Source organism: Pseudomonas sp. WC1 (genome assembly GCF_050586565.1).
GTDB lineage: Bacteria > Pseudomonadota > Gammaproteobacteria > Pseudomonadales > Pseudomonadaceae > Aquipseudomonas.
Window position 1 is genome coordinate 1 of sequence record NZ_JBOBDQ010000050.1, and the last position, 43,052, is coordinate 43,052.

A 43,052-nucleotide genomic window follows, 5' to 3' on the forward strand; every position below is an offset into this window, starting at 1 on the left:
CCGTGCCAGTCGCTCGCCACTGCCACACGCCAAGGTGAACCCCAGCGCACCATGCCCCAAGTTCAGCCAAAGGTTGCGATACCGCGTGGCCTCGATGATCGGCACCCCGGTCGGCGTCGCCGGCCGCATCCCAGCCCACTCCACCGCCTGTCCGTAATCAGCGGCCTCCGGCAGGGTCTCGCGGGCCAACCGGCGCATGCTCGCGAGCCTGCCGGCATCCACCGCCTCGTCATAACCGACGATGTCCACCATCGCCGCCACCCGCAGTTGATCCTCCAACCGGGCATAGACAATCTTGCGTTCATAGTCGGTGATGCTCACCTCGGGCGCACGGTGCGTGGCACCGACCGGCGCGGTCAGGCTGTAGCCCTTCAATGGGTAGACCGGCAGGTGCAAGCCGGGCAAGGCCAGGCCGGCGCTACGGTGCCCGGCGCTGAGCACCAGGCGCTGCACCTCCAGCTGTTCACCGCCCAGCTCCAGCGCGGCCACACGATCATCGCGCGCTATCAGCCGGGTCACCGGCCGCCCCAACAGCACCCGGCACTGCCCTGAGGCCTGCAGGCGCTCGGCCAGGCGCAGGCAGAAGCGGTGACAGTCAGCGACCTCTTCATCCGCAGTGAACACGCCGCCCACGAAAGGGGCTTCGGCAAGCGCAGGGTCGAGCTCGCGCAGATCGGCGGCATTGAGGACCCGTTGCGTGTCGGGGTCCAGCAGGTGTTGGCGAGCGTGCTCGAATGCACGCTGTGTTCGAAACGCGACCAGCTTGCCATTGCGGCGCCAGGCGAAGCCATCGAGGCCGTCCTCTTCACGCCAGCGGGCGAGAACGGCCTGGCTTTGCAAGGCCAGATCCAGCAACTGGGCGGCATTGCGGCGATTGACCCGGGTACGGCAGGCCATGACGAAGGCCGCCAGCCAGCGCCACTGCGCGATGTCCAAACGTAGCCGCAGACGTAGCGGCGAATCGCCGCGCAACAGCCAGCCCAGCGCTTGCCATGGCACCCCGGCATCGGCCAGCGGCGCCACGTAGCGATATGACAACTGCCCACCATTGGCGAAGCTGGTCGCGCTGGCCAAGCTATCGCGAGCTTCGACCAGGTCGACCTGCCAGCCTTCGCGCACCAGTGCATAGGCCGTGGCCAGCCCGACCACGCCGCCTCCGATCACCGTCACCCGCTCCATCGGCACATCCCTGCCCGGCCCAGAAAGCCAGACAGTAACAGCAGGTCAGGTCGGGCAGCCAGGCTCGCCGTTATCCAGGCCCTGGCGCACGTTACGGCTGAGCAGGGTCGCCTTGCCATCGCGCCAGGTCAGCGTGAGCACGTACAGGGAGTCGAAATCGTCGCGATGCCAGTCCTCGGTGAGCACCCGGTCTTCGCCCAGGGCCTTGCCGGCCACGGTGTTGATCAGCTCCGGCAGATACCCCCGTGACCAGGCCGTGTAGACCGTCGCATTGCGGTACTTGTCACTGAGCAGTTCATCGGCCAGCGCGGCTGTGTCATTGGCGCCGTAGTCGATGTTGACCGGCAAACCGAGGCGGATGGCGGCGGGGCTGATGGTCATCAGCGGGCGGATATAACTGTAGCGCTCATCCTGGCTGCCCTCCTCGACACCTCGTGAAGGGTTGGCGGCGAAGACGTAGTCGGCATCACCGAAACGCTCGGGCAACAGGGTGGCCAGGTCCAGGGCCCGGTTCAAGCCCTGGCAGTTCAACTGCCCGAGACCCTCGCCGGGTTTCTCGGCGTGACGCAGGAACACCAGGGTCTGGGTCCCGTCGACCGGTTGCGCCCGGCTTTCGACCACATCCAGGGCCAGCGGCACGGCGGCGGCGACGAGCGTCAGGCTCAACAGCAAGTGGCGGCGACGGCGAAGGAAGGCTGGCAGCTTCATACAGGGCGGGCTCTATGTGGCACTGGATATCGGGTTGCCCCGCCACATGTCCCTGTCGTGATTGCCATCCTTGGCAGCGAGTGAGGCTCAGAGTGCCTGCGGCCCGTTTGGTTCCTCCATGACTGCACATACCTTCCTTGGACAATCAGCACCTTAGCGCATCGGTGTTGCTGAAGTATTACAGGCGGTTCAGTCGTCGCGGGTCAGCACTTCCAGCAATTCGATCTCGAACGTAAGGTCCGAATTCGGCGGAATCGCACCGACCGAACGTTCACCATAGCCCAGGTGCGCCGGTACCTGCAGCTTGCGCTTGCCACCCACGCGCATGCCCATCAGGCCCTGGTCCCAGCCCTTGATCACCCGGCCGGTACCGATGACGCACTGAAACGGCTTGCCGCGTGCCCAGGAAGAATCGAATTCACGGCCGTCAGCCAGGGTGCCACGGTACTGGGTGGTGATCAGCGCACCCTTGACCACGGCCTTGCCGTCGCCTTCCTGTAGATCGATGACGTGCAGCTCACTGCTCATGGCAGGTTCCTCGAAGCGGTTTTTCGTGGCCGCCGTTTTCTCAGGAATGCGCAGGTTTGGCAAGACGAGTCGGGTCAGGTGGGGGCGAACTGGTCGAACACCTGTTGACCGGTGAGGTGCCGGGTCTCGTTCTTGAAGCAATACCAGGCGGGCTGTTCGTCGACGAATATCTGCTCGGTGAAGCTCCAGTCACCCTCGCCATCAAGCAGGCCGACCGGTACGACGTACATGTCGCTCTCTTTCAGGCGGTAGAACAGATGCGTGCCGCACTGGCCGCAGAAGCCGCGCTGGGCCCAGGGAGAGGAGTCATAGGCGATGGGGGCCGGGCCTTCGATGGCTGGGGGCTCGGTGCATTGCACTGCCAGCAGCGGGCCGCCGGTCCATTTGCGGCACATGCTGCAATGGCAAGCGCTGACATGGTTATTCTCGAGCGTGACACTCAGTCGGGTTTTGCCGCACAGGCAACTACCTTGCTTTTCCAGTGACATGGCCCGGGCTCCTTGCTGTTGTTCTTGGGGACTTGGAGTATAGGGTCCGGCCGGTCAAGAGCAAGAACGCGCATCAATGGGGCTGGGCGGCCCCGACAACGCCATCGTCAGGCAGCACGCCCAATCGGATAGAACGTACCCCGGCTCCAAACCCCAAGCCATTGCTCCCCCTCGATCTCGCGTGGCACCGCCAGTTCCACCAGCTGGTAGAACACGTTGCGATGGACCAGCGCCTCGAGATTGCCGCGCATCAGCACATAGGGCGAAGGCTCTTGGGTGACCGGATCGAGTTCGACCCGCAGCGGATGGTCCGGCCCGGCCTCGACCTGATCCTCGACGTTGCTGGTGAAGCGCAATACCTGCTGCTCGCCACTGCCCTGCACATCGAGCAGCACAGCCACGAACGGCGCGTCATCCACCGTGATACCGACCTTCTCCACCGGCGTGACCAGGAAGTAGTCGTCGCCATCGCGGCGAATGATGGTGGAGAACAGCCGCACCATGGGCTTGCGGCCAATCTGCGTGCCCAGGTAGTACCAGGTGCCGTCACGCGCGATGCGCATGTCGATGTCGCCGCAGAAATCCGGGTTCCACAGGTGCACCGGGGGCAGCCCCTTGTGCGCGGGGATCTGCGCCAGCAGATCGCTGGCCTTGCCGGAATCGCTCATGACGTGCTCGCTCAGTTGCTCATGCCCAGGAGGCTACGAGCGTACTCGCGCATTGGCGCGGCAAGCAAATCCTGTGGCGTGTTGTCGTGGAACGTCAACAAACCGCCGCGGCTCTTGATCCGCGCCGTATCGATCAGGTAACGGGTGCTGGTCTCGATCAACATCATCTGTACCACGCCACGGTCCCAGCCCAAGCGGTCGACGGCCTGCTCGTCATACCATTCGTCACCGTTGCCGATACGGTCGTCGGTACGGGCGAAACGGGTGTACAGCACGTAATCGGCGCCGACCGAACGGGCCTCGGCGATCGCGTCCTCCAGCCCCAGCGGGCCTTGGGCACGGCGCACCAGCGGGAAGTACTCGACGAAACTCTTGAAGGCCTCCTCGGCCACTGCGTTCTGCCGTGGCACCGGCCCCTTGCCCGGTGGCACGAAGGCGCCCTGGCCGATGAAGATGAACGAGTCCGGCTGCAAGCGGATCGACAGGGTACGGGTGGTGTCGCTGTGATCCAGCAGGCCCGCATCACTCATGTGGTAACGGACGCCCTCGCCCATATCGCTGACATTCATGCAGCCGCCCAACGCCATCAGCGCCAGCAGCAAGACCAGGCTACGCATCTTTCCTCCAGAAACCGGTGACGAAAAACCGGCGAATAGCCGCAGGATGCAGCTTTTGCGCCAGAGTCAGCCGCCGATCACCTTCATCACCATCACATCGCCGGAAAATGCCACATCCTGCTTGTCCGCCAGGGCCTTCACCAGTAGCCGCTGCAATGCCGGAAGCGCTTGATGACGGGGCTTGTCGAGCAGGTCCCCGAGAAAATGACGGTTACTCGACGACAGGCAACCATGCAGCCAGCCGGTGGACGACAGGCGCAGGCGCGAACAACTGCGGCAGAATGGCACGCTCTCGTTGGCGATCACCCCGAAATGACCTTTGCCGGGAATGCGATAGCGCAAGGCCGTGGCATCCAACGGGCGTGGCGCCTGTTCATAGGCATGGGACTGCCCGATCAGCGCCAGCAGTTGCTCCAGGCCTACGAACTGCTGCAGGAAGGCGTTGCCATCACGCGCCAGGTGGCCCATGCGCATCAGCTCGATGAAACGCAGCTCGTAGCCGCGCTCAAGGCAATAGTCGAGCAGCGGCAGCACCTGGTCGAGGTTCTGCCCGCGCATGGGCACCATGTTGACCTTGATCGCCATCCCCGCGTCACTGGCCTGGGCCATGCCCGTCAGCACGCTGGCCAGGTCGCCGCCCCGGGCGATGCGGCGAAAGGCCGTGGCATCGAGGGTGTCGAGCGAGACGTTGAGTCGGCGGATACCTGCGTCGCGCAGCAGCGGGAGCTTGCGGGCGAGCAACTGGCCGTTGGTGGTCAGGCTGATGTCCTCGAGGCCCAGCCCGGCCACCGCGCCGAGGAAGGCCTCCAGACGTGGGCTCACCAGCGGCTCGCCACCGGTGATGCGCAGCCGCTCCACCCCGGCCGCCTCGACCAGGTACGCCACGCCCCGGGCCAGGGCATCCGCCGTGAGCTCGTCCTGCGCCGCCACCAGGCGCTTGCCGTCAGGCACGCAGTAGGTGCAGGCATAGTTGCAGGCAGCAGTCAGGCTGACGCGCAGGTTGCGAAAGCGCCTGCCTTGACGATCGACGATCATGGATGACTCCGGCATGGATGAATCGGGCCGGCAAAACCTGACTCAAAAATCAGGTTTTTGCAAGCCTTCCTGTCGAAGCCTTGAAGCGAGGATGCCTGGCGAAGGTCGACAGGCATCTTGCGAGGGCTTTAGTTCGCGCCTTCCGGATCGCGCTTGCGCTTGTTGCCCATGCGCACGCCGATGTCCATGAGGAACTGGAAGAAGCCTTCCTGGTCCTCGAGCACATTGCTCCAGAACGGCGAGTGATACAGCGCCACGGCGCCATGGACCAAGGCCCAGGCCGCGCAATAATGGAAGTAAGGCGGTACGTCCTCGAGCTTGCCCTCGCTGATGCGCCCCTTGATCAATTGCGTGAGGCGGTCGAAGTTGGAGGCACGGATGCTGTGCAACTGCTCGACCATTTCCGGCACCTGGTTGCCCTTGACCACCTTTTCTTCCAGGCGGTCGAACAGCCGGTAACGCTGCGGGTCACGCATGCGGAACTCGAAGTAGGCGCGCGACAGGGCTTCCTTGTCGCGGTCGACGTCAGCCGAGTGCAGCAGCGCGTTCAGGTCGCGCTCGTAGTCGAGCATCAGGCGCAGGTAGATCTCCGCCTTGGACTTGAAGTGCTTGTAGATCGTGCCTTTGCCGATACCCACGGCGTCGGCGATCATCTCGACGGTGACACTGTCTTCACCTTGTTCGAGAAACAGCTTGAGCGCCGTGTCGAGGATCTCTTGTTCGCGACGGCGAAACTCACGGACCTTGCGAGGTTCTTTCTGCATAAGAAGGACTGGGATGACAATCGAAGCGGATTATTATGCCTAACTGGCGGCAAAATGCACGGATCTTCCAACCATGTCTGTGTTTCTTGATGAGTTCGAGCAGGCGCCGGGCCTGTGTTACCTGAACCACGCGGCAATAGCCCCCTGGCCACGCCGGGCCGCCGAGGCCGTGGCGAGCTTCGCCCGTGACAATGTACGCCTGGGTGCCAGCGCTTATCCGGCCTGGCTGGCCACCGAACGACGCCTGCGCGAACGCCTGGCACGCCTGCTCAATGCCCCCACCAGCGGCGATATCGCCCTGGTGGGCAACACCTCCCAGGCGCTGTCGCTGGTGGCGTTCGGCCTGGACTGGCAGCCCGGCGACCAGGTCGTCATCAGCGACGAGGAGTTCCCCTCCAACCGCGTGGTCTGGCAAGCGCTGGCCAACCATGGCGTCGAGGTCGTTGAGGCGAACCTGGCCGGCGCCGATCCGGAAGCGGCGCTGCTCGCCGCCTGCGGCCCACGGGCGCGACTGCTCTCGGTCAGCGCCGTGCAGTTCGCCAGCGGCTTGCGCTTGGACCTGGCGCGCCTCGGCGTCGCCTGCCGTCAGCGCGGCGTGCTGTTCTGCATAGACGCCATCCAGCAGGTGGGCGCCCTGCCCTTCGATGTACAGCGTTATCAGTGCGACTTCGCCATGGCCGACGGCCACAAGTGGATGCTCGGCCCAGAGGGGCTAGGCGTGTTCTATTGCCGTAGCGAACTGCGCAGGCAGTTGAAACTGCACGCCTACGGCTGGCACATGCTGGAACACCTCGGCGACTTCGAGCGCCGCGAGTGGCAACCGGCACGCAGCGCGCGGCGCTTCGAATGCGGCAGCCCGAACATGCTCGGCGCCTGCGCACTGGAAGCCAGCCTGTCACTGCTGGAAGACGTGGGCATGGCGCTGGTCGCCGAACAGTTGGAACTGCGGGTCGAGCAACTGCATCAAGGTTTACTGGCGATCCCCGGCGTGCAGGTGCACAGCCCTGCTGACCCTTCACGTCGGGCAGGGATAGTCAACTTCAGCATTGACGGCCAGGCCAACGTCGACATTTATCGAGCCCTGAGCAATAACGGGGTAATTTGCGCCCTGCGAGGCCCTGGCGTGCGATTTTCCCCACATTTCTATACTGACCAGCGCCTGATCGACGAAGTACTGTGCCAGATCCGCCAATTGGCAATGCATTGATCGCGCAAGGCGCTGCCTACGTATTCCAAATCTGTTTAAAAAACGATCAGCAGCCGCTGGCAGCACGCCAATCCTGGCCAATACTTGAAGTGTTGGCGCGGCACATCCCCCCCAAGTGGCGCGCCGATAAAGGTGCCCAGGGACCGTGTACCTTTGTTTTACTCCTAATGGTCTTAACCCGGATTCCCCCCCAGAACCCGGGTTTTTTTTGTCCGGGCCTCAAGCTTGGGGGGCTGCGCAGAGGCCTCAGGCCACCCGCGCCAGCGGGAACAAGCGCTTGAAATTCCCCGTGGTCTGCGCGGCCAATTGCTCGTAGCTCACACCGCGCAACGACGCCACGTACTCGGCCACTTCCCGCACATACTGCGGCAGGTTCGGTTTGCCGCGGTGCGGGATGGGCGCCAGGTACGGCGAGTCGGTTTCCACCAGCAGGCGGTCCACCGGCACCTGCCGGGCCACCTCGCGCAGGGCATCGGCATTGCGGAAGGTGACGATGCCGGACAACGAGATGTAATAGCCCAGGTCCAGCGCGGCCTTGGCCATCGGCCAGTCCTCGGTGAAGCAGTGCAGCACGCCGGCCTGGGGCAGGCTGGCCTCGCGCAGCAGCGCCAGGGTGTCCTCACGCGCCGCACGGGTATGCACGATGACCGGCTTGCCGGTCTGCCGGGAGGCTTCCAGGTGCAGGCGGAACGAAGCCTGCTGCAATTCGGCGGCTTCCGGCTCGTAGTGGTAATCCAGGCCCGTTTCGCCAATGGCCACCACGTGCGGGTGGGCCAGTTCACGCAACAGCCACTCCAGGGCCGGCGTCTCACCGGGCGCCAGGTCGAGCGGGTGCACGCCCACCGAGCAATCGACATCGGCGTAACGCTCGCTCAACGCCTTGACCGCACCGGCATTCTCGGCACTGACGCCAATGCACAGGAAATGCCCCACCCCACGCTCGCGGGCCGCCTGCAGGGCGGCGTCGAGGGAACCCTGATGGGCACTGAGATCGAGACGGTCGAGGTGGCAATGGGAATCTACGAGCATGGGAACACGACACACATTAGGAAACGGTGGGAATCAACGCATGCCCGGCAGCTGCACCCAGTGGGCGAGCAACGCTTCGAGCAGCAGTACACGATTGAGGTTGGCCTTGCCCAGCACCTTCTGGCGCTGCTCGAGAATCCACGCCTGGACCTCCAACACCTTGGCCTGACGGCTCTTCTGCGCCAGGTACTGCAACACCTTGCGCATATCGGGCAAGCCTAAACCCTCTTCGTCCTGGGTCAACTGATAACGCAGGATCAGGTGCGACCAGTCGCAGAACCAGTCGAACAGCAGCAACAGGGGCACCGCGTTCCAGGCTTCGGCCAGTTGGGTAGGCGACTGCTGCTGCTTGAGCAGCTTCTTCACCCCCTCGGTAACCAGCGCCCGCTGCTCACGCACGCCCTGGGCCTGCAGGCTGACCGCCATCAGCGGCGAACCCGCGGCCAGGGTCAGCAGCTCTTCGCGCTCCTGCTCATCGCTGCCTTCGAGCGCGCCGGCCAGCCAGGCGCGGCTCTGTTCCAGGCTTGGCTGCGGGCAGGCGACCTGCTGGCAGCGACTCTTGATGGTCGGCAGCAGGCGGCTGGGCTGATGGCTGACCAGCAACAGCACGGTGTCGCCGGAGGGCTCCTCCAGGCTTTTGAGCAAGGCGTTGGAGGCATTGATGTTCATCGCCTCCACCGGCTCGATCAGCACCACCTTGCGCCCACCCTGCTGGGCGGTCTGCACCACGAACGACACCAGTTCACGCACCTGGTCGATCTTGATTGGCTTGTCGGCCTCCTCCGGCTCCAGCACGAAGTTGTCCGGGTGGCTGCCGGCCTTGAGCAACAGGCACGACTTGCACTGGCCGCAGGCATCCAGGCCCTGTGGCTGCTGGCACAACAGCCGCGCCATCAGGCGTTCGGCCAGGGCCCGTTTGCCGATGCCCTGGGGGCCGTGCAGCAGGTAGGCGTGGGCGTGCCGGGCACGCCCGGCCAATTGCAGCCAGAGCGCCTGCTGCCAGGGGTAGGCCTCAGCCACGGCAACGCTCCAGGATGCCCGGCACCAGGGCGTCGATGGCCTGCTGCACCGCGCTCAAGGGCTGCGCGGCGTCCAGCAGGCGATAGCGCTGTGGCTGCTGGCCTGCGCGCTGCAGGTAGGCCTGGCGCACCGCCTCGAAGAAGGCCTGGCCCTCCTGCTCGAAGCGATCCAGCCGGCCACGGGCCGCAGCACGGGCCAGACCGACCTCCACGGGCAAGTCGAAGACCAGGGTGAGGTCCGGGCGCAGCTCGCCCTGCACAAAGCTCTCCAGGATGGCGATGCGCTCTACCGAAAGACCGCGGCCGCCGCCCTGGTAGGCGTAGGTGGCGTCGGTGAACCGATCGCACAGCACCACGGCACCACGGGCCAGCGCCGGGCGGATCACTTCGGCCAGGTGCTGGGCGCGAGCGGCGAACATCAGCAGCAGCTCGGTGTCGACTGCCATGCGCTCCTCGCTCGGCGCCAGCAGCAGTTCGCGGATGCGCTCGGCCAACGGCGTGCCGCCGGGTTCGCGGGTCATGACCACATCGACGCCCTGCTCGCGCAGGCGCGCCGCCAGATACTCACGATTGGTGCTCTTGCCCGCGCCTTCGGGGCCTTCCAGGGTGATAAACAAGCCGCTCACGAGCGTTCCTTAGGGTCTACTGGCACCGACGTATCAGCCGGCGCGGATTCATCGGTGGGGGCCGGCGCGTCGCTTTCAGGTGCGGGCGCAGGGGCCGCGTCAGGAATCGTCTGCGGTTCGGGCGTCGTCGGTTCGGCCTGCGGCGCAGGGCTCGAACGGTAATCCGCCCGCCGCTTGATCTGGAACTCACGCACCGCGCTGTTGTGATCGTCCAGGTCATCGGAGAACACATGGCTGCCGTCGCCACGGGCGACGAAGTACAAACTCGAGCCATCGCTTGGGTTCAGCGCGGCGTGGATTGCCTCGCGCCCGACCATGGCGATCGGCGTCGGCGGCAGACCGGTCATGGTGTAGGTGTTGTAGGGCGTCGGCTCACGCAGGTCGGCGCGGGTGATTTTGCCGTTGTAGCGCTCGCCCATGCCGTAGATCACGGTCGGGTCGGTTTGCAACATCATGCCCAGGCGCATGCGCCGTACGAACACGCCAGCGATCTGCCCACGCTCCTGGGGAATGCCGGTTTCCTTCTCCACCAGCGAGGCCATGATCAGCGCCTGGTACGGGTCGCGATACGGCAGGTCGGTGCTGCGCTCGGCCCACTCCTTGGCCAGCACTTCGTCCAGGCGCATGTAGGCCTGCTGCAACAACTCGACATCGCTCATGCCGCGCACGAAGCGATAGGTGTCAGGGAAGAAACGGCCCTCGGGGAACACGCCGGTATGGCCAAGCTTGTCCATCACCTCGGTATCGGACAGGCCTTCAAGAGTGTGCTTGAGCTTTTCATGCTTCGCCACCGCGGCGCGCACCTGGCGGAAGGTCCAGCCCTCGACCAGGGTGAGGTTGTACTGCACCACATCGCCACGCTTCCAGGCATCGAACAACTGCCCCACGGTCATGCCCGGGGTCAGGCGGTATTCACCGGTGTGCAACGCCGTGCCGGACATGTTGAAACGCCAGTACAGGCGCAGCCACAGCGGGTCATCAAGCAGGCCTTCGCCCTGCATCCGGTAGAACATACGGTTTGGCGTCGTGCCATTGGGCACGTCGAGCATGCGCTCCTGTGCCACTTGCAGCGGCTGCTCCAGGACCGAGTTGACCTTCCAGGCAGCCCAGCCAAGTGCCAGGCCGGCGAGGATCAAGCTCATTTCCAGCAGCAGCAGGAATTTGCGTCTCACGAATCAGGTATCCAGTAACGTACGGGCAACGGCCTGCAGTTTACGGGTGAGCGGCCCTGCCGGCCAGTTCAGCGCGGCGAATTCACGCACGGGCCAGACGCCATAGACACTGTTGCAGAGGAATACTTCGTCAGCCTGCTGCAGCGCCTCGAACGGAAGGTCGCGCACCTGCGTGGGAATCCCCAGCAGCGCGGCCTGTTCCAGCAATGCCGCACGCATCACCCCGGCCACGCCACAACGGCTCAGGTCGGCGGTGAACAGTACGCCATCACGCACCAGGAACAGGTTGCTGTACACCCCTTCGATCACCCGCCCTTGGGCGTCACGCATCAAGCCTTCGGCAAACGCGCTGTCCTGCCATTCGGCACGGGCCAGCACCTGCTCGAGGCGGTTGAGGTGTTTGAGCCCGGCCAGCAGCGGTTGTTCCGCAAGGCGCGTCTCACAGGGGAACAGCCGCACGCCGACCTCGGCATGCTGCGTCGGATAGGCCGGCAAGGGGCCGCCTTGCAGGATACGCCGCGCCTGCGCACCAGCCAGCAGGGCATAGCCGCGCTGGCTGTCGCCGCGGGTCAGGATCAGCTTGGCGACGCCTTCGCTCAGTTGCCGGGCGAATTGCAACAGTTCATTGCGAACCAGCGTCAGGTCGGCCTCGATCGCCAGGCGCTGGCAACCCAGCGCCAGGCGGTCGACATGCTGCGCGAGCAGGCTGGGCCTGCCGCCGCGCACGGCGATGGTCTCGAACAGACCATCGCCGTAGGCCAGGCCACGGTTCTGCAGATTGACCGCAGCCGCGTCCTGGCCATCGACCCAGCTGAGCATCAGCCGGCGAACCGGCGGAACACCAGCGAACCGTTGGTCCCGCCAAAGCCGAAGGAGTTGGACAGCACCACATCGATCGGCATGCTGCGCGCCTGGTGCGGCACGAAGTCCAGGTCGCAACCTTCGTCCGGTTCGTCCAGGTTGATGGTCGGCGGCGCCATCTGGCTGTTGATCGCCAGGACGCTGAAGATCGCCTCTACCGCACCGGCAGCGCCGAGCAGGTGGCCAGTCATCGACTTGGTCGAACTCACTGCCAGCTTGTAGGCATGCTCGCCGAACACCCGCTTGATCGCGGCCACTTCGGCCACGTCGCCAGCCGGCGTCGAGGTGCCGTGGGCGTTGATGTAGCTGACGTCCTCAGGCTGGATGCCAGCATCACGCAGGGCATTGGCCATGCAGCGAGCGGCGCCTTCGCCGGAATCGGGCGGCGAGGTCATGTGGTAGGCGTCACCGCTCATGCCGAAACCGACCAGCTCGGCGTAGATGGTCGCGCCACGAGCCTTGGCATGCTCCAGCTCTTCGAGCACCAGGGCGCCGGCACCATCGGACAGCACAAAGCCGTCACGCCCCTTGTCCCAGGGACGGCTGGCACGGGCCGGCTCGTCGTTGCGGGTGGACAGCGCACGGGAAGCACCGAAGCCGCCCATGCCCAGGCCGCAGGCGGCCATCTCGGCGCCACCGGCGATCATCACGTCGGCTTCGCCGTAGGCGATGTTGCGCGCGGCCATGCCGATGCAGTGGGTGCCTGTGGTGCAGGCAGTGGCGATTGCATAGTTCGGCCCCTGCAGACCCAGGTGGATCGACAGGAAGCCGGAGATCATGTTGATGATCGAGCCCGGCACGAAGAACGGCGAAATCCGCCGCGGCCCCTGCTCATGCAGGGTACGGCTGGTTTCCTCGATGTTGGTCAGCCCGCCGATCCCCGAACCCATGGCCACGCCGATGCGCTCACGGTTGGCATCGGTGACTTCCAGCCCGGCATTGCGCACCGCCTGGAAGCCGGCCGCCAGGCCGTACTGAATGAACAGGTCGAGCTTGCGGGCCTCTTTGGCCGACAGGTACTGCTCGACTTCGAAGCCCTTCACCGAGCCGCCAAAACGGGTGGAGTAGGCAGACAGATCCGTATGCTCGATCGGACCAATGCCACTGCGGCCAGCCAGAATGCCCTGCCAGGTGCTCGGTACATCGGTACCCAGTGGCGACAGCATACCCATACCAGTGACCACGACGCGTCTACGCGACACAGTACTCTCCTCATTTCCAAATAACAGAGTCTCTTGCCAGTGCACTTGCCATGGCGAATGGAATGGCAGCAAACCCCGGCTCTCGCAAAGAAAAAACCGCACGCCGGCAAAGGCAGTGCGGTTTTTCCCGACAAGAAGCGTCGACTACAGCGTCTTAGGCCTGGTGGGCGTTGACGTAGTCGATAGCAGCTTGAACGGTAGTGATCTTCTCGGCTTCTTCGTCAGGGATTTCGGTCTCGAATTCCTCTTCCAGAGCCATCACCAGCTCAACAGTGTCAAGCGAATCGGCACCCAGGTCCTCAACGAAGGAAGATTCGTTCTTGACTTCCTCAGCCTTGACGCCCAGTTGCTCGGCGACGATTTTCTTGACGCGTTCTTCGATGGTGCTCATACCTAGTTTTCACTCCTAATGGACATATGTCAGGCAGCTGGCCGGTGACCAAGTTTATAGGAAGACGCCTGCTTTTCAAGCGTAACGCGCCTTCCACCAAGTCACCGGGCCCTCTGCCCGGAATCTGGTTGCAGCTTTATAACGGATTTTAGGCTCGGAGTATGACTCTTTTTTGAAGCAATCCGTCACATTGAGTTGCGGTTTTACATGTACATCCCGCCGTTCACCGGCACGGTGGCGCCGGTGACATAGGCTGCGCCGTCGGAAGCCAGGAAGGAAACCACTTTCGCGATCTCCTCGGCCTGGCCCAGGCGGCCCAGCGGAATTTCCTTCTGCAGGGCCTCGCGCTGCGCTTCTGGCAGCTCACGGGTCATGTCGGTGTCGATGAAGCCCGGGGTCACCGAGTTGACGGTGATGCCACGCGAGCCCACTTCACGAGCCAGGGCCCGGCTGAAGCCTTCCAGGCCGGCCTTGGCGGCGGCGTAGTTGGCCTGGCCGGCGTTGCCCATGGCACCCACCACCGAACCGATGCTGATGATACGACCCCAACGCGCCTTGGTCATGCCGCGCAGCACGCCCTTGGACAGACGGTAGAGGCTGTTGAGGTTGGTGTCGATCACATCGAACCACTCATCATCCTTCATGCGCAGCATCAGGTTATCGCGGGTGATACCGGCGTTGTTGACCAGGATGGCCGGCGCGCCGAACTGCTCGCCGATGGCGCCCAGCACTGCCTCCACGGACTCGGCACTGGTGACGTTCAGCTCAAGGCCGGTGCCGTTGATGCCGTGCTCCTTCAGGGTGGCGGCGATACGCTCGGCACCAGAAGCGGTGGTGGCGGTACCGATCACGGTTGCGCCCTGGCGGCCCAGCTCGAGGGCGATGGCCTGGCCGATACCACGGCTGGCGCCGGTGACCAGTGCAACTTTACCTTGCAGGCTCATGCAAGCTTCTCCGAATTCAGGCCAGCGCCGCACGGGTGGCGGCGACAGCGTCTGGGGTGTTGAGGTTGTAGGTGGTCACGCCGTCGGCGCAACGCTTGTTCAGGCCAGCCAGGACCTTGCCCGGGCCGCATTCGACCAGGTTCACCGCACCGCGCTCGGCCAGCGCCTGCACGCACTCGACCCAGCGTACCGGCTGGTACAGCTGCGCCAGCAGGTCCTGTTTGAGGGCATCGAGGTCGGCGGCGATGGCTGCGGTGACGTTCTGCACCACCGGTATCTGCGGCGCTTTCCATTCGATGGCATTGACGGCCTCGGCGAAACGCTCGGCGGCCGGCTTCATCAGGGCGCAGTGCGATGGCACGCTGACCGCCAATGGCAGGGCACGCTTGGCGCCCTTGGCCTTGCACAGCTCGATGGCACGATCGACCGCAGCCTTGTTGCCGGCGATGACCACCTGGCCCGGCGAGTTGAAGTTCACCGCGCTGACCACTTCGTCTTCGGCGGCTTCGGCGCAAATCTCGACCACCACGGCGTCGTCCAGGCCAAGGATGGCGGCCATGGCACCATGGCCGGCAGGTACGGCCTCCTGCATCAGTTGGCCACGGCGCTCGACCAGGCGCACGGCATCTTTCAGCGACAGGCTGCCAGCGGCGACCAGGGCGCTGTATTCACCCAGGCTGTGCCCGGCGACGAAAGCCGGCTGCGCGCCACCCTCCTCCAGCCACAGGCGCCACAAGGCGATGGAGGCGGTCAGGATGGCCGGCTGGGTCTTGTCGGTCTGGTTGAGTTGTTCTTCCGGGCCTTCCTGGACCAGTTTCCACAGGTCGTAGCCCAGGGCCTCGGACGCTTCCTTGAAGGTCTCGACGATTACCGGTTTTTCGGCGCCCAGCTCTTTGAGCATGCCCAGCGACTGGGAACCTTGACCAGGAAAGACGAATGCGAGGGATGCAGACATTGAACAAGCCCTTATGATCTTGTCGTCGGATAGGGTGCGCCAGGCCGCGGGCCAGACGCGCAATCTGAAAGCTTGGATGGAGCGGCGGACCAAGCGGTCACATTTAAGCACTTCATGGGCGGTATGCCCAAAAGCTTTGCATTTCCAGTAATGACCTCATCGCGCAGCTCAGGGCAACAAGTCTTCAAGACGCCCGTGCAGGCGCTGCGGCAGGTTTTCCTGGATCTCGATCAGCGCTCGCTGGATCGCGCTCTGCAAACCCTGCACGCCCGCCGAGCCATGGCTCTTGATGACGATGCCCTGCAACCCCAGGAAACTCGCACCATTGTGCCGCGCAGGCGCAAGGTCGGCCTGCAGGCGCTTGAGCAGCGGCATGGCCAGGGCACCTGCGGCTCGCGCCAACACCCCGCCACGGAACAGCGCCTCGATGCGGGCACCGATCATGGTCGCCAGACCCTCGCTGGACTTGAGCAGGATATTGCCGACGAAACCATCGCACACCACCACGTCCGCCTCGCCCCGGTACAACCCGTCACCCTCGACGAAGCCGATGTAGTTCAGCCCCCGGGCGTTCTGCAACAGGCTGGCGGCCAGCTTGACCTGCTGGTTGCCCTTGATGTCCTCGGTACCGATATTGAGCAGCGCCACCCGCGGCCGATGCACGCCCAGAGCCTGGGCGGCCACCGAGCCCATCACAGCGAACTGGTAGAGGTTTTCCGCGCTGCAGTCGACGTTGGCGCCGAGGTCAAGCAGCTGGCAGTAGCCGGCCTGCGTCGGAATCGCCGCCACCATCGCCGGACGATCGATACCGGGCAGGGTCTTGAGCACAAAGCGCGACAAGGCCATGAGCGCGCCGGTATTGCCGGCACTTACGCAGGCCTGGGCCTTGCCATCACGCACCAGTTCGAGGGCGATGCGCATCGACGAGTCCGGCTTGCCCCGCAACGCCTGCGATGGCCGCTCGTCCATGCCGATCACTTCGCTGGCCGCGACAATCTGCAGGCGTGCGCGATCCGCAGCCGCGAGGCCGCCGACAAGATCTTCAAGGAGGGAGGGTTGACCGACGAGGGTCAGGTGCAGCGAGGGGGTAGCCGATAGGCAGGCAATGCTAGCCTGGACAATGCTGCGGGGACCGAAGTCCCCGCCCATTGCGTCGATCGCGATGATCTGAGCGGACAAGGATTACTCGTCAGCGCCCTTGTCGATCACTTTGCGACCACGGTATACGCCTTCTGGCGAAACGTGGTGACGCAGGTGTACTTCACCGGTGCTCTTCTCTACCGACAGAGCTTCTGCCGACAGGGCGTCGTGCGAACGGCGCATGTCACGGGCAGAGCGGGATTTTTTGTTCTGCTGAACAGCCATAATTGATTAACTCCTAAACGTTTGGGTCACGCTTTAACTGCGCCAATACACTGAACGGGTTGGACCGCGATACCTCGTCCTTGCTCGGCTCGGGCTCATCGAGTCCCGCCGGCTGCTGGCATTCTTCCGGATGATGAGCAGGCACGATTGGCAGGGCAAGCAAAAGCTCTTCCTCGACCAGTGCCTGCAGATCCAATGGATCTTCGCCCAGTTCCAGCACGTCATAGCCTTTCGGCAACGACTGGGTGTTCGCACCCTCCTTCACCACAGCGTACGTACATTCGCTATGGATCGGCAGGGTGACCAGCTCAAGACAACGCTGGCAAACCATCTTGACTTCGACATCCAGCGCGCTGTGGATAACCACCACGTGCTGCTCATCTCGTTCAAAATCGAACTTCGCCTGCACCGTACCGACATTGTCGGAAAGCGGGTCGCAGAGTCTTTCCAAATCAGCGAGTTGCAGCGAACCTTCGAGGGTTACGCCACGATCAGCCAATTTGCGCGGGTCAACGTGAGGTGGAATCGGGTCATTCAACATAGGCGCAGCATTCTAGGGATGCACCCCCTCCCTGTCAAAGGAAATTAGGTGCCATCTCGCATGTTAGAATTCGGGGCAATTGCCCAGGAGTCTACCATGCTTCCCTTGTTACTGGCTTCCAGCTCGCCCTACCGCCGCGAACTGCTCACCCGCCTGCGCCTGCCCTTCACCTGGGCGAGCCCCGACCTTGACGAACGACGCCTCGATGGCGAGCCCGCCGTCGAGCTGGTGCGCCGCCTGGCCCGACAGAAGGCCGAAGCCCTGGCCGCCAGTCACCCCGATCACCTGATCATCGGCTCCGACCAGGTGGCGGTGCTGGGCGAGCAGATCCTCGGCAAGCCCCACACCTTCGAACGCGCCTGCGAGCAGTTGCTGGAGGCCAGCGGGCAGCAGGTCACCTTCCTCACCGGGCTGGCACTGCTGAACAGCGCCACCGGCCACTGCCAGGTCGATTGCGTGCTGTTTACCGTGACGATGCGCGAGCTGGATCGAGAGCGCGTGGAGCGCTACGTGACGACCGAGCAGCCACTGGACTGCGCCGGCAGCTTCAAGGCGGAGGGCTTGGGGGTCAGCCTGTTCCAGAGCACCCATGGCTGCGACGCCACGAGCCTGATCGGGCTGCCGCTGATTCGGCTGGTGGACATGCTGCACAAGGAAGGCGTGCAGGTGCCTTGAGAGACCGGGGCCGCTTCGCCGCGGTTCGTCGCTACGACAAGCCGGCTCCCACAGGATGCGGCGTAATTTGTGGGAGCCGGCTTGCCGGCGAAAGGGCCGCGAAGCGGCCCCAATCGACTTCAGATCAACGCAGCGAAGGCCCCTGGAAGCCCATATACAGCGCCATGCGCTCCGCCACACTGGCACCGATGCGCTTGGAGAAACGATCGAACGGCGACTCCTGCACAGTGAAGTCCACCAGTTCCTTCTCGCCGACGATTTCGCGGGCGACATAGCTGGCACTGCCCAGCCCGTCCACCAGCCCCAGCTCCTTGGCCTGCTCGCCCGACCAGATCAACCCGCTGAACAGCTCAGGGTGATCCTTGTCCTTCAGGCGCTCGCCACGCCCCTGCTTGACCATGGCGATAAACTGACGGTGCGTGGTATCCAGCACACCCTGCCAGAACGCGGTTTCTTCCGGCTTCTGTGGCGAGAACGGATCAAGGAAGGCCTTGTGTTCGCCCGCCGTGTAGGTGCGCCGCTCCACGCCCAGCTTGTCCATGGTGCCGACAAAGCCGTAGCCCGCCGCAGTGACGCCGATGGAGCCGACCAGGCTGGCCTTGTCGGCATAGATCTCGTCGGCGGCGCTGGCAATGTAGTAGGCGCCGGAGGCCCCCAGGTCGGCGATCACCGCGTACAGCTTGATGGCCGGATATTCGGCGCGCAGACGGCGGATCTCGTCGTACACATAACCCGCCTGCACCGGGCTGCCGCCCGGGCTGTTGACGCGCATGACCACGGCTTTGGTCTTCGGATCCTTGAACGCCTCGCGCAGGCTCTTGACGATATTGTCGGCGCTAGCAGGCTCCTGATCGGCGATCACCCCGCGCACCTCGACCAGCGCGGTATGGCTGCCGCTGCGCGAGGCAGCCTTGTCCACATCCATCAATGGCGTGAACAGGAACAGGATGCCGAACAGGTAAACGAAGGTCAGCAGCTTGAAGAAGATCCCCCAGCGCCGCGCCCGACGCTGCTCCTGGACACCCGCCAGCAAGGTCTTCTCCAGCAGCTTCCAGCTCTTGCGCTCCTCGCCAGCCTCATCGGCCTCGGGCGCCTTCCACTCGTCAGTCATGCTCACCTACCTTGGAAATTGATCTGCGCAGGCTCGGCCAGCCATTCGCGCAACTGGGAAAAATGCTCGATGCACACTTGCGGGCCAAATTCGGCCAGGGCCTGCAGCGACATGGCGCCATAGCCCACGGCGACCGAATGCATGCCGGCATTGCTGGCCATCTGCAGGTCGAACGCCGAATCTCCGACCATCAGCGCCCGCCCGGGTTCGACCTGGCAGTGGGCGAGAATCTCCTCGAGCATCAGCGGATGCGGTTTGCCGCGGGTTTCGTCGGCCGCCCGGGTAATGTCGAAGTAGTTTTCCCAGCCATTGGCCTTGAGCACCCGATCCAGACCGCGTCGCGCCTTGCCGGTGGCCACCGCCAGACGATACCCCTCGGCACGGAACGCCTCCAGCGACTCGACCACACCGTCGAACAGTGGCGACGGCTGTTGATCCAGCGCCATGTAGACATCGGCATAATGCTGGCGGAATGTTTCCACCTGCGGCAGCTCAAGATGTGGATACAGGGTGGCGATCGCCTCCCCCAGCGCCAGGCCAATGATGCCCTTGATCGCCTCGTCGCTGCTGGCGGCCTCCCCGGCACGCCCGGCGGCCACGTTCATGGCCTCGACAATGCGCCCGATGGAATCGGCCAGCGTGCCATCCCAGTCGAAGACCAGCAGGTCATAACTTTTATTCATGGCTCAGGACGCCAACCGCTCGATAGTCTTGGCCCACATCTCGTCCACCGGCGCCTCGAGCTTGAGCTCGCCGCCGTCGGGCAGCGGCACGGTCAACTGGTAGGCATGCAGGAACAGGCGCTTGCCACCCAGGTCGCGAATCTCGCGACTGAAGTCTTCATCGCCGTACTTGCTGTCGCCGGCGATCATGTGCCCGGCATGCAAGGTGTGCACGCGGATCTGATGGGTACGGCCGGTGATCGGCCGCGCCTCGACAATCGTGGCGAATTCGCCGAAGCGGCGCAGCACGCGGAACAGCGTCAGCGCCTCCTTGCCCTCGTCATTGACCTCGACCATGCGTTCGCCGGAGCGCAGGTTGCTCTTCTGCAGCGGCGCATTGACCTGTTTCTTCGAGGTCGGCCAATGGCCGCGCACCAGCGCCATGTAGCGCTTGTCCACGCCATCGCCGCGCAGCGCGGCATGCAGGTGGCGCAGCATGCTGCGCTTCTTGGCGATCATCAACAGGCCCGAGGTGTCGCGGTCCAGGCGGTGCACCAGCTCCAGCTCCTTGGCGTCGGGGCGCAACTGGCGCAGCGCCTCGATCACCCCGAAACTCAGGCCGCTGCCGCCATGCACGGCAATGCCGGCCGGCTTGTTCATCACGATCAGCGCCTTGTCTTCATAGACGATGGCGGCTTCCAGGCGCTGCAACAGCCCCTGGGCCACGGGCGCGGGTTCGTCACGCTCTGGCAGGCGCACCGGCGGCACCCGCACGATATCGCCGGCCTGCAGCTTGTACTCAGGCTTGATCCGGCCCTTGTTGACCCGCACCTCGCCCTTGCGCAGGATGCGGTAGACCAGCGTCTTGGGCACGCCCTTGAGCGCGGTGATGAGGAAATTGTCGATGCGTTGGCCGGCAAGCTCCGGCGCGACTTCGATCAGCTGAACGCCGGAAGTCGGAGGGGTATTGGTCGTCATGGCGGGATCATAACAATTTTTTATGGAATTGAAGCACTTAATCATAACTGCTATAGTCGCGAACGCCGCCAAAAGCGGCAGGCCAGCGGCATCAGGCTCTACGCCGGCCCTGACCATCGCAATTCCGAGGACGCGAGGCCGTCCTACGGAGCGTTCGCCAGTTTAACTAAATGCCTGGAATCGCCACCAGCGCTGTGTAGAGAAGACCGGAAAAAAACGACAAGTGCGGTGTTTCACCTGCTTACCCGCTTCTTTTCGCCGTACCTCTGCCCGCCACCGTCGTTTCCGCGCATTCGGGCGAATGCTTCGGAAATACCTGCCTTGGATATGTCATGGCGCCAGCCCGGTACCGGGCTGGCGAAAAATGCAACCCGTTGCGGATTCAGCGCGCGGCAGCACCGAATTTTCAGGGATACGTGCAGGGTGGAGATGCACAGCCTTCGGACCGTGTGGCACCGAACCCGACCCCACCGCCCCACTCAACGGGCGATGAGCGGGCAAGGTCCTGAACAGACGCCCTCGTGGCATCCACGGACGACCGGTTGATTCCTCCTCCTGACTGAGTGCACCAGGCCCGCTCGATTGATTCGGATAACCTTCGAAAAGCTCGGCAGGCCTTTTGGCACCACAAAACAGGACGCGTCGTCGCGACAACGGCAGGCTGGGCAACCGGCTGGTGCCGAACGTCGTCAGACACGGGGGTGGCTCGCCACCCTTTGCGCACCTTGGCACCGATCATGAAAAGTCGCGTGTGCCGAACGCCGTTTCCGGCAGCCCGGAAACCGACGGTACAACATGAAAAGAATGCTGATTAACGCAACTCAACCCGAAGAGTTGCGTGTAGCCCTGGTGGACGGCCAACGCCTCTACGACCTGGACATCGAGTCCGGTGCCCGTGAGCAGAAAAAGGCCAACATCTACAAAGGCAAGATCACCCGGATCGAGCCCAGTCTTGAAGCCGCCTTCGTCGACTTCGGCTCCGAACGTCACGGCTTCCTGCCGCTGAAGGAAATCTCCCGCGAATACTTCAAGAAAGCCCCTGAAGGCCGGGTCAACATCAAGGAAGTCCTGAGCGAAGGCCAGGAAGTCATTGTCCAGGTCGAGAAGGAAGAGCGAGGCAACAAAGGCGCCGCCCTGACTACCTTCATCAGCCTGGCCGGCCGCTACCTGGTGCTGATGCCCAACAACCCGCGCGCTGGCGGCATCTCCCGCCGCATCGAAGGCGAAGAGCGCAACGAGCTGCGTGAAGCGCTGAACGGCCTGACCGTTCCGGGCGACATGGGCCTGATCGTGCGCACCGCGGGCCTGGGCCGCAGCAGCGAAGAAATGCAGTGGGACCTCGACTACCTGCTGCAGCTGTGGACCGCCATCAAGGAAGCCTCGCTGGACCGTACCGCGCCGTTCCTGATCTACCAGGAAAGCAACGTCATCATCCGCGCCATCCGCGACTACCTGCGCCAGGACATCGGCGAAGTGCTGATCGACAGCATCGACGCCCAGGAAGAAGCCCTGACCTTCATCCGCCAGGTGATGCCGCAGTACGCCAGCAAGGTCAAGCTGTACGAAGACAGCGTGCCGCTGTTCAACCGCTTCCAGATCGAAAGCCAGATCGAAACCGCCTTCCAGCGCGTGGTCGACCTGCCGTCCGGCGGCTCGATCGTGATCGACCCGACCGAAGCCCTGGTGTCCATCGACATCAACTCGGCGCGCGCCACCAAAGGCAGCGACATCGAGGAAACCGCCCTGCAGACCAACCTGGAAGCGGCCGAGGAAATCGCCCGCCAGCTGCGTCTGCGTGACATCGGCGGCCTGATCGTCATCGACTTCATCGACATGACCCCGGCGAAGAACCAGCGCGCCGTCGAAGAGCGCGTGCGCGAATGCCTCGAGGCCGACCGCGCCCGTGTGCAGGTCGGCCGCATCTCGCGCTTCGGCCTGCTGGAAATGTCCCGCCAGCGCCTGCGCCCATCGCTGGGCGAGAGCAGCGGCATCGTCTGCCCGCGCTGCTCGGGCACCGGCATCATCCGTGACGTCGAGTCGCTGTCGCTGGCGATCCTGCGCCTGATCGAGGAAGAAGCCCTGAAGGACCGCACCGCCGAGGTGCGCGCCCAGGTGCCGATCCCGGTGGCCGCTTTCCTGCTCAACGAGAAACGCAACTCGATCACCAAGATCGAACTGCGTACTCGCGCGCGCATCATCATCCTGCCGAACGATCACCTGGAAACTCCGCACTTCGAAGTCCAGCGCCTGCGCGACGACAACCCAGACGTGCTGAACAACCAGTCCAGCTACGAAATCGCCTCGGCCGAGACCGAAGAAGCGCCGCTGCCGACCGCCACCCGCACCCTGGTACGCCAGGAAGCCGCGGTGAAGACCGCGCCGGCCCGCGCCAACGCACCGGTACCAACCGCCGTCGAAGAACAGCCAGCCGCACCCGCGGCGCCTGCGCCGAGCGTACCGGAGCCAAGCCTGTTCAAGGGCCTGGTCAAGTCGCTGGTCAGCCTGTTCGCCGGCAAGGAAGAGCCTGCCGCCGCGCCGGCCGTCACCACCGAAAAACCGGCTACCGAGCGTTCGCCACGCAACGAAGAGCGCCGCAACGGTCGCCAGCAGAGCCGCAACCGCAATGGCCGCCGCGAGGAAGACCGCAAGCCGCGTGAAGAACGCAGCGAGCGCGCCCCGCGTGAAGAGCGTCAGCCACGCGAAGAACGTGCACCGCGTGAAGAACGCGCCCCACGCGAAGAGCGTCAGCGCCAGCCGCGCGAAGACCGCCGTGGCAACCGCGAAGAGCGCGTGCGCGAATTGCGCGAGCCGCTGGACGCCGCACCGGCCCCGGCCGCCCGTGAAGAACGCGCCCCACGTGAAGAGCGTGCGCCACGCGAGGAACGTGTAGCCCGTGAAGAGCGTGCACCACGTGAAGAACGTGCCCCTCGCGAAGAACGCGCACCACGTGAAGAGCGTGCACCGCGTGAAGAGCGTGCACCGCGTGAAGAACGCGCACCACGTGAAGAGCGTGCCCCGCGTGAAGAACGCGCCCCTCGTGAAGAGCGTGCGCCACGCGAAGAACGCGCTCCGCGTGAAGAGCGCCAGCTGCGCCCTGAGGCGCAGGCCGTCGAACAGGCCGCCGAGCTCGCCGAAGAGCAACTGCCGAACGACGAACTGCTGCAGGACGAACAGGAAGGCACCGATGGCGAGCGTCCGCGCCGCCGTTCCCGTGGCCAGCGTCGTCGCAGCAACCGTCGTGAGCGCCAGCGCAACGCCAATGGCGAGTTGATCGAGGGCGACGAAGACGCCGGCGAAGAGCAGCAGCCACAACAGCACCAGGCCACCGAGCTGGGCGCTGAACTGGCCGCCGGCACTGCCGTCATCGCCGCCGTGGCCACCAGCAACATCAGCGCCGATGCCGAAGCCCAAGCCAACCAGCAGGCCGAGCGCGCCAGCGCCGCTGTCGCCGAAACCCAGGTGGAAATCACCGAGGTCGTGGCCGAACAGGTCGCCATCGCCCCGGTGGTCGAGCAACCGGTCAGCGAGCCAGTGGTCGCCGTTGAGCCGAGCATCGAACCGGTGGTCGAAGTAGCGCCGCAGCCAGTGGTCGAAGAAGCCCCTGCCGAGCAGCCTGCCGTCGTCGCCGAGGCGGTGCAAGCCCCTGCCGTGGAAGCCGGTGAAATCGAGCAGCCGCAGATAGTCGAAGCCACCGTGGTCGAAGCCCCGGTAGCCGAGCAGCCTGTAGCGGTCGTCGAGCCAGTGGTCGAGGCCCAGCCGGAAGTGGCTGAAGCACCTGCCGCCGAGCCTGCGCCGATCGTTGCCGAGCAGGCGCCCGTGGAAGCACCGGCCCCGGTCGAAGCGCCTTCGGCGATGCTGGCCAACGGCCGCGCCCCGAACGACCCACGTGAAGTGCGTCGCCGCAAGCGTGAAGCCGAAGCAGCCGCCGCCGCTGCCGCCCAGGCCGCTGCCGAAGCCGCCCCTGCTGAAGCGCTGGAGACCGCCGATGAGCACAAGCCTCATCACGGTTGATAGCCTCGGCTGAATGAAAAAGCCCCGCCAGTGCGAACTGGCGGGGCTTTTTCTTTGCCGGTGGATGGCAGCGGCTCTGCTGGTGATCCGGGCGGTGCGGCCGCTCCCACGCCACCATCCTACGCCTGAGCAGGCATGTGATTATGGCGTGGGAGCGGGCTTGCCCCGCGATAGGGCCGGCCCAGGCCAGCCCATCAGTACAGGTTCGGCTCCATCTCCAGCTCGACCCCAAAACGCTCAAGGATATCCGCCTGGATCCGCCGAGCCAGCCCATGCAACTGCGCCCCACTCGCCTGGCCGTAGTTCACCAGTACCAGCGACTGCAAACGGTGCACACCAGCATCGCCATCGCGATAACCCTTCCACCCCGCCTGCTCGATCAACCAGCCGGCCGCCAGCTTCACCTGGCCGTCGGCCTGCGGATAAGCCACCACGCCAGGATGCTCGGCACGAATATGCTCGGCCAGTGCAGCAGGCACCACAGGATTCTTGAAGAAGCTCCCGGCGTTACCCAGCGCAGCCGGGTCCGGCAGCTTTTCCCGACGGATACTGCAGATCGCATCGCTGATCGCCTGCGCGGTGGGCTGCTCGATACCCTGCTCCGCCAGGCGCTGACGCACCGGGCCGTAGTCCAGGTGCGCCTGCAACGAACGGCTCAGCGCAAAACGCACACGCAGGATCAGCCAGCGGCCCGGATTGCGCTTGAACAGGCTGTCGCGATAACCGAACGCGCACGCCTCCAGCGAGAAATCACGCAGTTCGCCGGTTTCGCGGTCCAGCGCGGTCAAACCGGCGAATACGTCCTTGATCTCCACGCCATAGGCGCCGACGTTCTGCATCGGCGCGGCGCCGACTGTGCCGGGGATCAGGCTGAGGTTCTCCAGCCCGCACAGGCCCTGGTCGAGACTCCACTGCACGAACGGATGCCAGGGCTCGCCGGCCTCGGCTTCGACCACCACGCGCTCACCGTCATCGCTGAGCAGGCGCCGCCCACGGCTGGCCATGTGCAGCACCAGGGCGTCGACATCGCGGGATAGCAGCAAGTTGCTGCCACCACCAATGACCAGCACCGGCACCTGGCGCTCGGCGGCCTGGGCCAGTGCATGGCGCGCTTCGTCGTCGTCATGGGCCTGGGTGAAGTAGCGGGCACTAACATCGATGCCGAAAGTGTTGTAGGGCTTGAGCGACACGCGCTCCTGCCAGTGCGCCGTCATAACCGCCCCTTGATTTCCACGACCAGCTCACGGCACGCCGCCTCGATCAGGTCCAGGACCTGCTCGAAGCCTTCGGCACCGCCGTAGTAAGGGTCCGGCACTTCGTCCAGGGCCGCGCCATAGCGGCGCAGGAACAGGTCGAGCTCGCCCTTGGCGTTGTGTGGGCGCAACGCCTGCAAATTGCCCAGGTTGCTCTTGTCCATGGCCAGAACCAGGTCGTACTCGGCGAAATGCGCCGCCTTGACCTGCTGGGCGCGCTGACGCGACAGGTCATAGCCACGGGCCAGCGCGGCCTTGCAGGTACGGCTGTCGGGCGCCTTGCCGACATGCCAGTCGCCGGTACCGGCGGAGGCAACGTGCACCACGTCACCGAGGCCTGCTGCCTCGAGCTGATGGCGCAGCACGCCTTCGGCAGTCGGCGAGCGGCAGATATTGCCGAGGCAGACGAACAGAACGCGCATCAGGCCTCCAGCAAGCGCCGTACGCGCTCCAGGTCTTCAGGGGTATCCACGCCCACGGCCGGGGCCTCGATGGCATCGGCAACATGGATGCGCACGCCATGCCACAGGGCACGCAGCTGCTCCAGCGACTCGGTCTGCTCCAGCCAGCACGGGCCCCAGGCGACGAAGTCCTGAAGGAATCCCACGCGGTAGGCGTACATGCCGATATGGCGGCGGTACGGCACGCCTTCGGGCAAGCGCTCACGGTCCTTGGCAAACGCGTCGCGGGCCCAGGGCAATGGGGCGCGGCTGAAGGTCAGGGCCAGGCCGTTCTTGTCGCTGACCACCTTCACCGCGTTAGGGTTGAAGATGGTTTCCGGCGCGTGGATCGGCTCGGCCAGGGTGGCGATGCCGGCCTCGGGGTACGCGGCGAGATTGGCCGCCACCTGATCGATGATCACCGGCGGAATCAGCGGCTCGTCACCTTGCACGTTGACCACGATGGCATCGGCGGCCAGGCCCAGCTGGGCAGCCACTTCGGCCAGGCGATCGGTGCCCGACTCGTGGTCGGCGCGGGTCAGCAGCACTTCGGCGCCGAACGCCTGGCAGGCCTCGACGATGCTGGCATCGTCGGTGGCAATGACCACGCGGCTGGCGCCGCTCTTGCGCGCCTGCTCCCACACATGCTGGACCATCGGCTTGCCGGCAATCGCCAGCAGCGGCTTGCCCGGCAGGCGCGTGGAGCGCAGCCGGGCTGGGATCACCACGGTGAAGGCCAGGCTCATTTGTCCAGGCGCTCGTCGTCGGTCAGGGTGCGCGCCTCGCTTTCCAGCATCACCGGGATGCCGTCGCGGATCGGGTAAGCCAGGCCCGCGCCCTTGCTGATCAGCTCGGTCTTGTCGGCGCTGAGCTTGAGCGGGCCCTTGGTGATCGGGCAGGCCAGGATATCGAGCAGTTTGGTGTCCATGGGAGCTTCCTTGAAACGGAAATTGAAAAAGGCTCAGGGCCGGGGACGGCCAGGCAGCAGGCGATCGAGCTCGGCGTCGAACCAGGCGACGAACGCCTGCGAGGGTACGGCATCGACCGCCAGGTACCACCACTCGTCAGCAGCGAACGGCCGGCATTTCACCGCATCCTTCTCGGTCATCACCAACGGCAGCGGCGGGCTGAACGACAGCACTTCGCGGCTGTACGGCGCATGGTCGGCAAAGGGGTGCGGCACCGGCTGCCAGTGTAGCCCCAGCAGGGTGTTGAAGAAACGTTGCGGATTACCGATGCCGGCCACGGCGTGCAGCGCCTGGCCAGCGGGAAACAGGTCGAGCTCGCGGCGCTCGCCGCTGCGCAGGTTGATCAGCGCCGATGGCTGCAGGCGGAAGGCAAAGCCACCGTCGCGGTCAGCCTCGGCACCGTTGAACAGCACCGCGTCGGCCTCGGCCAGGCGCTCGGCGGGCTCGCGCAACGGGCCGGCCGGCAGGCAGCGACGGTTGCCCAGGCCACGGGCGGCGTCGATCAGCACCAACTCCAGGTCGCGGGCCAGGCGGTAATGCTGCATGCCGTCGTCGCACAGGATCAGGTCCGGCGCGTCGCTGGCCAGCAGCGCCTGCACGGCGCGGGAGCGGTCGGGGTCGATAACCAGCGGCACGCCGGTGCGCTGGACGATCAGCAAAGGCTCGTCACCGGCCTGCTCGGCGAGCTGGTCGGCGGCGACACGCCAGGGATACTGCGGCGGCTTGGCGCCGTAGCCACGGCTGACCACGCCGACCTTCAGCCCCTGCCGGCGGCAGTGCTCGATCAGCCAGAGGATCATCGGTGTCTTGCCGGTACCGCCCACGGTGATATTGCCCACCACGATCACGGGCACCGGGGCGCGGTAGCTTGGGCTGATGCCGCTGAGGAAGCGCGCACGCTTGCGCGTCACCACGCGGCGGTACAGGGCCTCCAGCGGGCGCAACAGAGCCAGCGCCGGGTGCCCGGCATACCAGGCAGCGAGCAGACGGTCGGCGAAGGCCATCAGGGATTGCCCTGCGCGGCCTCGACGGTGGTCATGCGCAACTTGCTGAAGCCGAGCTTGCCGGCCGCATCCATTGCGGTGATCACCGCCTGGTGCGGGGTCTTGCCGTCGGCGCTGATCGCCAGCGGCAGGGTGATGTCACCGCCGGACTCCTTCTCGATGGCTTCGGTCAGGGTGGCCAGGTCGCTCTTGGGCAGCAGGTGGTTGTTCACCGAGTACACGCCGTCGGCACTGATGGTGACTTCGATCAGCTTGCCATCATCGGGCTGCGCGGGCGCGGCACTGCTTGCTTCAGGCAGCTCGACACGCAGCTGGGTCTCGCGGGTGAAGGTGGTGGTGACCACGAAGAACAGCAGCAGCACGAACACCACGTCGATCAACGACGCCAGGTTGATGTCGACGTTCTCGCGCTGGCGATTGCGCCGGAACTTCACGCCTTGCCTCCGGCCACTTCCACTTCGCGGTCGCCCTGCAACACCTCGACCAGCTTGATCGCTTCCTGCTCCATGCCCACCACCAGCTCATCGATGCGGCGCAGCAGGAAGCGGTGGAAGAACACCGCCGGGATACCGACCATCAGGCCGGCCGCGGTAGTGACCAGGGCCTTGGAGATACCGCCGGCCAATACCGCGGCATTGGCGGTCATCTGCGAGCCCATGAAGGCGCTGAAGATGTCGATCATGCCCAGCACGGTGCCCAGCAGGCCCAGCAGCGGGGCCATGGCGGCGATGGTGCCGAGGGTGCTGATGTAGCGCTCCAGCTCGTGGATGACCCGCGAGGCGGCCTCTTCGATGCACTCTTTCATGATCTCGCGGCCATGGCGCGAGTTGGCCAGGCCCGCGGCGAGGATCTCGCCCAGCGGCGAATCGGCGCGCAGCGACTTGAGCTTGTCACTGGTGAGTTGCTTGTCCTTGATCCACATCCATACCTGGCCCAGCAGGTGCGGCGGGGTGACACGGCTGGCGCGCAAGGTCCACAGGCGCTCGCCGACGATTGCCATGGCAGCGATGGAGCTCAGGATGATCGGCAGCATCATCCAGCCACCGGACTTGACCAATTCCCACACAGTAAGCATCCCCTCGGAAAAAGGCCGCCACTCTACCATAGGACCGCCTGGGGCTCATCTGCCGGAGGTCAGGGAATCAACCGTCGCATGGCAGCCGTGGGAGCGGGCTTGCCTCGCGATGGCGTCATTCGCGCTCCCGCCAGAACCTGCGCTCTGCGCGCACCCCTACCGCTGCACCCTGACTCCCCAGGCGCAAACTCAGCGCTCCCGCCAGCGCAGTGTCATGGATGCTGATCCCATGCCGCCGATAGCGCTCGATCACCTGCTCGTGCGGATGCCCGAAGCCGTTGCTGCGCCCCCGCGAAATCATCACCCCGCGTGGCGCCAGCGCCTTGATGAACGGTTCGGTGGACGACGTGCGGCTGCCGTGGTGCGGCGCCTGCAGCCAGTCGACACGCGGATCCTCGCTGGCCGCCAGCCAAGCCCGCTCCGCCCCGGCCTCCATGTCGCCGGCCAGCAGCAGGCGCTCGCCATTGGCCACCACCTGCAGCACGCAGGAGCGGTCATTGCTGGAGGCACCCTGCGGCCAATGCCACAGCTCGAAATCGACCCCATCCCAGCGCCAGCGCTCACCACTGTCGCACAGCGCGGCAGGCGCAAGCCCGGCAACCTCCCCCGCCAGCACCCGCGTCACCGGCAGCCCCCTACGCACTGCCGACGCCCCGCCGGCATGATCGGCGTGGCCATGGCTGACCAGCATCAGGTCCAGGTGCCTCACCCCCAGCCTGCGCAAGGTCGGCAGCACCACGCTCTCGCCCAGGTCACTGTCGCCGTGGGCAGGCCCGGCGTCGTACAACAGCGCGTGATGACGGGTACGCAGCAGTACCGCCAGGCCCTGGCCGACATCCAGCTGCCACACCTGCACCTGCCCGTGGGGCACCTGCTCGCGCGGCGCCCACAAGGCCACCAGCATCACCGCGCCCGGCAAGCGCAACGGCACGCCCCGAGGCAGCAGCAGCAACAGCGCGCCCAGCGCGACCAACAGCCAGGCCCACAGCGGCAACGGTTCGGGCAGCCATGCCGGCCACTGCCCCGCAAGCTGCGCGAGCAGGTGAAACAGCCCATCCAGCGAAAGCCCCGCCAGCCACAACAGCCCCTCCCCTACCCCTGGCAGCGGCAACGCCGCCGTGCCAAGCAGGGCCAGCGGCAACACCGCGAAACTGATCCAGGGCACCGCCAGCAGGTTGGCCAGCGGCGCCGTCAGGCTGACCGGCAGCCCCAGCGCCAGCAGCACCGGCAACAGGCCCACGGCGATCACCCACTGAGCGCGGCTCCAGGCCTGCCAGGGTCGCCAGGCGCCGAGCCGGGCAGAGAAGCACAGCATCAGCACGCCAACCGCGGCAAACGACAGCCAGAAACCCGGCAGCAGGCTGGCCAATGGATTGATCAGCAACACCCCCGACAACGCCAACAGCAGCGGCAAGGCTGCCCCCAGGTGCCTGAAGCGCAGGCGCCAGAGCAACACCACCGCCAGCATCAGGCAGGCCCGCTGCACCGGCACGCCAAACCCGGCCAACCAGCCGTAGCCCAACGCCGCGGCCATGGCCAGGCCACAGGCCCAGGGCAGCCACGGCCAGCGCGATGGCCAGGCGCCCAGCCGCGCCAGGCCCGCGACCAGGCCGTACACCAGCCCGGCCAACAGCCCGATATGCTGGCCGGAGATCACCAACAGGTGCACAGTGCCGGTGGCCTGCAGGGTCTGCCAGTCTTCGCGCGCCAGCCCGGCGCCATCGCCCAGCACCAGGGCCGCCAGCGCCGCCTCGCGCCCACGGGCATCCACGTTCATCAACCGCTGGCGCACGGCATCGCGCCAGCCCACCGTGGCCTGCCCGACCCGCTCGCCAGCCTTGACCGAGCCTGTGGCACCGATACCCCGGGCCAGCAACAGCGCTTCGCGATCCGGGCCATGGGGGTTGAGCAGCCCGTGGGGCTGGCGCAGGTTCACCGCCAGGCGCCAGCGCTCACCGGCGCGCAATTCAGGCCCGGCGAACCAGCTCAGTTGCAGGCGCCTGGGCAATTGCGCCCGGCGCGACTCAGGATGCTCCAGCTCGAACCGCACACCGCGCTCCGTGCGGGTCGGCAGCCCCACCACCTGCCCCTCCAGCCACAGCGTGCGGCCATCCAGCGCCGGGGCCAGGCGATCATCCAGCGCCTGCTGCGCCGACCAGCAGGCCCAGCAGCCACCCAGCACAAACCAGCCCAGCGGCCAGGCCCGCGTACGCAGGCAGGCCAATGCCAGCAACAGCAATGGAATCAGCCATCCGACCGGTGGCAAGGCAGGTAACAAACGCAGGCTCAACAGCCCGAGCACCAGCGCCAGCATCCCTGTGCGCATGAGATAGAGCTCCAGAAGCGATCACGACCCCTGAGGCTTAGCCGATTGGCGGGAAAACCCTGCTAATCAATTGTCACAAACTCTGAACGAGGCTGCGTTTCAATCAGGGCATACTGACGCCCTTCAACCCTGCCGGGAGCCCACATGCCGCGCCGTCTGTTCAAACGCTACATGCCGGACCCGACCAGCATCCGCGAACACAAGTCCTTACGCTTTTTCGGCAAGCTGCTGCACGACCCCAACCTCTGGCACCTGAATCGCCATTCGGTGGCGCGGGCCATGGGCGTCGGCCTGTTCGCCGCGCTCATTCCCATCCCCATGCAGATGCTGCTGGCCGCCGCGCTGGCCATTCCCGTGCGCGGCAACCTGCCGATCGCGGTGAGCCTGGTGTGGTTGACCAACCCGCTGACCATGCCGCCGGTGTTCTTCGTCACCTACATGACCGGTGCCTGGCTGCTGCAGGTGCCGCCACGCACGCTGCCCGAGTCGATCACCGTCGACTGGGTCACCGAGCAACTGGCGACGATCTGGCAACCGTTCCTGCTCGGCTCGGTGGTGTGCGGGGTGGTGCTGGGCGTGCTCGCCTACTTCACCACCATGGGCTACTGGCGCTGGTGGGTGGGCCGGCAGTGGCGCCGGCGCCAGTGTCGCTGCGCCGCCACCCCCAACCAGGGCTCAGGGGGCTCAGGCGCGCATGCCGCGGCCGCTGACCAGCAGGCGCACGCACAGCAGGTAGAGCACCGCGGTGGCCACCAGCATGAAGCTGATCGCCGTGCCAATACTGATATCCGACACCCCTAGGATGCCGTAGCGGAACGAGTTGACCATGTGCAGCACCGGGTTTGCCAGCGACACGGTCTGCCAGAACGGCGGCAGCAGGTTGATCGAGTAGAACACCCCGCCCAGGTAGGTCAGCGGTGTCAGCACAAAGGTCGGGATGATCGAGATATCGTCGAAGTTGCGGGCGAACACCGCGTTGACGAAGCCCAGCAGCGAGAAGATGGTCGCGGTCAGCAATACCACGATGACTGTCACCCCCAGGTGGTGCACCTGCAGATGGGTGAAGAACAGCGACAGGAACGTCACGATCACCCCCACCGCCAAGCCGCGCAACACGCCGCCCAGCACATAGCCGACCAGGATGGTGTGCGGCGACACCGGCGACACCATCAGTTCCTCGATGGAGCGCTGGAACTTGCTGCCGAAAAAGCTGGATACCACGTTGCCATAGGAGTTGGTGATCACCGACATCATGATCAGCCCCGGCACGATGTACTCCATGTAGGTGAAGCCGCCCATGTCGCCGATCTGCCGGCCGATCAGGTTACCGAAGATCACGAAGTACAGGACCATGGTGATCGCCGGCGGCAGCAGGGTCTGCGGCCAGATGCGCAGGAAGCGCCGCACTTCGCGGTAGACGATGGTGTTCAGGGCGACCCAGCTGGTGCGCAGTTCCACACTCATACGGCCACCTTCGACAGGTTTTTTTCCACCAGGGACACGAACAGCTCCTCGAGTCGGTTGGTCTTGTTGCGCAGGCTCTGCACCTCGATGTTCTTCAGCGCCAGCTGGCCGAACAACGCGGTGATGCCGATGTCCTTGTCCACCTGCACCTCTAGCGTGTGCGGGGTGATCAACCGGCACGGGTAGCCCTGCAGCTCAGGGGCGGCGGGCAGGTCGCGCTTGAGGTCGAGGACGAAGGTCTCGACGTGCAGCTTGCCCAGCAGCTGGCGCATGCTGGTGTTCTCGACGATGGTGCCGTGGTCGATGATGCCGATGTTGCGGCACAGCTGCTCGGCCTCTTCGAGGTAGTGGGTGGTGAGGATGATGGTGATGCCTTTCTGGTTGAGCTCGGTGAGGAAGCTCCACATCGAACGGCGCAGTTCGATGTCCACCCCCGCAGTCGGCTCATCGAGGATCAGCAGGCGCGGCTCGTGGATCAGCGCCCGGGCGATCATCAGCCGGCGCTTCATGCCGCCGGACAGCGAGCGCGAAGGCACGTCGCGCTTGTCCCACAGGCCCAGCTGCGTGAGGTACTGCTCGGCGCGCTCCTTGGCCACCTTGGGCGGGATGCCGTAGTAGCCGGCCTGGGTGACGACAATGTCGAAGGTCTTCTCGAACTGGTTGAAGTTGAACTCCTGGGGCACCACGCCCAGGCAGCGCTTGAGCGCCGCGGGCGACCGGTCCAGGTCGTTGCCGAACACGTTGACCGTGCCGCTGGTCTTGTTCACCAGGGTCGAGAGAATGCCGATGGTGGTGGACTTGCCGGCGCCGTTGGGGCCGAGCAAGGCGAAGAAGTCGCCTTCGGCAACGTCCAGGTCGATGCCCTTGAGGGCCTGGAAGCCGTTGCCGTAGGTCTTGGTCAGCTGTCGAATGGACAGGGCGGAACTCATGGCGGGTCAGGTACCGATGAAAAAGGTTCGGGACACGCCAGGTAAAGACACTGGCGCAGTGAGTGCGGCCATGGTGCAAGGCCCGGCCGCACAAGTACAGTCACATGTATCGATAGTGACTATCGAAGTGGCGTCACGTCAGGGCGGTCATCACCGCCGCCTGGTAGGCCGGACGTTGCTTGAGGCGCTCGTACCAGGCTTCGAGGTGGTGCATGGGCGGGCGTTCAATCGGCATTTCGAACCAGGCGTAGATGAAGCTGCCCAGGGGGATGTCGCCCATGCCGATCTGCTCGCCGGAGAGGTACGGCTGCTTGGCCAGGGTCTGGTCGGCGATGGCCAGCAATTGGGCGCATTGCTTGTGCGCGGCGTTGATCGCCACCCAGTCGCGCTGGTCCTCTGCGGTGCGCAGCAGGCCCCAGAACAGCGGGCGGAAGGGGCCGGCGAAGGACGAGGTGGTCCAGTCCATCCACTTGTCGGCCAGGGCGCGCTGGCGCGGGTCGTCCAGGTACCAGCCCTGCTCTGCACCGTATTCGGCGCACAGGTAGCGCACGATGGTGTTGGACTCCCACAGCACCAGGTCGCCGTCTTCGAGCATGGGCACCAGGCCGTTGGGGTTCAGGGCCCGGTAGTGCGGTTCGTTGACCACGCCGAAGGCGCCGCCGGCATCGATGGACTCGAACTCCAGGCCCAGCTCGTGGGCGATCCACAACGCCTTGCGCACATTGCTCGAATTCTTGCGGCCCCAGATCTTCAGCATGGCAACGTCCTTATGAATGCGGGAGGTGGGACAGTCTACTCCAAGCGTTGGGCGGTGCCAGTGAAACCGGGGGCCGCTGCGCAGCCCTATCGCCGCGGTTCGTCGCCACGACAAGCCGGCTCCCACAAAGAGCAGGCGCGTACAGGCCCTGTGGGAGCCGGCTTGCCGGCGAAAGGGGCGCGCAGCGGCCCCCGCGATCTGTCAGATATTTCCGAACCTGAAACCAAATGCTTCAGCCAGCAAAGCTTGGGAACTATCCTACGCGCTTGCCGGAAGCCGCCGCGTTGTCGGGGAAATACCCCAGGGATACCTTCACCGGGTCGCCACATTTGGTGACCGGGTGTGAGAAACCCGACTACATATGACAACCAGCGGCTTCGTCATGGTGGCCGTGTGCGGGCAGACTTCGGTCTGACCGGGTTTGTCCTATGTCCCGGTTTTCTCACCTCGTACACGGCCGCCACCCTGACCTCGTGAGAAAGGACCTGAATGGCGGTTTCAATGACCGCATAGGACTCTCTACCATGAAAAAAATCGTCCCAGACCCACCCCGCCTCGGCCCCTTCATCAGCATCCGCCCCACCCTCACCCGCGATGAAGCCATGTCCGCCGCCGTCGAAGTGGCCACCGCCATTTCCGATGTCCTCGACATCTACTTCCAGACCGAGCCCGGCGAAACCCAGGACCGCCTGTTCACCGCCAGCGACTACCTCGGCCAGCTCGCCTGCGCCCTGCTCGAACACAAGCCACAGGTGCAACCATGAGCCGCGGCCATACCGCAGGCCGCACCACCTGCCTGGACCTGTTCAAGGTCGAGCCGGGCGTGACCTTCGAGGATGCCTTCAGCGAGCTGTCGGTGCTGCTCGGCTGCATTCGCCACCTGACCTGCGAGGCGGAAATGGAGGGCGACCTGCTGGCCGGCAGCTCGGCGCGCATCCTCAGCGCCATGGCCAAGGCGCTGATCGATGACATGGAGCTGGGGTTGAACAGCAGTAAATGATCCTGGGGGGCCGCTTTGCGGCCCTTTCGCCGCGGTTCGTCGCCACGACAAGCCGGCTCCCACAAAGAGCAGGCCAGCGTAGCCCCTGTGGGAGCCGGCTTGCCGGCGAAAAGGGCTGTGCAGCAGCCCCAGGATCCATCAACCACCACCGAACTCCCGCTACAGAACCCGGTCAGTCTTCTAAGCAGGCCATCCACCCCAGCGCGTCTAAGCTCTGTGGGTCGGCCTAACGCCCGCTTCCAAGGAGGAAGAATCATGTTGCTGTTGTGGTTGCTGGTCCTGGTGCTTGGCGCCGCGTATCTCCTGCACCGGCGCCTGGCGCCCCTGCAGATCCTCGCGGCCATCGCCGCCTATACCCTGCTGATGGGCATCTTCAGCACCGCGCCAGGCTGGCTGCTGGCGCTGATCTGGGTAGTGATCGCCGCCAAGGCGGCCTTCTTCGCCCTGCCGGAGCTGCGCCGTAAACTGTTCACCACGCCAATGTTCAGCTGGTTCCAGCGCACCCTGCCGCCGATGTCGCCCACCGAGCGCGAAGCCATCGATGCCGGCACCGTGTGGTGGGACGGCCACCTGTTCAGCGGCCGCCCCGACTGGGACACCCTGCTTGACTACCCCGCGCCCAAGCTCAGCGAGGAAGAACAGGCCTTCATCGACGGCCCCACCGAGCAACTGTGCGCCATGGTCAGCGACTGGCAGATCGGCCAGGACCTCGACCTGCCGCCGCAGGCCTGGGATTTCATCAAGCAGCACGGCTTCTTCGCCCTGATCATCCCCAAGGAATACGGCGGCAAGGGCTTCTCGGCCTACGCCCACTCGCAGGTGGCGATGAAACTGGCCACCCGCAGCGGCGACCTGGCCTCCACGGTGATGGTGCCCAACTCCCTGGGCCCGGCCGAGCTGCTGCTGCACTACGGCACCGAGGCGCAACGCAACCACTACCTGCCGCGCCTGGCCCGCGGCGACGATATCCCCTGCTTCGCCCTCACAGGCCCCCTGGCCGGCTCCGACGCCGGCGCCATGCCCGATACCGGCGTCATCTGCAAAGGCCAGTGGCAAGGCGAGGAAGTCATCGGCCTGCGCCTGAACTGGGAGAAGCGCTACATCACCCTCGGCCCGGTGGCCACCCTGCTGGGCCTGGCCTTCAAGGCCTACGACCCCGAGCACCTGCTGGGTGAGCAGGCCGAGCTGGGCATCAGCCTGGCGTTGATCCCCACCGACCTGCCGGGCGTGGAGATCGGCCAACGCCACCTGCCCCTGGGCGCGGCGTTCATGAACGGGCCCAACAGCGGCAAGGATGTGTTCGTGCCGCTGGACTGCCTGATCGGCGGCCAGGAAATGCTCGGCAAGGGCTGGATGATGCTGATGAACTGCCTGTCGGTGGGCCGCTCCATCTCCCTGCCCGCAGTCGGCACCGGCGCGGCCAAGTACACCAGCCTGGTCACCGGCCAGTACGCCCGCGTGCGCGAACAGTTCAACGTGCCGCTGGCCGCCTTCGAGGGCATCCAGGAGTCGCTGGCGCGCATCGGCGGCAACGCCTGGCTGATGGACAGCGCCCGCCTGCTCACCGCCCAGGCCGTGGACCTGGGCGAAAAACCCTCGGTGTTGTCGGCGATCCTCAAGTACCACCTCACCGAGCGCGGCCGCGAATGCATCCAGCACGCCATGGACGTGCACGGCGGCAAGGGCATCATCATGGGCCCGAACAACTACCTGGGCCGCAGCTGGCAAGGCGCGCCGATCTTCATCACCGTCGAGGGCGCCAACATTCTCTCGCGCAACCTGATGATCTTTGGCCAGGGCGCCATCCGCTGCCACCCGTTCGTGCTCAGGGAAATGGCCCTGGCCGGGCGCGAGGACCATGACCAGGCGCTCAAAGAGTTCGACGACCTGCTGATGCAGCACATCCTGTTCGCCGCCGGCAACGCCGCCAGCACCCTGGTGCTGGGTTTGGGCCTGGGGCATTTCGAGAAGGTCCCGGGCGACGCCCTGAGCCAGGGCTACTTCCGCGCCCTCAACCGCCAGGCGGCGGCCTTCGCGCTGCTGGCCGACCTGTCGATGATGCTGCTGGGCGGCGCGCTCAAGCGCCGCGAGCGTCTGAGCGCGCGGCTGGGCGATGTGCTCAGCTACCTGTACCTGTCCAGCGCCGCGCTCAAGCGCTACCACGACCTGGGCTCGCCCGAGCACCTGCGCCCGTTGTTGCGCTGGGCGCTGGAGGAAAACCTGGGCCAGGCGGAAAAGGCGCTCGCCGCGCTGCTCGACAACTTCCCCAACCGCTTCATCGGCTGCGCCCTGCGCGTGCTGGTGTTCCCATTTGGCCGCAGGCATACCGGGCCAAGCGATGAGCTGGATGCCGAGGTGGCGGCGTTGATCGGCCGGCGCAAAGGCGACCCGGCGCTGGAAGCCGTGCTGGAGGGCTGCTTCAGGCCTCAGGCCGAGGGCGACCCGGTGGCCGCGCTACAGACGGCCTGTGACCTGCTGGACGATGCGGCCCCCTTGCACAAGGCGCTGCATCAGGCGGTCAAGGAAGGCAAGGTGCAGGCGGCAGCCGGGCAATCGGTGATCGACGCCGCCATCGAAGCGGGTGTGCTGCAGGCGGAGGAAGGCCAGCGCCTGCATCAAGCCGAGCAGGCACGTCGGGTGGTGATCGATGTGGATGCGTTCGACAAGGCGCAACTGGAGCCTGTGACAGGCAAGATTCGCTGATCGGACGACGGGGCCGCTGTGCGGCCCTTTCGCCGCGGTTCGTCGCCACGACGAGCCGGCTCCCACACCGGTCGCATCGGTTTCAAGGCCTGCGCAGTACCTGTGGGAGCCGGCTTGCCGGCGATAAGGCCGGTACCAGCAACACAAGTGCCCTGACGATCAACGCCGGGTGCCTCCCTCGGCCAACCGGCGTATACTCCGCCCCCCGTTTCAACCACCGAGGAGCGCCGCCATGGCCACCCCCCACCTGGAATACCACCTGCAACTGCTCCACCACCTGCGCACCATCCTGGCCGCGCTGGGTGAAGCCGAACAGGTCCCGGAGGAGAGCCACGCCCTGTTCCTCGAGCGCTTCGACGAACTGCTCACCCTGCTACCGCAAGACCCGCTGCAAAGCCAGTACCTGGGCCAGGACCTGATCTGCCAGGTGATCCAGCGCTATCCGCAGATCGCCCACCTGGTGCCGCGCGACCTGCTGTGGTTCTTTGCCGGCGACTGCCTGCATTTCATGCCGGATGAAGAGCTGGAGCTTTACCAGACGCTAGAAGAGCGCCGGTACGAAGCAGAGCAGAACGGCGAAGCGTTTGATTGGCATCAAGAAAAGCAACTGCTAGCCAAGCCTGCTCAGAGTGATATTCACTGATCTGATATAGATGCATCCCGGCCTCATCTGGGCCGGGAACCCAAATCGCCAGAGCGGGGCAAGTGAACTCACTCTGACAAATCACGATCTAGCAAGTCAGGGGGAATACCAGCCTTGCCCCTAAAAAAATGATGCGCCGAAGAAAATAAGAACTCGGCTTCCAGTCGAAGTCGCTCTACCTGCGAAGGGGGGTGCTGCCCTTTACTTTCTTCATAACGCCTCCAAGCATCGACCGCCCGTTTACATATCTCCAGCTGGACTTCCAAATCCGTCTTTTCGATCGTCACGGTCATTGCTCCTTCCTTGTTCAAGACAGAATGGAGTGAAATCAGGTGCGCCCAACATTCTCCCCCGACAGAGTAATAACTGATGGAACGAGTACGAACATCGGGCTCGTAACGAGTAGCGCCATGCCGTTGTACGCCCCCAGACGACATTAGCCAACTAGTAAAATTGATAGGTGTGCCGAGCCAGCTCGCCCCAAGAACCAATCATTCGAGCAAAAAAAAACGCCACTTCAAACGAAGTGGCGTTTTCAATTTGGAGCGGGAAACGAGACTCGAACTCGCGACCCCGACCTTGGCAAGGTCGTGCTCTACCAACTGAGCTATTCCCGCAGGGTGAAGCTTTACCGCATGTGGCGTGAAGCGCCTTGAAGACCTTCACCACCGGCACCGCCGAAACGATGCGTTGAAACTGGAGCGGGAAACGAGACTCGAACTCGCGACCCCGACCTTGGCAAGGTCGTGCTCTACCAACTGAGCTATTCCCGCAATATGGCGTCCCCTAGGGGACTCGAACCCCTGTTACCGCCGTGAAAGGGCGGTGTCCTAGGCCACTAGACGAAGGGGACTAAGCCGACGCTTTTCAGCGCACCAGAACATGAACCTCACGATTCAGCCTGGATTTTCTTTTCCTGCCCTGCCGAAGCAGTGCCGGAGAAACTGGAGCGGGAAACGAGACTCGAACTCGCGACCCCGACCTTGGCAAGGTCGTGCTCTACCAACTGAGCTATTCCCGCAATGTGGCGTCCCCTAGGGGACTCGAACCCCTGTTACCGCCGTGAAAGGGCGGTGTCCTAGGCCACTAGACGAAGGGGACACGCTGCTCGCACTACCTATTAAGTACTGCTTGCTTTCACTCCCTGCCGCGTTTCGCTGTGTGCTTTACGCTGCAAGTGGCGCGCATTCTATGGATGCCTCGCAGGGTCGTCAACCCCTTTGTAGAAATTTATTTAAATCAATGACTTCCCGTCGTCATGGGCAGTGATGCAGGATGCGTCCGGGGATTGGCGTTGCTTTTCTGACGCCGGCTCGGCAAGCTCGTAGCGATGTGCCAGCATCTGTAGGTTTTGGATTACGGGCCGATAGATAGAGGTAAGGCTTGAGGGCCTCATCGCGGGGCAAGCCCGCTCCCACGAATCCGCCACAGATTCAATGGAGCGCAGGCTGTTCCGCCGGGCTGCACTGTTCGCTTTCGGGCGGACTCACTACACTCTCGATAGATGCAAAACTTCTTCATGAGGCGTTAACGGTGACACCACTTCTGATCACCCTGCTTATCGTTGCAGGTATCGCGCTGCTGATCGTGATCGGCTACCTGAACAATGTGGTCGAAAACGGCAAGCTCGAGCGTGCACGGCTCAAGGTCGAACTGGCCGACCGCCTGCGCCGCTGCGGCGAGATCACCGAGACCTTCCCTGGGCAGTTCATGACGCCTGCGCTGAAGCTGCTGCTGACCCGCCTCGAACTGAACCTCAACCAGCGCCAGCTGGCCCTGGACAAGCACAGCGGCGACCTCAAGGCCCGTATCGCCGAGCTGGAGGGGTTGATTGGCCTGGGCGAGCGCATACCGGTGAGCAACCCGCCCGCGCCGATCCACACCGAGGTCAAGGCCAAGGACGTGCGCTTTTTGCTCGAGCTGCTGCACAACCAGATCGTGCGTGCCACCCAGGAAGGTTTCCTGGCGACCAACGAAGGCAAGTACTGGGTCAAGGAGATCCGCCATATCCTGGTGCTGCTGCATATCGAGTTCTTCAACAACCTTGGCCAACAGGCCCTGCAGCAGAACCAGCCGGGCCAGGCGCGCCTGGCCTTCGAGCGTGGCGTGCAGTACCTGCGCAAGCAGCCGGAGCCCAAGCAGTACGAAGAGCAGCTGACTTATATGGAGAAACTGCTGAACCGGGCCAACGCCCAGGTGCTGGACCAGATGGAGCCGGCGGAGAACGACCAGAATGCGCTGACCCAGGGGCTCAAGACCGATGAGGACGAGACCTGGAAGAAGAAAGTCATCTACGATTGATACGCCTCAGGGGCTGCTGTGCAGCCCCTTTTCATTTCAGCAGTCGGTCAACTCGAGGAACACCTCGACCAGGCGCTCCAGCCCTGCCTGGTCGGCCGCGCTGAAGCGCGCCAGCTTCGGGCTGTCCAGGTCGAGCACGCCGATCAGCCTGCCCGCCTTGACCAGCGGAATCACCAGCTCGCTGTTCGACGCACTGTCACAGGCGATATGCCCGGGGAAGGCATGGACGTCCTCCACTCGCTGGGTGCTACGGGTGGCCGCCGCAGCGCCGCACACACCACGGCTGAACGGAATGCGCACACAGGCCACCTGGCCCTGGAACGGGCCGAGCACCAGTTCTTCGTTGCGATTGATATAGAAGCCCGCCCAGTTCAGGTCCTCCACCTGGTTGTAGAGAAACGCCGAGAACTGCGCGGCATTGGCGATGAAGTCGCGTTCGTCAGCGAACAGCGCCTGCACTTGCGCGGCCAGCAGGTCGTAGCCATCGAGGCCTTGGCCACTGGCGTTGAGGTCGATCATTTATTTCTGCTCCAGCAATTGCAGCCCGACCCAATAGCGGGCGAACTGATAGGCACAACGGCCATTACGGTTGCCGCGGCCGGTGGCCCAGCGCACGGCGAGGATGTCCAGGGCTTCGTCACGCTGCCAGCGCAGCCCGGCCGGGCGCGCCAGCTGGCCGATCCAGTGCTCGACCACGTTGAGGAAATGCTCCTGGCTGAACGGGTAGAACGACAGCCACAGGCCGAAGCGGTCGGACAGGGCGATCTTGTCCTCCACCGCTTCGTTGGGGTGCAGCTCGCCGTCGACCATTTTCCAGTTTTCGTTGTCGCTCTGCTTCTCCGGCACCAGGTGGCGGCGGTTGGAGGTGGCGTATAGCAGCACGTTGTCCGGGGCCTGCTCCAGCGAGCCGTCGAGCACACTCTTGAGCACCCGGTAGTCGCCCTCCCCGGCCTCGAACGAGAGGTCGTCGCAGAACAGGATGAAGCGTTGTTCGAGCTTGTGCAGCTGCTCAACCACCCGCGGCAGGTCGGCCAGGTGGTCACGCTCGATCTCGATCAGGCGCAGGCCAACGCCTGCGTGCTCGGCCAACAGCGCGCGCACCAACGACGACTTGCCGGTGCCGCGCGAACCCCACAGCAGGGCGTGGTTGGCCGGCAGGCCGTTGATGAACTGGTGGGTGTTGCGGCCCAACTGCTCGCGCTGCTGGTCGACGCCGATCAGGTCGGACAGGCGGATATCGAGGCTGACCTCCAGGGGCATCAGGTAGCCACTGCGGCCATCGCGCTGCCAGCGGGCGGCGAGGGTGCGGGTCCAGTCGATGTCCGGACGCGGGGCCGGCAGCAGGGGTTCGAGGCGGGCGAGGACCGATTCGGCGCGCTCGAGAAAAGCGGTAAGGCGGGCGTCCATGGCGACTCCTATTGATTTCAGTTTTTTGGGGCCGCTGCGCGCCCCA

46 protein-coding genes and 5 tRNA genes are annotated in these 43,052 nt (G+C 64.9%); 9 read left to right on the forward strand and 42 right to left on the reverse strand.

The genetic code is table 11. The annotated features are described in order from the left end of the window. The 8 genes from ACQ4OD_RS20075 to ACQ4OD_RS20110 form a co-directional block, all read right to left on the reverse strand. Nucleotides 1-1,179: D-amino acid dehydrogenase (locus ACQ4OD_RS20075; RefSeq protein ID WP_430944816.1), on the reverse strand; the 1,179-nt coding region annotated here is incomplete at its 3' end. Nucleotides 1,180-1,224: 45 nt separating this feature from the next. Next, the gene (locus ACQ4OD_RS20080) at nucleotides 1,225-1,887 is read right to left on the reverse strand and encodes a hypothetical protein (RefSeq protein ID WP_023629101.1); all 663 of its coding nucleotides are present in this window, start codon (nucleotides 1,885-1,887) and stop codon (nucleotides 1,225-1,227) included. Nucleotides 1,888-2,076: 189 nt separating this feature from the next. After that, the gene (locus ACQ4OD_RS20085) at nucleotides 2,077-2,415 is read right to left on the reverse strand and encodes an FKBP-type peptidyl-prolyl cis-trans isomerase (protein ID WP_102683576.1); all 339 of its coding nucleotides are present in this window, start codon (nucleotides 2,413-2,415) and stop codon (nucleotides 2,077-2,079) included. A 74-nt stretch (nucleotides 2,416-2,489) separates the two neighbouring features. After that, a complete protein-coding gene (locus ACQ4OD_RS20090; protein WP_198754895.1) occupies nucleotides 2,490-2,903 on the reverse strand; it encodes a GFA family protein in 414 nt (137 codons plus the stop codon). A gap of 107 nt (nucleotides 2,904-3,010) precedes the next feature. Next, nucleotides 3,011-3,571 carry a DUF1285 domain-containing protein gene (locus ACQ4OD_RS20095; protein ID WP_198754894.1) on the reverse strand — a complete coding sequence of 187 codons (561 nt, stop codon included), beginning with the start codon at nucleotides 3,569-3,571 and terminating at the stop codon, nucleotides 3,011-3,013. Between the two features lie 11 nt (nucleotides 3,572-3,582). Next, nucleotides 3,583-4,188 (reverse strand): DUF4823 domain-containing protein, encoded by a 606-nt coding sequence (locus tag ACQ4OD_RS20100; RefSeq protein ID WP_023629097.1) that lies wholly within the window; start codon nucleotides 4,186-4,188, stop codon nucleotides 3,583-3,585. A gap of 66 nt (nucleotides 4,189-4,254) precedes the next feature. Continuing rightward, nucleotides 4,255-5,223, reverse strand: a complete 969-nt coding sequence (locus ACQ4OD_RS20105) for a GTP 3',8-cyclase MoaA (RefSeq protein WP_102683579.1) — start codon at nucleotides 5,221-5,223, stop codon at nucleotides 4,255-4,257. Between the two features lie 128 nt (nucleotides 5,224-5,351). Further along, nucleotides 5,352-5,987 carry a TetR/AcrR family transcriptional regulator gene (locus tag ACQ4OD_RS20110; RefSeq protein WP_023630645.1) on the reverse strand — a complete coding sequence of 212 codons (636 nt, stop codon included), beginning with the start codon at nucleotides 5,985-5,987 and terminating at the stop codon, nucleotides 5,352-5,354. Nucleotides 5,988-6,060: 73 nt separating this feature from the next. Between ACQ4OD_RS20110 and ACQ4OD_RS20115 the strand changes: the two genes are divergently transcribed. Further along, a complete protein-coding gene (locus ACQ4OD_RS20115; protein WP_139672616.1) occupies nucleotides 6,061-7,194 on the forward strand; it encodes an aminotransferase class V-fold PLP-dependent enzyme in 1,134 nt (377 codons plus the stop codon). A gap of 246 nt (nucleotides 7,195-7,440) precedes the next feature. Here ACQ4OD_RS20115 and ACQ4OD_RS20120 read toward each other — a convergent pair whose 3' ends face one another. The 12 genes from ACQ4OD_RS20120 to ACQ4OD_RS20175 form a co-directional block, all read right to left on the reverse strand. Continuing rightward, nucleotides 7,441-8,223 (reverse strand): TatD family hydrolase, encoded by a 783-nt coding sequence (locus tag ACQ4OD_RS20120; RefSeq protein WP_102683581.1) that lies wholly within the window; start codon nucleotides 8,221-8,223, stop codon nucleotides 7,441-7,443. A gap of 33 nt (nucleotides 8,224-8,256) precedes the next feature. Continuing rightward, nucleotides 8,257-9,243 carry a DNA polymerase III subunit delta' gene (locus ACQ4OD_RS20125; RefSeq protein ID WP_198754891.1) on the reverse strand — a complete coding sequence of 329 codons (987 nt, stop codon included), beginning with the start codon at nucleotides 9,241-9,243 and terminating at the stop codon, nucleotides 8,257-8,259. Beyond that, nucleotides 9,236-9,868, reverse strand: a complete 633-nt coding sequence (gene tmk / locus ACQ4OD_RS20130) for a dTMP kinase (protein WP_139672622.1) — start codon at nucleotides 9,866-9,868, stop codon at nucleotides 9,236-9,238. The genes ACQ4OD_RS20125 and tmk overlap by 8 nt, the downstream gene beginning before the upstream one ends. After that, nucleotides 9,865-11,040 carry an endolytic transglycosylase MltG gene (mltG, locus tag ACQ4OD_RS20135; protein ID WP_430944817.1) on the reverse strand — a complete coding sequence of 392 codons (1,176 nt, stop codon included), beginning with the start codon at nucleotides 11,038-11,040 and terminating at the stop codon, nucleotides 9,865-9,867. The genes tmk and mltG overlap by 4 nt, the downstream gene beginning before the upstream one ends. Nucleotides 11,041-11,043: 3 nt before the next feature. Next, nucleotides 11,044-11,859: an aminodeoxychorismate lyase gene (gene pabC, locus ACQ4OD_RS20140; RefSeq protein WP_430944818.1), complete on the reverse strand. Its 816-nt coding sequence runs from the start codon at nucleotides 11,857-11,859 to the stop codon at nucleotides 11,044-11,046. Continuing rightward, on the reverse strand, nucleotides 11,859-13,103 hold the full coding sequence (fabF, locus tag ACQ4OD_RS20145; protein ID WP_102683587.1) for a beta-ketoacyl-ACP synthase II: 1,245 nt from the start codon (nucleotides 13,101-13,103) through the stop codon (nucleotides 11,859-11,861). The genes pabC and fabF overlap by 1 nt, the downstream gene beginning before the upstream one ends. A gap of 154 nt (nucleotides 13,104-13,257) precedes the next feature. Further along, nucleotides 13,258-13,494 carry an acyl carrier protein gene (gene acpP, locus ACQ4OD_RS20150; RefSeq protein WP_046856533.1) on the reverse strand — a complete coding sequence of 79 codons (237 nt, stop codon included), beginning with the start codon at nucleotides 13,492-13,494 and terminating at the stop codon, nucleotides 13,258-13,260. Between the two features lie 203 nt (nucleotides 13,495-13,697). Next, nucleotides 13,698-14,438 (reverse strand): 3-oxoacyl-ACP reductase FabG, encoded by a 741-nt coding sequence (fabG, locus tag ACQ4OD_RS20155; RefSeq protein WP_203647546.1) that lies wholly within the window; start codon nucleotides 14,436-14,438, stop codon nucleotides 13,698-13,700. A 16-nt stretch (nucleotides 14,439-14,454) separates the two neighbouring features. Further along, on the reverse strand, nucleotides 14,455-15,393 hold the full coding sequence (fabD, locus tag ACQ4OD_RS20160; protein ID WP_139672631.1) for an ACP S-malonyltransferase: 939 nt from the start codon (nucleotides 15,391-15,393) through the stop codon (nucleotides 14,455-14,457). A 168-nt stretch (nucleotides 15,394-15,561) separates the two neighbouring features. Continuing rightward, on the reverse strand, nucleotides 15,562-16,572 hold the full coding sequence (gene plsX, locus ACQ4OD_RS20165) for a phosphate acyltransferase PlsX (protein ID WP_102683589.1): 1,011 nt from the start codon (nucleotides 16,570-16,572) through the stop codon (nucleotides 15,562-15,564). A gap of 3 nt (nucleotides 16,573-16,575) precedes the next feature. Next, entirely contained in the window at nucleotides 16,576-16,758 is a 183-nt protein-coding gene (gene rpmF, locus ACQ4OD_RS20170; RefSeq protein WP_028690987.1) for a 50S ribosomal protein L32, read from the reverse strand. 13 nt (nucleotides 16,759-16,771) lie between these two features. Next, nucleotides 16,772-17,299: a YceD family protein gene (locus tag ACQ4OD_RS20175; RefSeq protein ID WP_023630499.1), complete on the reverse strand. Its 528-nt coding sequence runs from the start codon at nucleotides 17,297-17,299 to the stop codon at nucleotides 16,772-16,774. 96 nt (nucleotides 17,300-17,395) lie between these two features. On the opposite strand from ACQ4OD_RS20175, the gene ACQ4OD_RS20180 reads away from it, so the two are divergent. Beyond that, on the forward strand, nucleotides 17,396-17,974 hold the full coding sequence (locus ACQ4OD_RS20180; RefSeq protein ID WP_430944819.1) for a Maf family protein: 579 nt from the start codon (nucleotides 17,396-17,398) through the stop codon (nucleotides 17,972-17,974). Nucleotides 17,975-18,098: 124 nt separating this feature from the next. Here ACQ4OD_RS20180 and ACQ4OD_RS20185 read toward each other — a convergent pair whose 3' ends face one another. Genes ACQ4OD_RS20185 through rluC form a run of 3 tightly spaced genes read right to left on the reverse strand, consistent with a single transcriptional unit; the run spans nucleotide 18,099 to nucleotide 20,725 of the window. Beyond that, on the reverse strand, nucleotides 18,099-19,085 hold the full coding sequence (locus ACQ4OD_RS20185) for a S49 family peptidase (RefSeq protein WP_139672636.1): 987 nt from the start codon (nucleotides 19,083-19,085) through the stop codon (nucleotides 18,099-18,101). 2 nt (nucleotides 19,086-19,087) lie between these two features. Beyond that, nucleotides 19,088-19,768, reverse strand: coding sequence for an HAD family hydrolase (locus ACQ4OD_RS20190; RefSeq protein ID WP_430944820.1), 681 nt, complete (start codon nucleotides 19,766-19,768; stop codon nucleotides 19,088-19,090). 3 nt (nucleotides 19,769-19,771) lie between these two features. Further along, the gene (gene rluC / locus ACQ4OD_RS20195; RefSeq protein ID WP_102683593.1) at nucleotides 19,772-20,725 is read right to left on the reverse strand and encodes a 23S rRNA pseudouridine(955/2504/2580) synthase RluC; all 954 of its coding nucleotides are present in this window, start codon (nucleotides 20,723-20,725) and stop codon (nucleotides 19,772-19,774) included. A 795-nt stretch (nucleotides 20,726-21,520) separates the two neighbouring features. Here rluC and rne point away from each other — a divergent pair. Beyond that, nucleotides 21,521-24,736, forward strand: coding sequence for a ribonuclease E (gene rne / locus ACQ4OD_RS20200; protein WP_430944821.1), 3,216 nt, complete (start codon nucleotides 21,521-21,523; stop codon nucleotides 24,734-24,736). Nucleotides 24,737-24,930: 194 nt separating this feature from the next. On the opposite strand, the gene murB is transcribed toward rne, so the two are convergent. The 8 genes from murB to ACQ4OD_RS20240 all read right to left on the reverse strand — a co-directional run bounded on the left by murB (nucleotide 24,931) and on the right by ACQ4OD_RS20240 (nucleotide 31,802). Next, complete coding sequence (gene murB / locus ACQ4OD_RS20205; RefSeq protein WP_430944822.1) at nucleotides 24,931-25,950, reverse strand: UDP-N-acetylmuramate dehydrogenase; 1,020 nt, start codon at nucleotides 25,948-25,950, stop codon at nucleotides 24,931-24,933. Continuing rightward, the gene (locus ACQ4OD_RS20210; protein WP_111532688.1) at nucleotides 25,947-26,411 is read right to left on the reverse strand and encodes a low molecular weight protein-tyrosine-phosphatase; all 465 of its coding nucleotides are present in this window, start codon (nucleotides 26,409-26,411) and stop codon (nucleotides 25,947-25,949) included. The genes murB and ACQ4OD_RS20210 overlap by 4 nt, the downstream gene beginning before the upstream one ends. Continuing rightward, nucleotides 26,411-27,175, reverse strand: coding sequence for a 3-deoxy-manno-octulosonate cytidylyltransferase (gene kdsB / locus ACQ4OD_RS20215; RefSeq protein ID WP_430944823.1), 765 nt, complete (start codon nucleotides 27,173-27,175; stop codon nucleotides 26,411-26,413). The genes ACQ4OD_RS20210 and kdsB overlap by 1 nt, the downstream gene beginning before the upstream one ends. Continuing rightward, nucleotides 27,172-27,357: a Trm112 family protein gene (locus ACQ4OD_RS20220; RefSeq protein WP_003247142.1), complete on the reverse strand. Its 186-nt coding sequence runs from the start codon at nucleotides 27,355-27,357 to the stop codon at nucleotides 27,172-27,174. The genes kdsB and ACQ4OD_RS20220 overlap by 4 nt, the downstream gene beginning before the upstream one ends. Before the next feature lie 33 nt (nucleotides 27,358-27,390). Beyond that, nucleotides 27,391-28,401: a tetraacyldisaccharide 4'-kinase gene (lpxK, locus tag ACQ4OD_RS20225; RefSeq protein WP_430944824.1), complete on the reverse strand. Its 1,011-nt coding sequence runs from the start codon at nucleotides 28,399-28,401 to the stop codon at nucleotides 27,391-27,393. Continuing rightward, on the reverse strand, nucleotides 28,401-28,835 hold the full coding sequence (locus ACQ4OD_RS20230; RefSeq protein ID WP_023632003.1) for an ExbD/TolR family protein: 435 nt from the start codon (nucleotides 28,833-28,835) through the stop codon (nucleotides 28,401-28,403). Before ACQ4OD_RS20230 ends, lpxK begins: the two co-directional genes overlap by 1 nt. Further along, the gene (locus ACQ4OD_RS20235) at nucleotides 28,832-29,467 is read right to left on the reverse strand and encodes a MotA/TolQ/ExbB proton channel family protein (RefSeq protein ID WP_430944825.1); all 636 of its coding nucleotides are present in this window, start codon (nucleotides 29,465-29,467) and stop codon (nucleotides 28,832-28,834) included. Before ACQ4OD_RS20235 ends, ACQ4OD_RS20230 begins: the two co-directional genes overlap by 4 nt. 124 nt (nucleotides 29,468-29,591) lie before the next feature. Beyond that, a complete protein-coding gene (locus tag ACQ4OD_RS20240) occupies nucleotides 29,592-31,802 on the reverse strand; it encodes a DNA internalization-related competence protein ComEC/Rec2 (protein ID WP_430944826.1) in 2,211 nt (736 codons plus the stop codon). A 144-nt stretch (nucleotides 31,803-31,946) separates the two neighbouring features. Here ACQ4OD_RS20240 and ACQ4OD_RS20245 point away from each other — a divergent pair, with 144 nt between their 5' ends. After that, nucleotides 31,947-32,603: a DUF2062 domain-containing protein gene (locus tag ACQ4OD_RS20245; RefSeq protein WP_430944827.1), complete on the forward strand. Its 657-nt coding sequence runs from the start codon at nucleotides 31,947-31,949 to the stop codon at nucleotides 32,601-32,603. Here the strand turns inward: ACQ4OD_RS20245 and ACQ4OD_RS20250 are convergent. The 3 genes from ACQ4OD_RS20250 to ACQ4OD_RS20260 form a co-directional block, all read right to left on the reverse strand. Beyond that, complete coding sequence (locus tag ACQ4OD_RS20250; protein WP_430944828.1) at nucleotides 32,487-33,266, reverse strand: ABC transporter permease; 780 nt, start codon at nucleotides 33,264-33,266, stop codon at nucleotides 32,487-32,489. The genes ACQ4OD_RS20245 and ACQ4OD_RS20250 overlap by 117 nt on opposite strands. After that, nucleotides 33,263-34,195, reverse strand: coding sequence for an ABC transporter ATP-binding protein (locus ACQ4OD_RS20255; RefSeq protein ID WP_110703895.1), 933 nt, complete (start codon nucleotides 34,193-34,195; stop codon nucleotides 33,263-33,265). The genes ACQ4OD_RS20250 and ACQ4OD_RS20255 overlap by 4 nt, the downstream gene beginning before the upstream one ends. A gap of 133 nt (nucleotides 34,196-34,328) precedes the next feature. After that, nucleotides 34,329-34,952, reverse strand: a complete 624-nt coding sequence (locus ACQ4OD_RS20260) for a glutathione S-transferase (RefSeq protein ID WP_430944829.1) — start codon at nucleotides 34,950-34,952, stop codon at nucleotides 34,329-34,331. 524 nt (nucleotides 34,953-35,476) lie between these two features. Here ACQ4OD_RS20260 and ACQ4OD_RS20265 point away from each other — a divergent pair. The 4 genes from ACQ4OD_RS20265 to ACQ4OD_RS20280 all read left to right on the forward strand — a co-directional run bounded on the left by ACQ4OD_RS20265 (nucleotide 35,477) and on the right by ACQ4OD_RS20280 (nucleotide 39,298). Further along, nucleotides 35,477-35,716: a hypothetical protein gene (locus ACQ4OD_RS20265; protein WP_139672656.1), complete on the forward strand. Its 240-nt coding sequence runs from the start codon at nucleotides 35,477-35,479 to the stop codon at nucleotides 35,714-35,716. Beyond that, nucleotides 35,713-35,952: a DUF3077 domain-containing protein gene (locus ACQ4OD_RS20270; protein WP_198754874.1), complete on the forward strand. Its 240-nt coding sequence runs from the start codon at nucleotides 35,713-35,715 to the stop codon at nucleotides 35,950-35,952. Before ACQ4OD_RS20265 ends, ACQ4OD_RS20270 begins: the two co-directional genes overlap by 4 nt. Nucleotides 35,953-36,207: 255 nt before the next feature. Continuing rightward, nucleotides 36,208-38,655, forward strand: a complete 2,448-nt coding sequence (locus tag ACQ4OD_RS20275) for an acyl-CoA dehydrogenase (protein WP_430944830.1) — start codon at nucleotides 36,208-36,210, stop codon at nucleotides 38,653-38,655. 232 nt (nucleotides 38,656-38,887) lie between these two features. Continuing rightward, on the forward strand, nucleotides 38,888-39,298 hold the full coding sequence (locus tag ACQ4OD_RS20280; protein WP_430944831.1) for a PA2817 family protein: 411 nt from the start codon (nucleotides 38,888-38,890) through the stop codon (nucleotides 39,296-39,298). Nucleotides 39,299-39,366: 68 nt separating this feature from the next. Here the strand turns inward: ACQ4OD_RS20280 and ACQ4OD_RS20285 are convergent, their stop codons facing one another. From ACQ4OD_RS20285 to ACQ4OD_RS20310, 6 genes are all read right to left on the reverse strand, one after another. Then, on the reverse strand, nucleotides 39,367-39,591 hold the full coding sequence (locus ACQ4OD_RS20285; RefSeq protein ID WP_110698183.1) for a hypothetical protein: 225 nt from the start codon (nucleotides 39,589-39,591) through the stop codon (nucleotides 39,367-39,369). A gap of 248 nt (nucleotides 39,592-39,839) precedes the next feature. Next, nucleotides 39,840-39,915 (reverse strand) — tRNA-Gly (locus ACQ4OD_RS20290). 80 nt (nucleotides 39,916-39,995) lie between these two features. Next, nucleotides 39,996-40,071 (reverse strand) — tRNA-Gly (locus ACQ4OD_RS20295). Between the two features lie 4 nt (nucleotides 40,072-40,075). Continuing rightward, nucleotides 40,076-40,151 (reverse strand) — tRNA-Glu (locus ACQ4OD_RS20300). Nucleotides 40,152-40,243: 92 nt separating this feature from the next. After that, nucleotides 40,244-40,319: transfer RNA gene (locus tag ACQ4OD_RS20305), tRNA-Gly, on the reverse strand. A gap of 4 nt (nucleotides 40,320-40,323) precedes the next feature. Continuing rightward, a tRNA-Glu gene (locus ACQ4OD_RS20310) sits at nucleotides 40,324-40,399 on the reverse strand. 432 nt (nucleotides 40,400-40,831) lie between these two features. Here ACQ4OD_RS20310 and ACQ4OD_RS20315 point away from each other — a divergent pair. After that, a complete protein-coding gene (locus ACQ4OD_RS20315) occupies nucleotides 40,832-41,599 on the forward strand; it encodes a hypothetical protein (protein WP_046856553.1) in 768 nt (255 codons plus the stop codon). Between the two features lie 36 nt (nucleotides 41,600-41,635). Here the strand turns inward: ACQ4OD_RS20315 and ACQ4OD_RS20320 are convergent, their stop codons facing one another. Both ACQ4OD_RS20320 and ACQ4OD_RS20325 read right to left on the reverse strand, forming a co-directional pair. Then, a complete protein-coding gene (locus tag ACQ4OD_RS20320) occupies nucleotides 41,636-42,118 on the reverse strand; it encodes a GAF domain-containing protein (protein ID WP_046856554.1) in 483 nt (160 codons plus the stop codon). Then, on the reverse strand, nucleotides 42,119-43,006 hold the full coding sequence (locus ACQ4OD_RS20325) for an ATP-binding protein (protein WP_139672670.1): 888 nt from the start codon (nucleotides 43,004-43,006) through the stop codon (nucleotides 42,119-42,121). Nucleotides 43,007-43,052 lie beyond the last annotated feature (46 nt).

Excerpts from the sequence above, each read along its gene's own strand:
- ACQ4OD_RS20185 (WP_139672636.1), bottom strand. The coding sequence starts at position 19,085 with ATGACTGACGAGTGGAAGGCGCCCGAGGCCGATGAGGCTGGCGAGGAG.
- ACQ4OD_RS20275 (WP_430944830.1), top strand. The coding sequence starts at position 36,208 with ATGTTGCTGTTGTGGTTGCTGGTCCTGGTGCTTGGCGCCGCGTATCTC.
- ACQ4OD_RS20270 (WP_198754874.1), top strand. The coding sequence starts at position 35,713 with ATGAGCCGCGGCCATACCGCAGGCCGCACCACCTGCCTGGACCTGTTC.
- ACQ4OD_RS20190 (WP_430944820.1), bottom strand. The coding sequence starts at position 19,768 with ATGAATAAAAGTTATGACCTGCTGGTCTTCGACTGGGATGGCACGCTG.
- ACQ4OD_RS20255 (WP_110703895.1), bottom strand. The coding sequence starts at position 34,195 with ATGAGTTCCGCCCTGTCCATTCGACAGCTGACCAAGACCTACGGCAAC.
- ACQ4OD_RS20180 (WP_430944819.1), top strand. The coding sequence starts at position 17,396 with ATGCTTCCCTTGTTACTGGCTTCCAGCTCGCCCTACCGCCGCGAACTG.
- ACQ4OD_RS20250 (WP_430944828.1), bottom strand. The coding sequence starts at position 33,266 with ATGAGTGTGGAACTGCGCACCAGCTGGGTCGCCCTGAACACCATCGTC.
- ACQ4OD_RS20210 (WP_111532688.1), bottom strand. The coding sequence starts at position 26,411 with ATGCGCGTTCTGTTCGTCTGCCTCGGCAATATCTGCCGCTCGCCGACT.
- ACQ4OD_RS20175 (WP_023630499.1), bottom strand. The coding sequence starts at position 17,299 with ATGTTGAATGACCCGATTCCACCTCACGTTGACCCGCGCAAATTGGCT.
- ACQ4OD_RS20220 (WP_003247142.1), bottom strand. The coding sequence starts at position 27,357 with ATGGACACCAAACTGCTCGATATCCTGGCCTGCCCGATCACCAAGGGC.
- murB (WP_430944822.1), bottom strand. The coding sequence starts at position 25,950 with ATGACGGCGCACTGGCAGGAGCGCGTGTCGCTCAAGCCCTACAACACT.
- ACQ4OD_RS20095 (WP_198754894.1), bottom strand. The coding sequence starts at position 3,571 with ATGAGCGATTCCGGCAAGGCCAGCGATCTGCTGGCGCAGATCCCCGCG.
- acpP (WP_046856533.1), bottom strand. The coding sequence starts at position 13,494 with ATGAGCACCATCGAAGAACGCGTCAAGAAAATCGTCGCCGAGCAACTG.
- fabD (WP_139672631.1), bottom strand. The coding sequence starts at position 15,393 with ATGTCTGCATCCCTCGCATTCGTCTTTCCTGGTCAAGGTTCCCAGTCG.
- ACQ4OD_RS20115 (WP_139672616.1), top strand. The coding sequence starts at position 6,061 with ATGTCTGTGTTTCTTGATGAGTTCGAGCAGGCGCCGGGCCTGTGTTAC.
- ACQ4OD_RS20325 (WP_139672670.1), bottom strand. The coding sequence starts at position 43,006 with ATGGACGCCCGCCTTACCGCTTTTCTCGAGCGCGCCGAATCGGTCCTC.
- ACQ4OD_RS20280 (WP_430944831.1), top strand. The coding sequence starts at position 38,888 with ATGGCCACCCCCCACCTGGAATACCACCTGCAACTGCTCCACCACCTG.
- rne (WP_430944821.1), top strand. The coding sequence starts at position 21,521 with ATGAAAAGAATGCTGATTAACGCAACTCAACCCGAAGAGTTGCGTGTA.
- ACQ4OD_RS20285 (WP_110698183.1), bottom strand. The coding sequence starts at position 39,591 with ATGACCGTGACGATCGAAAAGACGGATTTGGAAGTCCAGCTGGAGATA.
- rpmF (WP_028690987.1), bottom strand. The coding sequence starts at position 16,758 with ATGGCTGTTCAGCAGAACAAAAAATCCCGCTCTGCCCGTGACATGCGC.
- ACQ4OD_RS20105 (WP_102683579.1), bottom strand. The coding sequence starts at position 5,223 with ATGATCGTCGATCGTCAAGGCAGGCGCTTTCGCAACCTGCGCGTCAGC.
- ACQ4OD_RS20120 (WP_102683581.1), bottom strand. The coding sequence starts at position 8,223 with ATGCTCGTAGATTCCCATTGCCACCTCGACCGTCTCGATCTCAGTGCC.
- ACQ4OD_RS20100 (WP_023629097.1), bottom strand. The coding sequence starts at position 4,188 with ATGCGTAGCCTGGTCTTGCTGCTGGCGCTGATGGCGTTGGGCGGCTGC.
- ACQ4OD_RS20240 (WP_430944826.1), bottom strand. The coding sequence starts at position 31,802 with ATGCGCACAGGGATGCTGGCGCTGGTGCTCGGGCTGTTGAGCCTGCGT.
- ACQ4OD_RS20080 (WP_023629101.1), bottom strand. The coding sequence starts at position 1,887 with ATGAAGCTGCCAGCCTTCCTTCGCCGTCGCCGCCACTTGCTGTTGAGC.
- ACQ4OD_RS20245 (WP_430944827.1), top strand. The coding sequence starts at position 31,947 with ATGCCGCGCCGTCTGTTCAAACGCTACATGCCGGACCCGACCAGCATC.
- ACQ4OD_RS20265 (WP_139672656.1), top strand. The coding sequence starts at position 35,477 with ATGAAAAAAATCGTCCCAGACCCACCCCGCCTCGGCCCCTTCATCAGC.
- kdsB (WP_430944823.1), bottom strand. The coding sequence starts at position 27,175 with ATGAGCCTGGCCTTCACCGTGGTGATCCCAGCCCGGCTGCGCTCCACG.
- ACQ4OD_RS20260 (WP_430944829.1), bottom strand. The coding sequence starts at position 34,952 with ATGCTGAAGATCTGGGGCCGCAAGAATTCGAGCAATGTGCGCAAGGCG.
- rluC (WP_102683593.1), bottom strand. The coding sequence starts at position 20,725 with ATGACGACCAATACCCCTCCGACTTCCGGCGTTCAGCTGATCGAAGTC.
- ACQ4OD_RS20110 (WP_023630645.1), bottom strand. The coding sequence starts at position 5,987 with ATGCAGAAAGAACCTCGCAAGGTCCGTGAGTTTCGCCGTCGCGAACAA.
- pabC (WP_430944818.1), bottom strand. The coding sequence starts at position 11,859 with ATGCTCAGCTGGGTCGATGGCCAGGACGCGGCTGCGGTCAATCTGCAG.
- ACQ4OD_RS20090 (WP_198754895.1), bottom strand. The coding sequence starts at position 2,903 with ATGTCACTGGAAAAGCAAGGTAGTTGCCTGTGCGGCAAAACCCGACTG.
- ACQ4OD_RS20085 (WP_102683576.1), bottom strand. The coding sequence starts at position 2,415 with ATGAGCAGTGAGCTGCACGTCATCGATCTACAGGAAGGCGACGGCAAG.
- fabG (WP_203647546.1), bottom strand. The coding sequence starts at position 14,438 with ATGAGCCTGCAAGGTAAAGTTGCACTGGTCACCGGCGCCAGCCGTGGT.
- lpxK (WP_430944824.1), bottom strand. The coding sequence starts at position 28,401 with ATGGCCTTCGCCGACCGTCTGCTCGCTGCCTGGTATGCCGGGCACCCG.
- ACQ4OD_RS20320 (WP_046856554.1), bottom strand. The coding sequence starts at position 42,118 with ATGATCGACCTCAACGCCAGTGGCCAAGGCCTCGATGGCTACGACCTG.